Origin of the sequence: Methylobacterium sp. (assembly GCF_019745455.1) — a bacterium.
Taxonomy (GTDB): domain Bacteria; phylum Pseudomonadota; class Alphaproteobacteria; order Rhizobiales; family Beijerinckiaceae; genus Methylobacterium.
The window spans coordinates 1-55,057 of the sequence record NZ_JAIETD010000001.1 but is presented as its reverse complement, the minus strand read 5'-3'; the positions used below and the strand labels follow the sequence as shown (position 1 = coordinate 55,057).

Annotated in this window: 53 protein-coding genes, 2 tRNA genes and 1 pseudogene (1 of these 56 cut by a window edge); 34 read left to right on the top strand and 22 right to left on the bottom strand. The window is 65.0% G+C overall.

Going from position 1 to position 55,057, the window contains the following annotated elements; translation table 11 throughout:
• From K2Y56_RS00280 to K2Y56_RS00255, 6 genes are all read left to right on the top strand, one after another.
• A protein-coding gene (locus tag K2Y56_RS00280) for a glutathione S-transferase family protein (RefSeq protein ID WP_292503594.1) crosses the window boundary here: on the top strand, positions 1–569 show its 3' portion. It extends 409 nt beyond the left edge of the window; only the last 569 of its 978 coding nucleotides appear in the window; its start codon lies off the left edge, out of view; the stop codon is at positions 567–569.
• 55 nt (positions 570–624) lie between these two features.
• Positions 625–1,110: a hypothetical protein gene (locus K2Y56_RS00275; RefSeq protein ID WP_292503593.1), complete on the top strand. Its 486-nt coding sequence runs from the start codon at positions 625–627 to the stop codon at positions 1,108–1,110.
• A 204-nt stretch (positions 1,111–1,314) separates the two neighbouring features.
• Complete coding sequence (gene trxA, locus K2Y56_RS00270; RefSeq protein WP_292503591.1) at positions 1,315–2,232, top strand: thioredoxin; 918 nt, start codon at positions 1,315–1,317, stop codon at positions 2,230–2,232.
• Between the two features lie 72 nt (positions 2,233–2,304).
• A complete protein-coding gene (locus K2Y56_RS00265; protein ID WP_292503589.1) occupies positions 2,305–2,973 on the top strand; it encodes an LON peptidase substrate-binding domain-containing protein in 669 nt (222 codons plus the stop codon).
• Between the two features lie 24 nt (positions 2,974–2,997).
• Positions 2,998–3,204: a Trm112 family protein gene (locus tag K2Y56_RS00260; protein ID WP_292503587.1), complete on the top strand. Its 207-nt coding sequence runs from the start codon at positions 2,998–3,000 to the stop codon at positions 3,202–3,204.
• 475 nt (positions 3,205–3,679) lie between these two features.
• Positions 3,680–4,069, top strand: coding sequence for a hypothetical protein (locus K2Y56_RS00255; RefSeq protein ID WP_292503584.1), 390 nt, complete (start codon positions 3,680–3,682; stop codon positions 4,067–4,069).
• 3 nt (positions 4,070–4,072) lie between these two features.
• On the opposite strand, the gene K2Y56_RS00250 is transcribed toward K2Y56_RS00255, so the two are convergent.
• A complete protein-coding gene (locus tag K2Y56_RS00250; protein ID WP_292503582.1) occupies positions 4,073–4,801 on the bottom strand; it encodes a GntR family transcriptional regulator in 729 nt (242 codons plus the stop codon).
• Between the two features lie 99 nt (positions 4,802–4,900).
• Complete coding sequence (locus K2Y56_RS00245) at positions 4,901–5,830, bottom strand: LysR family transcriptional regulator (RefSeq protein WP_292503581.1); 930 nt, start codon at positions 5,828–5,830, stop codon at positions 4,901–4,903.
• A gap of 116 nt (positions 5,831–5,946) precedes the next feature.
• On the opposite strand from K2Y56_RS00245, the gene K2Y56_RS00240 reads away from it, so the two are divergent.
• The 3 genes from K2Y56_RS00240 to K2Y56_RS00230 all read left to right on the top strand — a co-directional run bounded on the left by K2Y56_RS00240 (position 5,947) and on the right by K2Y56_RS00230 (position 7,682).
• Positions 5,947–6,852, top strand: coding sequence for a ring-cleaving dioxygenase (locus K2Y56_RS00240; RefSeq protein WP_292503579.1), 906 nt, complete (start codon positions 5,947–5,949; stop codon positions 6,850–6,852).
• A 60-nt stretch (positions 6,853–6,912) separates the two neighbouring features.
• Complete coding sequence (locus K2Y56_RS00235; RefSeq protein ID WP_292503576.1) at positions 6,913–7,533, top strand: alpha/beta hydrolase; 621 nt, start codon at positions 6,913–6,915, stop codon at positions 7,531–7,533.
• A gap of 77 nt (positions 7,534–7,610) precedes the next feature.
• A tRNA-Thr gene (locus K2Y56_RS00230) sits at positions 7,611–7,682 on the top strand.
• A gap of 14 nt (positions 7,683–7,696) precedes the next feature.
• Here K2Y56_RS00230 and K2Y56_RS00225 read toward each other — a convergent pair.
• On the bottom strand, positions 7,697–8,449 hold the full coding sequence (locus K2Y56_RS00225; RefSeq protein ID WP_292503574.1) for a sulfite exporter TauE/SafE family protein: 753 nt from the start codon (positions 8,447–8,449) through the stop codon (positions 7,697–7,699).
• Positions 8,450–8,691: 242 nt separating this feature from the next.
• On the opposite strand from K2Y56_RS00225, the gene K2Y56_RS00220 reads away from it, so the two are divergent.
• The 3 genes from K2Y56_RS00220 (at position 8,692) to K2Y56_RS00210 (ending at position 10,690) form a co-directional block, all read left to right on the top strand.
• On the top strand, positions 8,692–9,477 hold the full coding sequence (locus K2Y56_RS00220) for a rhodanese-like domain-containing protein (RefSeq protein ID WP_366847978.1): 786 nt from the start codon (positions 8,692–8,694) through the stop codon (positions 9,475–9,477).
• On the top strand, positions 9,474–9,689 hold the full coding sequence (locus K2Y56_RS00215) for a SlyX family protein (RefSeq protein ID WP_292503572.1): 216 nt from the start codon (positions 9,474–9,476) through the stop codon (positions 9,687–9,689). Before K2Y56_RS00220 ends, K2Y56_RS00215 begins: the two co-directional genes overlap by 4 nt.
• A 98-nt stretch (positions 9,690–9,787) precedes the next feature.
• On the top strand, positions 9,788–10,690 hold the full coding sequence (locus K2Y56_RS00210; protein WP_292503570.1) for an alpha/beta hydrolase: 903 nt from the start codon (positions 9,788–9,790) through the stop codon (positions 10,688–10,690).
• Positions 10,691–10,696: 6 nt separating this feature from the next.
• Here the strand turns inward: K2Y56_RS00210 and K2Y56_RS00205 are convergent, their stop codons facing one another.
• Complete coding sequence (locus K2Y56_RS00205; protein ID WP_292503568.1) at positions 10,697–11,842, bottom strand: endo-1,4-beta-xylanase; 1,146 nt, start codon at positions 11,840–11,842, stop codon at positions 10,697–10,699.
• Between the two features lie 177 nt (positions 11,843–12,019).
• On the opposite strand from K2Y56_RS00205, the gene K2Y56_RS00200 reads away from it, so the two are divergent.
• Positions 12,020–12,676 (top strand): class I SAM-dependent methyltransferase, encoded by a 657-nt coding sequence (locus K2Y56_RS00200; protein WP_292503566.1) that lies wholly within the window; start codon positions 12,020–12,022, stop codon positions 12,674–12,676.
• A 157-nt stretch (positions 12,677–12,833) separates the two neighbouring features.
• On the opposite strand, the gene K2Y56_RS00195 is transcribed toward K2Y56_RS00200, so the two are convergent.
• The 4 genes from K2Y56_RS00195 to K2Y56_RS00180 all read right to left on the bottom strand — a co-directional run bounded on the left by K2Y56_RS00195 (position 12,834) and on the right by K2Y56_RS00180 (position 18,075).
• On the bottom strand, positions 12,834–14,522 hold the full coding sequence (locus K2Y56_RS00195) for a DUF4214 domain-containing protein (protein WP_292503564.1): 1,689 nt from the start codon (positions 14,520–14,522) through the stop codon (positions 12,834–12,836).
• A gap of 402 nt (positions 14,523–14,924) precedes the next feature.
• Positions 14,925–15,326 carry an acyl-CoA thioesterase gene (locus tag K2Y56_RS00190; protein ID WP_292503717.1) on the bottom strand — a complete coding sequence of 134 codons (402 nt, stop codon included), beginning with the start codon at positions 15,324–15,326 and terminating at the stop codon, positions 14,925–14,927.
• A gap of 29 nt (positions 15,327–15,355) precedes the next feature.
• Positions 15,356–17,116: a PQQ-binding-like beta-propeller repeat protein gene (locus K2Y56_RS00185; protein ID WP_292503563.1), complete on the bottom strand. Its 1,761-nt coding sequence runs from the start codon at positions 17,114–17,116 to the stop codon at positions 15,356–15,358.
• Positions 17,117–17,199: 83 nt separating this feature from the next.
• Positions 17,200–18,075 (bottom strand): transglycosylase SLT domain-containing protein, encoded by an 876-nt coding sequence (locus K2Y56_RS00180; protein ID WP_292503716.1) that lies wholly within the window; start codon positions 18,073–18,075, stop codon positions 17,200–17,202.
• A 141-nt stretch (positions 18,076–18,216) separates the two neighbouring features.
• Between K2Y56_RS00180 and K2Y56_RS00175 the strand changes: the two genes are divergently transcribed.
• Both K2Y56_RS00175 and K2Y56_RS00170 read left to right on the top strand, forming a co-directional pair.
• The gene (locus K2Y56_RS00175) at positions 18,217–19,845 is read left to right on the top strand and encodes an ABC transporter ATP-binding protein (protein ID WP_292503560.1); all 1,629 of its coding nucleotides are present in this window, start codon (positions 18,217–18,219) and stop codon (positions 19,843–19,845) included.
• A gap of 11 nt (positions 19,846–19,856) precedes the next feature.
• A complete protein-coding gene (locus K2Y56_RS00170) occupies positions 19,857–21,074 on the top strand; it encodes a phosphopentomutase (protein ID WP_292503557.1) in 1,218 nt (405 codons plus the stop codon).
• 30 nt (positions 21,075–21,104) lie between these two features.
• Here K2Y56_RS00170 and K2Y56_RS00165 read toward each other — a convergent pair whose 3' ends face one another.
• Positions 21,105–23,294, bottom strand: a complete 2,190-nt coding sequence (locus K2Y56_RS00165; RefSeq protein WP_292503555.1) for an EAL domain-containing protein — start codon at positions 23,292–23,294, stop codon at positions 21,105–21,107.
• Positions 23,295–23,849: 555 nt separating this feature from the next.
• Positions 23,850–24,560, bottom strand: a complete 711-nt coding sequence (gene chpT, locus K2Y56_RS00160; RefSeq protein ID WP_292503552.1) for a histidine phosphotransferase ChpT — start codon at positions 24,558–24,560, stop codon at positions 23,850–23,852.
• Positions 24,561–24,751: 191 nt separating this feature from the next.
• On the opposite strand from chpT, the gene K2Y56_RS00155 reads away from it, so the two are divergent.
• Complete coding sequence (locus K2Y56_RS00155) at positions 24,752–25,606, top strand: 3'(2'),5'-bisphosphate nucleotidase CysQ (RefSeq protein ID WP_292503550.1); 855 nt, start codon at positions 24,752–24,754, stop codon at positions 25,604–25,606.
• Between the two features lie 205 nt (positions 25,607–25,811).
• On the opposite strand, the gene K2Y56_RS00150 is transcribed toward K2Y56_RS00155, so the two are convergent.
• Positions 25,812–26,402: a hypothetical protein gene (locus tag K2Y56_RS00150; RefSeq protein WP_292503548.1), complete on the bottom strand. Its 591-nt coding sequence runs from the start codon at positions 26,400–26,402 to the stop codon at positions 25,812–25,814.
• A gap of 45 nt (positions 26,403–26,447) precedes the next feature.
• Positions 26,448–26,789, bottom strand: a complete 342-nt coding sequence (locus K2Y56_RS00145) for a hypothetical protein (RefSeq protein WP_292503545.1) — start codon at positions 26,787–26,789, stop codon at positions 26,448–26,450.
• A 175-nt stretch (positions 26,790–26,964) separates the two neighbouring features.
• Between K2Y56_RS00145 and flhA the strand changes: the two genes are divergently transcribed.
• The 4 genes from flhA (at position 26,965) to K2Y56_RS00125 (ending at position 31,522) form a co-directional block, all read left to right on the top strand.
• A complete protein-coding gene (gene flhA, locus K2Y56_RS00140; RefSeq protein ID WP_292503542.1) occupies positions 26,965–29,103 on the top strand; it encodes a flagellar biosynthesis protein FlhA in 2,139 nt (712 codons plus the stop codon).
• A 281-nt stretch (positions 29,104–29,384) separates the two neighbouring features.
• Positions 29,385–30,434, top strand: a complete 1,050-nt coding sequence (locus K2Y56_RS00135) for a TadE family protein (RefSeq protein WP_292503539.1) — start codon at positions 29,385–29,387, stop codon at positions 30,432–30,434.
• A 9-nt stretch (positions 30,435–30,443) separates the two neighbouring features.
• Positions 30,444–30,938 carry a TadE/TadG family type IV pilus assembly protein gene (locus tag K2Y56_RS00130; RefSeq protein ID WP_292503536.1) on the top strand — a complete coding sequence of 165 codons (495 nt, stop codon included), beginning with the start codon at positions 30,444–30,446 and terminating at the stop codon, positions 30,936–30,938.
• Complete coding sequence (locus K2Y56_RS00125; RefSeq protein ID WP_292503534.1) at positions 30,935–31,522, top strand: hypothetical protein; 588 nt, start codon at positions 30,935–30,937, stop codon at positions 31,520–31,522. The genes K2Y56_RS00130 and K2Y56_RS00125 overlap by 4 nt, the downstream gene beginning before the upstream one ends.
• Positions 31,523–31,559: 37 nt before the next feature.
• On the opposite strand, the gene K2Y56_RS00120 is transcribed toward K2Y56_RS00125, so the two are convergent.
• From K2Y56_RS00120 to fliI, 3 genes are all read right to left on the bottom strand, one after another.
• Positions 31,560–32,564, bottom strand: a complete 1,005-nt coding sequence (locus K2Y56_RS00120) for a lysylphosphatidylglycerol synthase domain-containing protein (RefSeq protein ID WP_292503532.1) — start codon at positions 32,562–32,564, stop codon at positions 31,560–31,562.
• Positions 32,565–32,689: 125 nt separating this feature from the next.
• Complete coding sequence (fliJ, locus tag K2Y56_RS00115; protein ID WP_292503530.1) at positions 32,690–33,097, bottom strand: flagellar export protein FliJ; 408 nt, start codon at positions 33,095–33,097, stop codon at positions 32,690–32,692.
• An 82-nt stretch (positions 33,098–33,179) separates the two neighbouring features.
• Entirely contained in the window at positions 33,180–34,541 is a 1,362-nt protein-coding gene (gene fliI / locus K2Y56_RS00110) for a flagellar protein export ATPase FliI (protein WP_292503527.1), read from the bottom strand.
• Between the two features lie 449 nt (positions 34,542–34,990).
• On the opposite strand from fliI, the gene ctrA reads away from it, so the two are divergent.
• Positions 34,991–35,692 (top strand): response regulator transcription factor CtrA, encoded by a 702-nt coding sequence (gene ctrA, locus K2Y56_RS00105; protein ID WP_292503525.1) that lies wholly within the window; start codon positions 34,991–34,993, stop codon positions 35,690–35,692.
• A 196-nt stretch (positions 35,693–35,888) separates the two neighbouring features.
• Entirely contained in the window at positions 35,889–37,367 is a 1,479-nt protein-coding gene (locus K2Y56_RS00100; RefSeq protein WP_292503523.1) for a protein adenylyltransferase SelO, read from the top strand.
• A 498-nt stretch (positions 37,368–37,865) separates the two neighbouring features.
• Here K2Y56_RS00100 and K2Y56_RS00095 read toward each other — a convergent pair whose 3' ends face one another.
• A complete protein-coding gene (locus K2Y56_RS00095; protein ID WP_292503520.1) occupies positions 37,866–38,231 on the bottom strand; it encodes a hypothetical protein in 366 nt (121 codons plus the stop codon).
• 431 nt (positions 38,232–38,662) lie between these two features.
• Here K2Y56_RS00095 and K2Y56_RS00090 point away from each other — a divergent pair, with 431 nt between their 5' ends.
• Positions 38,663–39,955 (top strand): cation:proton antiporter, encoded by a 1,293-nt coding sequence (locus tag K2Y56_RS00090; protein WP_292503518.1) that lies wholly within the window; start codon positions 38,663–38,665, stop codon positions 39,953–39,955.
• 136 nt (positions 39,956–40,091) lie between these two features.
• Here K2Y56_RS00090 and K2Y56_RS00085 read toward each other — a convergent pair whose 3' ends face one another.
• Positions 40,092–40,889: a class II glutamine amidotransferase gene (locus tag K2Y56_RS00085; protein ID WP_292503516.1), complete on the bottom strand. Its 798-nt coding sequence runs from the start codon at positions 40,887–40,889 to the stop codon at positions 40,092–40,094.
• A 344-nt stretch (positions 40,890–41,233) separates the two neighbouring features.
• Here K2Y56_RS00085 and K2Y56_RS00080 point away from each other — a divergent pair, with 344 nt between their 5' ends.
• Positions 41,234–41,626, top strand: coding sequence for a response regulator (locus K2Y56_RS00080; RefSeq protein ID WP_292503513.1), 393 nt, complete (start codon positions 41,234–41,236; stop codon positions 41,624–41,626).
• Between the two features lie 115 nt (positions 41,627–41,741).
• On the opposite strand, the gene rpsU is transcribed toward K2Y56_RS00080, so the two are convergent.
• Together rpsU and phaZ are read right to left on the bottom strand one after the other, a co-directional pair.
• Positions 41,742–42,056, bottom strand: a complete 315-nt coding sequence (gene rpsU / locus K2Y56_RS00075) for a 30S ribosomal protein S21 (protein ID WP_292503511.1) — start codon at positions 42,054–42,056, stop codon at positions 41,742–41,744.
• 240 nt (positions 42,057–42,296) lie between these two features.
• Complete coding sequence (gene phaZ / locus K2Y56_RS00070; RefSeq protein ID WP_292503508.1) at positions 42,297–43,511, bottom strand: polyhydroxyalkanoate depolymerase; 1,215 nt, start codon at positions 43,509–43,511, stop codon at positions 42,297–42,299.
• Positions 43,512–43,873: 362 nt separating this feature from the next.
• Between phaZ and K2Y56_RS00065 the strand changes: the two genes are divergently transcribed.
• Positions 43,874–44,530, top strand: coding sequence for a glutathione S-transferase family protein (locus K2Y56_RS00065; RefSeq protein ID WP_292503505.1), 657 nt, complete (start codon positions 43,874–43,876; stop codon positions 44,528–44,530).
• Positions 44,531–44,598: 68 nt separating this feature from the next.
• Here K2Y56_RS00065 and K2Y56_RS00060 read toward each other — a convergent pair whose 3' ends face one another.
• Positions 44,599–45,327, bottom strand: coding sequence for a response regulator (locus K2Y56_RS00060; protein ID WP_292503502.1), 729 nt, complete (start codon positions 45,325–45,327; stop codon positions 44,599–44,601).
• Positions 45,328–45,590: 263 nt separating this feature from the next.
• Between K2Y56_RS00060 and K2Y56_RS00055 the strand changes: the two genes are divergently transcribed.
• From K2Y56_RS00055 to K2Y56_RS00040, 4 genes are all read left to right on the top strand, one after another.
• Positions 45,591–45,875, top strand: coding sequence for an accessory factor UbiK family protein (locus tag K2Y56_RS00055; protein WP_292503714.1), 285 nt, complete (start codon positions 45,591–45,593; stop codon positions 45,873–45,875).
• Between the two features lie 310 nt (positions 45,876–46,185).
• A complete protein-coding gene (locus K2Y56_RS00050) occupies positions 46,186–46,689 on the top strand; it encodes a YbjN domain-containing protein (protein WP_292503500.1) in 504 nt (167 codons plus the stop codon).
• Between the two features lie 14 nt (positions 46,690–46,703).
• On the top strand, positions 46,704–47,507 hold the full coding sequence (gene proC / locus K2Y56_RS00045; RefSeq protein WP_292503498.1) for a pyrroline-5-carboxylate reductase: 804 nt from the start codon (positions 46,704–46,706) through the stop codon (positions 47,505–47,507).
• Between the two features lie 146 nt (positions 47,508–47,653).
• Positions 47,654–48,382 carry a TetR/AcrR family transcriptional regulator gene (locus K2Y56_RS00040; protein ID WP_292503711.1) on the top strand — a complete coding sequence of 243 codons (729 nt, stop codon included), beginning with the start codon at positions 47,654–47,656 and terminating at the stop codon, positions 48,380–48,382.
• A 15-nt stretch (positions 48,383–48,397) separates the two neighbouring features.
• Here the strand turns inward: K2Y56_RS00040 and K2Y56_RS00035 are convergent, their stop codons facing one another.
• Entirely contained in the window at positions 48,398–49,231 is an 834-nt protein-coding gene (locus K2Y56_RS00035) for an AprI/Inh family metalloprotease inhibitor (protein WP_292503496.1), read from the bottom strand.
• Positions 49,228–50,202, bottom strand: a complete 975-nt coding sequence (locus K2Y56_RS00030) for a 2-hydroxyacid dehydrogenase (protein ID WP_292503494.1) — start codon at positions 50,200–50,202, stop codon at positions 49,228–49,230. Before K2Y56_RS00030 ends, K2Y56_RS00035 begins: the two co-directional genes overlap by 4 nt.
• A 204-nt stretch (positions 50,203–50,406) precedes the next feature.
• Between K2Y56_RS00030 and leuC the strand changes: the two genes are divergently transcribed.
• The 5 genes and pseudogenes from leuC to K2Y56_RS00005 form a co-directional block, all read left to right on the top strand.
• Positions 50,407–51,819 carry a 3-isopropylmalate dehydratase large subunit gene (gene leuC, locus K2Y56_RS00025; RefSeq protein WP_292503491.1) on the top strand — a complete coding sequence of 471 codons (1,413 nt, stop codon included), beginning with the start codon at positions 50,407–50,409 and terminating at the stop codon, positions 51,817–51,819.
• 83 nt (positions 51,820–51,902) lie between these two features.
• A tRNA-Leu gene (locus K2Y56_RS00020) sits at positions 51,903–51,987 on the top strand.
• Between the two features lie 366 nt (positions 51,988–52,353).
• Positions 52,354–53,742 carry a phage integrase N-terminal SAM-like domain-containing protein gene (locus tag K2Y56_RS00015; protein ID WP_292503488.1) on the top strand — a complete coding sequence of 463 codons (1,389 nt, stop codon included), beginning with the start codon at positions 52,354–52,356 and terminating at the stop codon, positions 53,740–53,742.
• A 20-nt stretch (positions 53,743–53,762) separates the two neighbouring features.
• Positions 53,763–54,563, top strand: a complete 801-nt coding sequence (locus tag K2Y56_RS00010; RefSeq protein WP_292503485.1) for a hypothetical protein — start codon at positions 53,763–53,765, stop codon at positions 54,561–54,563.
• Between the two features lie 405 nt (positions 54,564–54,968).
• Positions 54,969–55,057, top strand: a pseudogene (locus K2Y56_RS00005) (resolvase); the annotation flags it as partial.

Here is a 55,057-nt window from a genome sequence, read left to right as displayed (position 1 = left end):
ACAAGAGCCGTTCTACCATCGTCTCGAATGAATCGGCCGAGATCATCCGCATGCTCGATGCCGCTTTCGAAGCGCCCGGACCATCGCTCTATCCGGAAGCGCTGCGGCCCGAGATCGATGCGATGAACGCCCGCGTCTACGACGCCATCAACAACGGGGTCTACAAGGCCGGTTTCGCCACGAAGCAGGAAGCCTACGAAGAGGCTTTCGAAGCGCTCTTTGCCGAACTCGACGCTCTTGACGAGCGCCTCGACCGGCAGCGGTACCTTTGCGGCATCGACCTGACCGAGGCCGATATACGCCTGTTCACGACCCTTGTGCGGTTCGACCCGATCTATGTAGGCCACTTCAAGTGCAACAGGCGCCGCATCGCGGATTATCGGAATCTCTCGCATTACCTGCGCGATCTCTACGCCCTGCCTGGCGTCGCCGGCACGGTGAACCTCACTCACATCAAGCGGCACTATTACGAAAGCCATCCGACCATCAATCCGACGGGCATCGTCCCGCTCGGTCCGGAACTCGACCTCGATGCGCCGAACGATCGCGCCGCTCGGTTCGGTTCGTGACGAACGCCGCACTCAGCCCCTCGACAGATCGACGAACGACCATAGATCTCGCCTCATGACGCTCCGTATCGCTCTCCTCGCTCTCGGCACCGCTCTCGCGATGACCGGACACGCCCAGGCCCAGGCCACCATCGTCCTCGACGGGACATGCGAGCGGCTCGTCATCGCCGGTCAGGATCTCACGAGCGCCTGCAAGCCGAACCTGACCAACGGCGTGGCGCGCAATCGCGCCAGCTTCGAGTTCGCGACGATGGACGGCCGCTCGCTAAGTTTCAGCGGCAACGGCATGCAGCAGGAGCGCACCGAGGAGACCGATGCGCTCCAGCCGATCAATCTCGTCATTCCCGGCGAGAAGGGCGCGGAGGGGATCGTCCGGAACCCGGTCGTCGCCGTGGGCGCCTGCAGCTTCAAGACTCCGGAGCCGGGCAAGACCGCGATCGTATGCGAGGCCAATGCCGCGAACGGCCGCTTCGAGGGAACCTTCGTCACGGACGCGAAGGACGCGGCGAAGGGTGCGGCGAAGGACGCGCCAAAGAACTGAGGTCGACGGCTCGGCCCAACCGGTCGCGGATGGGTGGTGACGGAATGGGAGGCGCGCCCGCTATCGTGGAGATCATTGCGTGCCGCGGCACCTTGGTTGTAGGGCGCGATCTGGTCACGGCGCCGTCAGGACCCATCTATGTCCGGACGGAGGTGTCCGTCGGCCGTATCAGACCCCAAGCACTGCGACTTCTTCGAGGCTTCCATGCTCAACGACGCTCCCGCGCCAAACCCGCCGCAGGCCGGTGCTCAGGGATTTCCGACCAAGGACGTGACCACGGCGAGCTTCCGTCAGGACGTCATCGCGGAGTCGATGAACCGGCCGGTGCTGGTTGATTTCTGGGCGCCCTGGTGCGGTCCCTGCAAGCAGCTGGCGCCGGTCCTCGAAAAGGCCGTCGCGGCGGTTGGCGGCAAGGTCGTCCTCGTCAAGATGAACATCGACGAGCATCCCTCCATCGCGGGCCAGCTCGGCATCCAATCGATCCCGGCCGTGATCGCGTTCCAGCGTGGGCAGCCGGTGGACGGCTTCATGGGCGCGGTGCCCGAGGCCCAGATCAAGAGCTTCATCGAGACCCTGGTCGGTCCTGCGGGCCCGAGCCAGGTCGAGGAGCTGATGGCAGCGGCAACGCTCGCGGTGGAGGAAGGCGACCTCGCCGGAGCCTCCGAGCTGTACGCCGCGATCCTTGCCGAGGAAGCCGACCATGTCGGCGCCCTCACCGGTCTCGCGAAGATCCAGGTCGATGTCGGCGAGCTCGATCATGCCAGGCGTTTTCTCTCGATGGTGCCGGAAGCGAAGGCGAACGACCCCGGTGTCGCCAGCGTTAGGGCGGCACTCGAACTCGCAGAGCAGGCGGCGTCGATTGGCGATCTCTCCGCCTTCCAGCGCCGGATCGAGGCCGACCCTGCGGACCACCAGGCCCGGTTCGACTTGGCGCTCGGGCTCAACGCGCTCAACAAGCGCGACGAGGCGGTGGACCAATTGATTGAGATCGTACGCCAGGACAGCGCTTGGAACGAGGGCGCGGCGCGCAAGCAGCTCCTGACATTCTTCGAGGCCTGGGGGCTGATGGACAAGGCGTCGATCCGTGGACGGCGCCGGTTGTCGACGCTGGTCTTCGCATGACGACGCGTTCGACGTGATCAAGGTTGGGTCCGGTGCCGGCGATTGGCCGGGATCGGGCTCCGAGGAGAAGCGATGAGCACCCATGCGGGTTACAAGGGGCCGGATGATTGTCCGGGCGTGATTCCGGTGTTTCCGCTGCCCGGCGCGCTGCTGCTGCCGCGCGGGCAGATGCCCCTCAACATCTTCGAGCCGCGATATCTGGCCATGATCGACGACGCGCTGCGCAGCGACCGGGTAATCGGCATGATCCAGCCCGACGTCGAGGCCGGGTCGTCGCCCATGACGCCACGCCTGTTCCAAGTCGGCTGCGCCGGCCGCATCACTCAGTTCGCCGAGACGGGTGACGGCCGCTACTTGATCTCGCTCACCGGCATCGCCCGGTTCCGCGTGGTCAGCGAACTCGCCACCACTACCCGCTATCGCCGCTGCCAAGTCGCCTACGACGACTTCCTCACGGATTTCGAGCCGCGGGCGGGGGAGGATGCCGTCGACCGCGAAGGTGTGCTGAAGGCGCTCAAGGATTTCGTCGAGGCGAACGACCTCAAGGTCGACTGGGCAGGCATCGACGAGGCTCCGAACGAGGCGCTGGTCAACGCGCTCTGCATGATGAGCCCGTTCGGTCCCCCGGAAAAGCAGGCGATGCTCGAGGCTCCCGACCTCAAATCGCGGGCCGAGGTCTTGATCGCGGTGACCGAGATGGAGTTGGTGCGCGGCACCGGGGCCGAGACGACCCTCCAGTGACCTGACCGATAGGACTTGCCGACCATGGCCAACGAACCGATCCAAGCGGTGGAAGCAACCCGCGTCGACCCGAAGCTCCTCGAGTTGCTGGTTTGTCCGCTCACGAAGGAGTCCCTCGATTACGATGCCGACAAGCAAGAGCTGATCAGCCGCTCGGCCAAGCTTGCCTATCCGATCCGGGACGGCATTCCGATCATGCTGCCCGAAGAGGCCCGCCCTCTGACTGATTGAAAAGCGAAACCTGCGTCTCGCACGTCCTTTGGGCAATCCTCCGCGCCCTCCTCATTACCGCTCCGAGCTTGTTCGACCTCGTCCAGATGACGACGTCCGTGATCATCCTGGCAGGCGCGATTATGGTGCAGTCCGAGGATCGGAGCCCTGTGCCGCGGCGATTGTCTGAATAGCACTGGCGGGCGGCTCCCTGCGTTGTGGCCGCCCTATCCTGTGGGTGACCGGCGTATCGCAGAACTTCTCACGCGCGGTCATGTCAGTCGCAGGCATCAGCCCAAGCTCTACCGCACGCAATCTTGACTATATCTGCCTCCTGAGGGCGACCGAAGCCGCGATTTTGGCGGCCGGTGTCATAATCTTGCCGTGTGTGATAGTATGATGACTTCAATCCCAACTTTACGGTCCCTTGATCGTTTTGGATCCTCGCCCAGCCCGTGGAGCGAGCGTGGGATAATGCTGACTTGAGGGGTCTTGGATGTTGAAAGTTGCTGTCGTCATGGCCTTGAGCGCCGTTGTGTTGGGACAGAGCGGAGGCGTATCGGCAAAGGATGGCGGCACCTTCAACGGGGCGTGGTCGGTCGACCTCGTCACCGAGAGCGGCATCTGCGATGCGCGCGCGCGCTACGCCGTCGCGATCCGCGACGGCTCTGTGACCCTGGTCTCGGCCAGCGACAGCGCTTCCATTTCGGGCCGTGTCTCTCAGGACGGTATCGTCGGGCTCAACGTCGCCAAGGGCGCGGCGAGCGGAGCGGTGACGGGCCGTTTGGATGGCCGCTCAGGCGGCGGCACCTGGAAGGTGTCGGCCCTATGCTCGGGCCGTTGGACCGCGACACGCCAGGCGACGCGGACGGCGCAGGCCGAGTAAGCCTCAGCCGGCCCTGCGCCGGCTTCCCCCATCTTCGACATAGGGCGCCAGCAGGCGCCCGAGGTCGCGGTCGCGCGGCGGTTCGGCGACGATGTGGGCGCGCTCGGCCACCGCATCGAGGTGATGGTCCATGAGGGCGGTCACCTTGTCCTCGTCCCCCGCAACCAGAGCCGCGACGATCTCGCGGTGCTCACTCACCGCGCAGTCGGACGAATGCGGCCGGCTGTAGAGCGAGAGGATCAGCGCACAGCGATAGCCGAGCTCTCCGACATAGCGGTTGAGCACGGGGCTGCCGGTCATCTCGGCAAGCAAAAGGTGGAACTCGGTAGCGAGGCGGATCGAGGCGGCCTCGGTTCCGTGCCGAGCGGCATCCTCCTGATCGATATGAGCGAGCAGAGCCGCGTGCTGGTCGCCGCTTAGGCGTCCGACCAGTCGCCGCATCACCAGCCTTTCCAAGGCAATTCGGACTTCGAAGGCGTCGCGGGCTTCGTCCCAGCTCGGCGTCGCCACTACGGCGATGCGATTGCGGCGCAGTTCAACCAGGCCCTCGGCGGCAAGCTGGCCCAGAGTCTGGCGGGCGATGGTACGGCTGACACCGAAACGCTCGCCCAAGGCATCCTCCGGCAGGCGGTCGCCCGGCAGCAGCGCGCGTTCGACGATGGCCCGCCGCAACGATCTGCAGATCGTCCCGACCCGGCTCGTCGCATCCTGTGTCGCCGCCTTACCCGCCATGCGCGTCCTCGTCACTGCCCGCAGGTCAGGCGGGTACTCCTCATTCGGCAAAGCAGGACGGAGACCACACCGCAACAAGTCGCACGCGACATCCACCTTCTACGTCTTCGACGCCACATCCCGGCTCCAGGGTGTCGCCAGGAGCTCGCGTTCGAGGAAAGCGATAAGGGCGGTCACGCGCGCCGGGCGCAGGGTACCGGGGGGCATCACCATGTTGAGGGCGATGGGCGGGGGCGACCAGGCCGTCATGACCCGTTCGAGCCGCCCGGCCGCAAGATCGTCCCAGACGAGGAAATCGGGCTGGACTGCGAGACCGAGCCCGGCGCGCAGGGCCGGCGCGAGGGCATCGGCATTGTTGGCGCGAAGCGGTCCCTCCGGTACGACGATGGCCTCACCTCCATCGGCATCGAAGAAACGCCATCGGTCGGGGCTCGGGAGATAGGCGTAGCCGAGACAGGCATGGCGGGCGAGGTCGCGCGGATGCTCGGGCCGGCCGTGCCGGTCGAGATAGGCAGGTGCCGCCACGAGGGACCGACGGATGCCGCACAGGCGGCGGACCTTGAGGCTCGAATCGGCGAGTGCCGCGATGCGCAAGCCGAGATCGAACCCACCGCCGACGAGGTCCACCAGAGCATCGCTGAGGTGAAGGTCGACCTGGACCTGCGGGTGGCGCGCGAGAAAAGCAGGCAGGAGCGGCGCGACATGGGCCACACCGAACGACATCGGGCAGGCGAGCCGGACCCGGCCGCGCGGCTCGGCCGCCGTCGTCAGGGCCAGCGCCTCGGCCGCCTCGCCCTCCGTCAGGATACGGGCGGCCCCCTCCCGGCCGAGCCGGCCGGCTTCGGTCAATGCGAGGCGGCGGGACGTGCGGTGAAACAAAGGCGCGCCGAGGCGGGCCTCCAGCCGGCTCACCGCCTTCGACACGGTGCCTTTCGAGAGGCCGAGTTCGGTCGCGGCCCTGACGAAGGAGCCGGTCTCAGCGACCTTGGCGAAGATGGCCCAGGCCTCGAAGTCGGGAAGACGTGCCATTAGCAGCGATCTCGAAACGATGCGTTTCCATCGTTTCCATTTCGGACGCTCAAGGCAAGGTCCATATCGGCGTCACACGCTTCGTCACCTCGACGAAGCACGCGAGGAGATCCGCCATGTCCGCCCACGGTCTGCACCACGTCACCGCCTATTCCGGCCCTGCCCAGCGCAACCTCGACTTCTATCGTCGGGTGCTCGGGCTCCGGCTCGTGAAGAAGACCGTCAATTTCGACGACCCGGGCACCTACCACCTCTACTACGGCGACGAGGCCGGCAACCCCGGCACGATCCTGACCTTCTTCCCGATCGAGCAGGCTGCACGTGGCCGGCTCGGCACCGGCGAAACGCAGGAGACTGCCTTCACGGTGCCGCGCGCGTCGATCGCAGCCTGGATGGATCGCTTCGCGTCGCATGGCGTCGCCTTCGAGACGCCGGTGCAGCGTTTCGGCGAAACGGTTGTGCGATTTACCGATCCCGACGGCATGTCGCTCGCGCTCGTCGGCATCGACGGGTTGGGGGAGACAACGTCCTCCGAGGCCATCCGCGGCTTCCACGGCGTCACTCTGCGCCTCACCGAGGCTTGTCCGACGGCGGCGATCCTCACCGATGTCCTCGGGTTCACCGAGCGCGCCCGTGAAGGCGCGTTCGTCCGGTTGGGAAGCGACGCAAAGCTCGGCGGCCTCGTCACGATCGAGGCCGTCGGCGAGGCTGAGCGAGGCCGGCCCGGCGCCGGCACGGTCCACCACATCGCCTTCCGTGCGGCGGACGATGCCGAGCAGGAGGCGATGGCAGCGAGGCTGAGGGAGCGGCACGGTCTCTCGGTAACGGAGCAGCGCGACCGAAACTACTTCCGGTCCGTCTACTTCCGCGAGCCGGGCGGCGTGCTGTTCGAGATCGCCACCGACATCCCGGGCTTCGCCTTCGACGAGCCCGCGGACGCCCTAGGGGAAGCACTCAAGCTCCCCTCCGGCCTTGAGGCGCACCGCGCCCGGATCGAGGCGGTCCTGCCGCGCCTCGACTGAACGGCATCTCCGCCCCGGTCAGCCGGGGCGGATCGCCCTCCTCTGTCCCATGGTGATGTCATGACCGGCCAGAACCTGAGTTTCATTCATCGCTTCGACCCCGGCACTGATCGAAGCCGACCGCCGCTTCTCCTCCTGCACGGGACCGGCGGCGACGAGACCGCCCTCATCGGCCTCGGGCGCGAGATCGCCCCTGGCGCGGCCCTGCTCTCCCCGCGCGGAGCGGTGCTGGAGCGCGGCATGCCGCGCTTCTTCCGCCGCCTCGCCGAGGGCGTGTTCGACGAGGCCGACCTGCTCCGCCGCGCCGGCGACCTTGCCCGCTTCGTCACCGAGGCACGGAGCACCTACGGGCTGACAGCTCCGATCGCGGTCGGATTCTCCAACGGCGCCAACATCGCGGCGGCGACCCTGATGCTGCATCCCGGCACCTTCATGGGAGCTGTGCTGATCCGCGCCATGGCGCCCCTCGGCGAAACACCGGACGTCGATCTTAGCGGGCTCCCGATCCTGATGCTGTCTGGTAGCGCCGACCCGATCGTGACGCGGGAGAATGCCGGTCGTCTGGCACAGGACCTCGCTGCTCACCGCGCCGACCTCGATTACCGCATCCTCCCGGCAGGCCACGCACTGTCGAATGCCGACGTCGCGCTCGCTACCGATTGGCTGTCGCGGTTCGGCTGATCCTCGGCAGCCGCGGCATCCTGAAGGCCAATCGGGTTGAACCCCCGCGCCGTCGCTGCTAGCAAGCCATCACGGTCGCCGGTGTAGCACAGCGGTAGTGCAGCGGTTTTGTAAACCGAAGGTCGGGAGTTCAATCCTCTCCACCGGCACCGGGTTTTTCGCGTCAGATCACGGCGCGGGAGGCGAGATGGAGTCCGAGACCCAGGAGCCCGAGGAAGAAGCAGCGTCGGAACACCGATTCGCTGACTCTCCCTCGCACCCAGCCGCCGAGCAGCATGCCGGCGAGGGCAGGCACCAGGGCCAGGGTCGAGACGCCAGCGATGCGAAGGCCGAGGACGCCGCTGCCGGTGAGCGCCACCGCGAGGGCGACGGTCGACACGGTGAACGAGAGCCCAAGTGCCTGGATGAGATCCTCCCGGCCTAGGCCAAGGGACCCGAGGAAAGGCGCAGCCGGGATTGAGGAAACGCCTGTTGCAGCCGTCACCAGACCGGTCGCGGCACCGGCCAGGGGCGCGAGCCAGCGTTCTGCTCCTGGCGGCACCCTGAAGCGCGGTGCGGTGAGGCCGAGGATCGCCGACGCGATCAGCGCGAAACCCAGGGCGATGAGGGCCCCTCCCCCGAACTGGCCGTGCAGCAGCGCCGCCACCGCCAGGGTTGAGATGACGCTCGCAGCAAGCATCGGCCAGAGCCGGCGCGCCAGCGGAGCGAAGCGTGGGCCAGCAGCGAGCTGCCAGACATTGGTGACGAAGGCCGGTACGACGAGGAGTGCGGCGGCCTGAGCCGGCGCCATGATCAGGCTGAGCAATCCCATAGCGACGGGTGGGAGCCCGAGCCCGACCACGCCCTTGACGAAGCCCGCGAGGAAGAAGGCGAAGGCTGCGACGGCGAGCGCGGCGGGATCGAGATCGAGGAGCATGAACGCCGTACACCCGTTAAGTATTTATTTTTTCAGTTAGATTCCGCCCTGCACTCAGCGCCGGCAGACCGTGGCGTAGTCGGGCGCCTCAGCAAATATGTCCTGTTAGCATCGTCCTGAGCATCGCTACCACCGAGGCAGCGCGGGTTCTTCGGTATTATGGGTCCCTGGCGCATGTTTCAGCGCTTCGGCGTGGAGGAAGGTGCGCCCCGCCGGTTCGGCGCCGCTTCGGGAGGCGTTCCATGCCGGCTCGCCCCCTGCTAGAGCGGGGCGTCATGTCCTTCACCGTCGCCGCCCTCTACCGCTTCGTCGCCCTGCCCGATGCCGCAGACCTGCATCTGCCGCTCATCGCACTTTGCGAAGCGCATCGCCTCACCGGCACGCTTCTCATCGCCCGCGAAGGGTTGAACGGAACCGTCGCCGGGACATCAGCCGACATCGAGGCTTTCCTGATCGAGCTGCGCCATGCCTCCCTTTTTGGCGGACGATTCGAGCGCCTGGATTGCAAGCTGTCGCGAGCAGCGGAGCCGCCGTTTAGCCAACTCAAGGTGAGGCTGAAGCCCGAAATCGTCACCTTCGATCGCGGCGTGACCGATCCCTGCACCGCCGCGCCCGAGCCGGTCGCGCCGAAGGAGTGGAACGCGCTGCTCGACAGATCGGGGCTGCTCCTCATAGACGCCCGCAACGCCTTCGAGGTGGCGCTCGGCAGCTTCCCGGGCGCGGTCGATCCCGGCCTCAAGCGGTTCTCGGATTTTCGCGCCTATGCCGATGGGCTCGATCCCGCGGCGCATCCGATCGTCGCCATGTACTGCACCGGCGGCATACGCTGCGAGAAGGCCGGCGCCTATCTGCGGGCACGGGGCTTTGCCGAGGTCCACACCCTGGCGGGTGGCATCCTGCGCTACCTGGAGGCCGTGCCGGAGGCCGAGAGCCGCTGGCGCGGCGACTGCTTCGTCTTCGACAACCGGATCGCCCTCGGGCCGGGCCTCGTCGAGCGCCCCGACCACGCACCGGAATCCCTTCGATGAGCGATGCCGACCTCGCCGAGCGGATCGTCACCCTCGAGATGCGCCTGACCGAGCAGGACCTGACGCTGGAAGACCTCAACCGCACGATCACCGAGCAATGGCGGCTCATCGACCGGCTCAGCCGGCAGATCGCCGCCCTGCAGGAGCGGATCGAGGAGGCGGGCAACCGGCCGCAAGGGGGAGCGGCCGAGCAACCGCCGCCGCATTACTGACCCCCTGCGATACAGCTGCCCAGTTCGCCTCGCCATTCGGTCATGAATCCGCCCTCTCCGGCATGGATCAGGGATTACTGCCCCGTTTCGAGAGCTGAATGACTCGTTTCCTGACTGCTGCCGCCGGCTATTTCACCCTGGCCCTCAGCGTCCTCGGCCTCGGTGCCTGCTCGCCGCTGGCGCTGTTCGATGCCCTAGGCCCGCGCGACGGGGGCGGACGGCTGGCACTCAAGGATGCGGCTTACGGGCCCGGACCCCGCGGACGGCTCGATGTTTTCGTCCCCGTCTCGGCGCCTGCCAGCGCGCCGGTGCTTGTCTTCTTCTACGGCGGCTCGTGGAAGGGCGGATCGAAGGAGGATTACGCCTTCGTCGGACAGGCGCTGGCGGCGCAGGGGTTCGTGACGGTGATGCCCGATTACCGGCTCTACCCGGAGGTTCGCTTCCCCGCCTTCCTCGACGATGGAGCGGCCGCGATCGCGTGGGTGCGCGACAACATCGTTGCCTATGGCGGCGACCCGCGCCGCATCGTCCTCGCCGGTCATTCGGCGGGCGCCTACAACGCCGTGATGCTCGGACTCGACCACCGTTACCTGCGAAGGGCCGGCGTGAACCCGCAGGCGATCCGCGCCGTGGCCGGGCTCTCGGGCCCCTACGACTTCCTGCCGCTGGACGAGGGCACCGCCCAGCAGGTCTTCGGCGAGGCACCCGACAAGGCGGCGACCCAGCCGATCACATTCGCTGGCCCGCTCTCGCCGCCGGCCTTCCTCGCAACCGGCGAGGCCGATACCATCGTTCGCCCCCGCAACACGCGGAGCCTCGCCGCCAAGCTTCGCGCCGCCCGCGTCTCGGTGCAGGAACGGGTCTATCCCGACCTCGATCATGCCGATACGCTGCTCGCCCTCTCGGTCGCCTTCCGTTCGAAGGCACCGGAACTCGCCGAGATGACGGCGTTTCTCAAGCAATTCGCAGAGGAGCGTCCCACCACCGCGGCGCGCCGTTGATGCGTGTCAGCCCAGCCGCAGCCGCGCACGTGCGGTGCGGTGATCCGGCGCGTCCGTGAACGCCCTTCGCATCGCGAGCCAGAGCGGCGTGCGTCGGTAAGCTTCGTCGAGGGGCAGAGCCCGCTGGGGTAGGCCATCAGGGCGTCGCCGCTGCGGACTGGTATTCAGCCATGAGTTGGCGTTGGTGATGTCCCAGGTGGTCACATTGAGGACTGCCGGCTCGTCGAGGACGACGTCCAGGAAACGGCGGGCAAGATCCGCGACCTTCGCATCGCGCAAAGCGACATCAGCCGGAAACGCGCGGTCATCAACGTCGAATTCCGTGATCTCGATGGCGTAGCCCATCGAGGCAACCTCGCCGAGGAAACGGCGCAGGGCCTCCGGGTCGAAGGGGATCGTGCTGTTGAGGTGACCCTGCAGGCCGAAGCGGCGTATCGGTACGTTGCGCGCTTTAAGCCTCGCGAGTTTCTCTAGGACCGCCGTCCGGCGGGCATCGACCCAGCCGGCGGACATTTCGAGGTCGTCCTCGTTCCACAGACCGGCGGCCCTCGGGTCGGTCTCGCGAAGGATCGCGAAGGCGAGGTCAACGTAGCCGGGGCCGATGGCGTCGAGCCATGGCGTGCGTCGGAGACCGTCACCGCGCCCGTCCTCGGGCCGGATGATCTCGTTGACGACATCCCAGGATTCGATGCGGCCTCGATAGCGCCCCGCGATCAGGCCGATCCAGCGACGCATCAGGGCCTCGGCCTCACGCCGTTCGATCCGCGCTTTCGCCCAGTCCGGAAGCGCGTTGTGCCAGACCAGCGTAGTACCGCGAAGGCGCTGGCCGTTGGCTTTGGCGAAGGCGAGGGTCTCGTCCCCGCCGGCGAAGGCCTGGCGTCCCGGCTCCGGCCAAGCGTAGATCATCTTCATCTCGTTCTCGGGCACCACGAGACCGCATTCTCGGCCGATCGCGCGGCCATAGGCGGGATCGCGCCGCAGGGGCGTGATGTTGACGGCCGAGCCATAGGTAAGACCTTTGGACCTTGCCGCCTCATGGAGGCCCTCCGGCGCGAGTGCCGAACCGGGTTCGGAGCCCGAGAAGGCCGCCAGCGCAGTCCCCGCCAGCACGGTGCGCCGGCTGGGCGTTCCAGCCCGGCCTTCCGACGTCACGGCGACGGTCCTGACGCGAAGCTGCCGGATCTGGCGCTCAGATTGCTCATCGACGATCGAGTGTCCGTTTCGGCATCTGGACAGTCCCAGACCAAGGCGATCGATGCCTTCGATCGTCCAGGACTGGAACATCACGCTGGAAGATGGCGGTAACTGGGAGAACGGCAAGGATGGCGCATGTGGTGGCGTAGGCCGACGAAAGCGGATGTCTACGCAAACCGGTTCCGGCAACGGCGGGTGCGGGACTTCCTGGCGATCTGCGACGAGATCCTCGCGGATCGGGGACGCTGCCGGGTACTCGATCTGGGCGGCGCGGCCGATTACTGGCTCGGCCTCGAAACCCTGTGGCAGGACCGGCCGCTCCATTTCACCCTGGTCAACCTCTACGCGGAGGAGACGCCGGACGCGCGCTTCACGGCCATCATCGGCGACGGCTGTCGCCTCGCTGAGATCGCCGACGGCAGCTTCGACGTCGTGCATTCGAATTCGGTGATCGAGCATGTCGGCTCTTGGCAGAACAAGGTCCGGATGGCGGCCGAGATCCGTCGCGTCGCGCCTCGCTACTACGTGCAGACGCCGAATTACTGGTTCCCGGTGGAGCCGCACTTGCGCACGCCCCTGATCCACTGGTTGCCGCGTCCCTTGCAGCGAAGCCTGCTTATGCGGAGCGCCCACGGCTTCTTCCCCAAGGCCGAGACCCTCGACGACGCCGACCGCATCCTCTCGGATTCGAGCCTCCTCGACGCGGTCGAAATGGCGGCGCTGTTTCCGGACGCGCGGATCGAGCGGGAGAGGTTCGGTGGGCTGGTGAAGTCGTTTGTGGCAATCAGGTGAGGCTCAGATTCCCTGGGTCTGGAACTCCCTGTCTAAGCGGAACAAGCCCGAAGAACGGCCGGACACGTATGTCCGCCCAATTCCACACATTCGACAGCCGCTTCTGTGTGACTGTCGCGGAATGTTGTGCCACCCCCTCGTGTTCGCCACTTACCGATCAGCCCGTGAGGAAGAATCCGTTCTCGATGACGCCCACAAGGTGAATCTGGGCTTCTGGCGATTCAGCGATCGCCGCCGCGACCGCACCGCGGGTTCCAACTGCGTCGAGATAGGCGACCCAACCCTGCAGACCTGCGGTCTCTGCTGGGCGGTCAAGCGCGTTTACATAGAGCGAGTTGACATAGGTCGCATTGTCGGCAGTCGATGCCGCTTTGCTCTCCGGCGAGCTGAGAAAGGCATTTGCCGCACCGGAAAGCGATCCGCCCTCCTTAAGATAGTTCGTCCATCCCGAAAGCCCGCTCGCGTCCGGTGGCCGGTCGAGAATCGCATAATAGAGGCGAGCAGCTTGCGCGGCCTGAGCATCGGTGACCACGATCCCTGTTGCGAGCTGTGGCTGCAACGCATTCAGAAATTCGGTCGAAAGCGAGAAATCCACTGCGACCTGGGCTCGCGCGCCGCCCGCACCGAGGAAATTGACGTAGTTACTGAGACCATCCTGATCAGGCTCCCGTCCCAGCGTAGTGCGGTAAAGCTGGGTGACGAACTGCACGTCTGTCGCCGCCCCTGAGCGCGCCTGACCTTCAGGCGAGTTAAGGAACAGGGCCGCAAGATCGCGCAGTGATGTGCCGGCATTTACTGCAGCCGTGTTCACTTCGATCCCTAGCGAGTCGGGCGCTCGGCCGAGGAGGCCCGCGTAGAGGGCGTATACTTTGCCGCCATTACCCGAAATGTCGGTCACCTGCTGCCCGAATACGGGATTGAACAGGTCCCGCAGGTAAACGTCCGCCCGAAAGTTAGCGTCGGTCGGCACGAGCGCGAGATCCGACGTGAAGGCAACGCGTGCGCCGTCGATCGAAAATACGGCCTGCCTTGCGTATCCATCGGCCAGCACTTCTCGAGTACCGGTGATCAGGTCAGTAAGCACGACGCGATCGGTGGTCACGCCAGAGCTGCCAGTGGTCCGCTCGTTGAAAAGAACCTTGGTTCCGTCGGGCGAGTAGGAGGGATCGAAATTGCTGCCAAACCCCAGCGAACTGTCAGGATTCGAAATCGTGATCAGCGTACCCGTTTTCGTGTCGAGCGAGTAAAGATTGCCGAGCGATGACGGACCGGTGCCGACGTTACCGGTCGGCCTATCTACCAGAAGGATCTTGGATCCATCTGCGGAGATGGCTCTTGCTTGGTACCCCGTCGTATTTGGGACAACCGTAATCGCGCCCGTGCTTAAGTCCTTGATGAAGACATCCGCAAGCCCGTTCGTGTCGCCTGTCACGAGGTTCGCAGCTGCACTCGTAAAAACGACCTTGCTGCTGTCCGCTGTGAAGAAAGCTCTCTGCCCTCCCGAGGCTTGCGATCCGTCTGCTGCGGTGGAGACCAGCGTTAACGCTCCACTCGTCAGATCTTTGACGTAGACGTCGCCGACGCCATTGGTATCGTGAGCAACCAAGTCGGATTGGCCAGTCGAGAAAACGAGTCTTTTGCCGTCGGGGGAGAAGGTCGGATCTATCGCGACCCTGTTGCCAGCCGTTTGGCTGGTTAACTTTGTGCTGTTCCCAGTCGCCAAATTCTGTGTGTAGAGGTCATACGAAATACTGCTTGTTATTGTCTGCGTCGCGAAAGCGGCGGTCTTGCCATCGCGCGAGATCGAGAAAGAGGAGACAATTCCTACAAACGGATTGTTCGACAAGTCCGTAAGCTGTCCGCTGATGAAATCTCGGGCTCTGAAAGAGTATGAGTCACTCCCGAACCCGCTACCCCCGTTCGCTGCGTAAACCACAGTTCGTCCATCTGCGAGGAATTGCGGAGAAGTAGATCCCATACTTCTGAGACCTCCATTGTCGGTCGATATCCGCACCGCTGGCCCTGGCATCCACTTACTCCCTATCCGCCCTACAATGTCATACAGTGAATTACATACTACGCAACGGCAAGATGCGTCCAGCTCGCTTGTCCGAGATCACTCGGAGGACGAGCATGGAGTTGAGGTGGAGCCAAAGCTTGAGATCTTTTCTTGATCCGGCACTCTGCTGCGCCAGTGGGAAATCTGGGGCTTATCAGGGATCGCCGACATGCTGCCTGCATCCGGCACCTAACCAGTTTCAGGCGGCACCACCCGCGGCCGCCGCTCTTCATCGATCGCCACGAAGGTGAAGCGCCCCTCCGTCACCTTCATGGTCACCTCCCCGGTGCGCTCGCGGCGCCAGACTTCGACCTGGATGCGGATCGAGGTGCGGCCAACGCCGACGATCCAGGCGTAGAGGCTGACCTCGTCGCCGACGAAGACCGGAGAGTGGAAGGTCATGGCGTCCACCGAGATCGTTGCGCAGCGGCCGCGCGAGCGTCGCGCCGCGACGTTGCCGGCGGCGAGGTCCATCTGCCCCATCAGCCAGCCGCCGAAGATGTCGCCGGCCGGGTTCGTGTCCGACGGCATGGCGATGGTGCGCACCACCGGCGGACCCCTGTCGGTCGGTTGGGCTTGCGACGCGTCCATGGTCGGGGACCTCACGGGGGGACTACTCGTCAATCGGGCAGCGCGAATACGACCAAGGCATCGCCGGTGCCGAAGCCTGATCCCTTGGTGTAGGAGGCACCTCCGGCCGCCACCGCGATGTACTGCGTCGATCCGAGCGAAAAGCTGACCGGCGGTCCGCTGATCCCCGCACCGCACTGGAAGCGCCACAACATCGCGCCGCTCGTCGCGTCATGTGCGTTGAGATGGCCGTCCTCCTCGCCGGAGAAGACGAGGCCGCCCGCGGTGGCGAGCGTCCCGCCCGACAGGCGGGTCTTCGACTTGACCGACCAGGCGACGGCGCCGCCGCTCGCGAGGTCGACCTTGGTGAGCGCGGAGAAAGCCGGCTCGCCGGGCGCCTCCGCCGTCTCGGTGTAGCGGATCGCCGGGCGCCCGGCGGCAGCCGGCACCGTCTTGACGATGTAGGTGGTGGCGCTCTGGCGAACCTGCGCATAGGCGGCGCCCGCGGCCGCATCGTAGGCGACCGGGTGCCAGGAGATCGCGCCGAGGGGGCCGGGGCTCACGACGGTGCCGGCCTCGCTCGGCGGAGCGAACAGGTTCTTCTGCTGGACGAGGGAGGCCGAGCGACCGATGAGGGCACCGCTCGCGCGGTCGTTGACGTAGATCCACCCGGTCTTGCTCGCCTGCGCCACCGCCTTCACCGGTCCCTGCGCGGTCGGGTAGTCGAGGAGGAAGGGTGGGCTCGCGACGTCGTAGCCCCATTCGTCGTGGGGGACGTGCTGGTGATACCAGCGCAGGGTTCCGGTGCGAACGTCGAGGGCAACGAGGCTGACCGAATAGAGGTTGTCTCCCGGCCGCGAGGCGCCGAAATTCTGCGGCGCCGGGTTGCCGGTACCGACATAGACGAGGCCGAGGGCGGGATCGTAGGCCGGCGTCATCCAGAGCGAGCCGCCGCCGACCCGCCAGGAACTCCCGAACCGGGAAGCGGCCGCCTTCTCGGCGGCGATGTCGCGGCGCAGGGGCAAGCCGTCGGCGGTGGTCTCGACGAAGCCGCCCTCCCAGCCATCCTCCTTGGTGACGTACCAGCGCCAGCGCTCCTGCCCCGTGGCGGCGTCGTAGGCGGCGAGCCAGCCGCGGCGGCCGTAGCCGCCCTCGATCCCCACGACGGCGCCGCCCTCGACGCCGCCCTTGTCGTCCTCGACATGGAGGCCGTAGCCGGCGCCCGCCACGCCGACGATGACGAGCCCGTCCGCCACCAGCGGCGGCATCTTGAAGCCGAGCCGGCTCGAACCCTGGACACCCTTGGCGCCGAGGGTCGCGGCAAGGCCCGACGCCGTCTCTGATTCGCCCTCCTCCGGGCGCACCGCCTCGTGGTCCCACAGCACCTTGCCGGTCTTGGCGTCGAGGGCGATCAGGCGCCCGTCCATGGTCGCCTCGAACACCTTCCCGCCCGAGACGGCGACGCCCCGGTTGGAAGGCGGCCCGAAGATTTTCTCCGTGCGCGGCTTGTGGGTGTAGGTCCAGATCACCCGGCCGGTGCCGGCCTCCAGGGCGGCGACGTGGTTCTGCGTGGTGGAGACGTACAGCACGCCCTCGACCACCACCGGCTCGGCCTGGAAGTAACCGGTGATCCCGGTCTGGAAGATCCAGGCCGGTCGCAGCCGCTTGACGTTGGTGCGGTCGATCTGGCTCAGCGGCGAGGCATGCTGATTGGTGTGGTCGCGCCCGAACATCGGCCAATCCTCGGCCCGCGCCGAGGAGACCGCGGCGAGGGCGAGGGCCATCATCAGGCCCTTACGGATGGCGACCATGGCATTTCCTTCCCGAGATCTGTCCGGGCTGGATGCCTGACTTTCTCGCTCCGACCAAGCACTCAGGCGATCCGCCAGCACCCTCACGTTCGCAGCACCAGGCACGCCCCGCCGACGCCGCGGATCTTGGTGCAAAGGCTCTCGGCCGCGAGGCGGCTCTCGGCTGGGATGCGGATGCGGTAGAAGGCACGCGTGCCGCGGCTGCGCAGACGGGTGCCGATGATCATGGGCCTGACCTCGCCGATCACACCGACGTAGCGGGAGCGTGCCCGCGAGAAACTCTGAAGCGCCAGCGCCTTCGAGAAGTTGCCGGCGAGCTGGATGCCCCAGGGCGCGGCCGGCCCCTCGTTGCCGCCGAGCGCGAAGCGGTCGCCGCGGCTAGGGACGCGCAGGGCGGCGGTCACCTGAAGGCAGGTCCGAGGAGTCTTGGTGTCGACGTCCTTTGCCTCGTCCTTTTTGTTCTCGTCCTTCGCCTCGCCCGGCAACTCGACACCCGCGCCTGCGCGCCAATCCTCCGCCGGGGCGCCCGTGATGGCGAGGACGTAGTTGCGTGTCTCCGTTGGCAATCCACCGGTCCCCGCGAGCCAGGCCGAGACCCGCCCCGGCCCGCCGTTATAGGCCGCGGCGGCGAGGCCGAGATTGCCGAATTGCCGGTTCAGGTCGGCGAGCAGATGCGCGGCATGGGGGATCGCCTGCTCGGGATCGAACGGGTCGAGGAGACCGCGCTCGCGGGCGGTGCCGGGCATGAACTGCGCGACCCCCTGCGCCCCGACGGGACTGACGGCGGTGACCCGGAAGCTGCTCTCGCGGAAGATCAACCGCGTCAGGAACGGCACCGGCAGATTCCGCGCTTTGGCGGATGTCTCGATCAAGCGGCAGAGCGCCTGTTCCACGGTCTCTCCGCCGGCCTCGGCACGGACACCGGAAACCGCACAATTCGCGAGGAGCGCCCCAAACACGAGGCATCGGAGGAGGGACTGAATCACCGCGCGCTTGTAACGCGACCGGCCGGGCGATCAATCGCACCCGTCAACTTCGCGCATCCTGCTCGGGCGCGCTATAGAGGCACGACGACCGCTGCCTCCCCTACCCCGGTGCCGATGACCGACCCGCTGCTTTCCGTCCAGGACCTGTCGGTCGCCTTCCGCACGCGGGAGCGCGAAACCCTGGCGGTCGACCGCGTCTGCTTCACCATCGATGCCGGCGAGACCGTCGCCCTGGTCGGCGAGTCCGGGTCGGGCAAGTCGGTGACCGCGCTCTCGATCCTGCGGCTTCTCGATGGCAGCGCCGTGCACCCCTCCGGCCGCATCCTGTTCAAGGGCCGCGATCTCCTGCATCTGCCTGAGCGCGACCTTCGCAAGGTCCGGGGCGCGGACATCACCATGGTGTTCCAGGAGCCGATGACCTCGCTCAACCCGCTCCACACCATCCAGCGCCAGATCGGCGAGGTGCTGGAGGTCCATCGCGGGCTCTCCGGCCGGAAAGCGCGGGCGCGCATCCTCGAGCTTCTCGAACTCGTCGGCCTGCGCGATGCCGAGCGCCGGCTCGGCGCCTATCCGCACGAATTGTCGGGCGGCCAGCGCCAACGGGTGATGATCGCCATGGCGCTGGCCTGCGAGCCGGACCTGCTGGTCGCCGACGAGCCGACGACGGCACTCGACGTCACCGTCCAGGCTCAGATCCTCACCCTGCTCGCCGAGTTGCAGCAGCGCCTCGGAATGGCGATGCTGTTCATTACTCACGACCTCGGTATCGTGAAGCGCATCGCGTCCCGTGTCTGCGTCATGCTCGCAGGACGCATCGTCGAAGCGGGACCGGTCGCCGACATCTTCTCGAACCCGAAGCACGAGTACACGCAAAGGCTTATCGCCTCGGAGCCGCAGGGTCGGGCCAATCCCGTGCCGATCGAAGCGCCCGTTCTCATCGAGGCGGGCCCCGTGAAGGTCTGGTTCCCGATCCGCGAAGGCCTGCTCCGGCGCACCACCAGCTACGTTAAAGCCGTGGACGGCGTCTCGGTCGCCGTTCGCGAAGGCGAGACCGTCGGGGTGGTCGGTGAATCCGGATCGGGCAAGACCACGCTCGGCCTTGCTCTCCTGCGCCTCATCGCGAGCGAGGGGCCGATCGTCTTCCTCGGAAAGAAGATCGAGGATCTCAGCGTCGCCGCCATGCGGCCCCTGCGCAAGGACATGCAGGTCGTTTTCCAGGACCCATACGGCTCGCTGTCGCCGCGCATGACCGTCGCGGACATCATCGCCGAGGGCCTCGTGGTCCAGGGCCAGGCCCGATCTCGGGCGGAGCGCATCGCGATCGTGGCGCAGGCGCTCACCGAGGTCGGGCTCGATCCGGCAACGATGGACCGCTACCCGCACGAATTCTCCGGTGGCCAGCGCCAGCGTATCGCCATCGCCAGGGCCATCGTGCTCAAGCCCCGCTTCGTCGTTCTCGACGAGCCGACCTCGGCCCTCGACCGGTCTGTGCAGGCGCAGATCGTGACGCTGCTGCGCGACCTCCAACGCGAGCGAAAGCTCGCCTACCTGTTCATCAGCCACGACCTCAAGGTGGTGCGGGCGCTGGCGAACTACGTCCTCGTGATGCAGAACGGCAGCGTCGTCGAGGAAGGGCCGGCGGATGTGATCTTCGCCGCGCCGAAGACCGCCTATACCCGGGCGCTTTTCGCCGCCGCCTTCGATCTCGAGACCGAGACAATCGCCGATCCGATCCCGGCCTGAGGAGCGCCGACATGGCTCGTGCCCTCCTCATCGTGCTCGATTCCGTCGGCATCGGTGGCGCGCCTGACGCCGCCGCCTACGGCGATGCCGGGGCCGACACGCTTGGCCACATCGCTGAAGCCTGCGCCGAGGGACGGGGAGATCGCGATGGCCTTCGCGCAGGCCCGCTTCGCGTCCCGAATCTCACCGCCCTGGGGCTAGGTCTGGCAGCGCGGGGATCCAGCGGCCGTCTGCCGCCGAGCCTCGAACCCGTCGGCGACGTCGGCGGCGCCTACGGCCATGCCGTCGAGACGGCGGCGGGCAAGGATACACCTTCCGGCCATTGGGAGATCGCCGGCCTGCCGGTGCAGGAGGCATGGGGCTATTTCCTTGATGCCAAACCTGCCTTCCCGGCCGAGCTGACCCGCAATCTGATCGCCGCCGGAAGTCTCCCCGGCATCCTCGGAGATTGCCACGCCTCGGGCACTGCGATCATCGACCGCTTCGGCGACGAGCACATCCGGACTGGAAAACCGATCTGCTACACCTCGGCCGACAGCGTCTTCCAGATCGCCGCGCATGAGGAGGCGTTCGGCCTGGAGCGGCTCTACGGCTTGTGCCGGATCGCCCGCGATCTCTGCGACCCCTACCGCATCGGCCGCGTCATCGCCCGGCCCTTCGTCGGCTCCGAGGCTGAAGGCTTTCGGCGGACCGGCAACCGTAAGGACTACGCGACTCCGCCTCCAGAGGAGACGCTGCTCGATCGCCTCACTGCGGCAGGCCGAAACGTCGTCAGCGTCGGCAAGGTCGGCGACATCTTCGCCCATCGCGGCACCGGCCGCGAGATCAAGGCGGCCGGCAATGCTGCCTGCCTCGATGCGGCGCTCCAGGCATTCGACCACCTGACCGAGGGCGGCCTCGTCTTCGTCAACCTCGTCGATTTCGACACCGAGCACGGGCACCGACGCGACGTGCCGGGCTATGCCGCGGAATTGGAAGCCTTCGACACCCGGGTTCCGGAGATCCTGGATATCCTCGGCGCGGGCGATCTCTGCATCGTCACCGCCGACCACGGCAACGATCCGACCTGGACAGGCACCGAGCATACCCGCGAGCAGGTCCCGATCCTCGTCTTTGGGCCCGATATCCGTTCCGGGCCAATCGGCCGCCGGGAGACCTTCGCCGATATCGGCGCGACGCTGGCGCGCCATCTCGGTCTGCCGCCGCTGCCGGCCGGTGATCCCTGGTAGCGGGCCGATCCTCTCCCTCTGGCAGCCAGTTCAAGCAGCCAACTGCTCTGCAGCGGTTTGAGCCTGCAGCATGGCGACGATCTCGGGCAGCGGGCGAGGAGGGCTGAAGTAATAGCCCTGCATTTGCGTGCAGCCCTCGCTGACCACGAGATCGTGCTGTTCGCTGGTTTCCACCCCTTCGGCTGTGGTGACGACGCCGAGGCTGTGGCCGAGACCAGCGACGGCGCGGATGATCGCGGCGCAGTCTTCGCTCGTATCGATCTCGGTCACGAACGACCGGTCGATCTTGATCTTGTCGAACGGAAAGGAGCGCAGATAGGCGAGCGACGAGTAGCCGATGCCGAAATCATCCATGGCGACACGGATGCCGAACTCGCGAAGCCGATGCAGGGCTTCCATCGTCGTCTGCGTGTTGACCAGCAACGTCGACTCCGTGATCTCGAGTTCGAGACGGCCCGGGGCGAGGCCCGATGCGGCAAGCGCGTCCATGACGGTCGGGACGAGGTCGTTTCCGCGGAACTGGACCGGCGAGAGATTAGCTGCCACCGGGACGTCGCCGGGCCACGTAGCCGCGTCGCGACAGGCTTGACGAAGCACCCAGGCTCCAAGCGGGATGATGATCCCCGTCTCCTCCGCCAAAGGAATGAAGTCGGCAGGGCTGACGCAACCGCGGATCGGATGTTCCCAGCGCAGGAGCGCCTCGACGCCGGCGATACGCCCTGTGAGGAGATCGACCTGGGGCTGATAATGGAGAACGAACTCCTGTCGTTCCATTGCCAGCCGCAGGTCGTGCTCCAGGCGGATCCGGGCCTGAAGCGTCTCGTTCATCCTTGGCAAGAAGCATCGAAGCGCGCCACGCCCGTCGGCCTTGGCCTGATAGAGGGCAAGATCGGCCTTCTTGAGCAGATCCTCGGGGACCAGCCCATCGTCCGGCGCGAAGGCCGCACCCATGCTGGCTCCGACCTCGACGGTCTGCCCGTCGAGTTCGTAGGGTTCGGACAGGCATTCGATGAGCCGCGCGCTGAATTCGAGGATTGCGGGGCGGGTCGTCTGGGCAGCAAGGATGACGAATTCGTCACCGCCAAGACGAGCGACGGTATCATGCTCGCCAATCGCACCCCGCAGGCGAAGCGCAACCTGTCGCAGCAATTCGTCCCCGGCTGGGTGACCGAACCCGTCGTTGACGGCTTTGAAGCGATCGAGGTCGAGCATGAGAACGGCCACGGTTTTGCCGTCGTTCACGCCGCCGGCGAGATGCTCGTTGAGCCGAGTACGGAAGAGAATGCGGTTGGGAAGATCTGTGAGCGCATCGTGAGTGGCCATGTGCGCCACTCGCTCTTCGGACGTCTGACGCTCGGTGACATCCTCCATGATGACGACGTTGCCGCCGCCGCTGATCGGCTGCTGCGAAAGAGACACGATACGGCCATCGGCGAGATGGAGGATCGACGAGGACGGCTTCCGGCTGTTGAGACGCTCCTCGAAATGCGCGGTGATCTCCTCGGCCTCTCTGATGCTCCCGGTCAGAAGATCCGACGCCCGCTGGACGATGTCGCGGATGTGCGTGCCATGCACGTGATCAGGGTGGAGGCTGAACATCTCGCAGAAGCGATCATTGGCCACCACGAACCGCTTCTCGGCATCGACCATGCAGAGGGCGTGCGACATGTTGCTCAGCGCGACGTCGAAGCGCTCGTTCTGGAGGGCCAGTTCGACCGCGAGCGCACTCTTCTCATCGTTCAGCAAAAGAAGCCGCAGGTTGTTCGCATGATGGTACCGGACGATCTCGAGGGCAGCGGCCATGTAGAGAAGGATGAGAAGGGCCAGCGCCCAGTACATCGGCTCCGCCATCAGCGCCGCACCCACGATCACGGGGGTGAGGATGAGCACGAGCTGGCCGGTGGCAATGGTGCGGCGCCCGGCGTTCCTGGCCGATACCCCTGAAGTATACCCGCATACCTGTGCGATGGTAACGAGGTGGTCCACTGCGTGATCGCTGATCAGAAAGGTCGCAAGAGCAAAGCCGCCGACCGTCGAAGCGTGGATCCAAGCACCGTTCCGGTAGCGCTTCTCCCACTTTTCGGCCGCGCTGCTGACGCGGTCTTGAGCCCTGGCAGCTTGATAGGCGCGCACCAGCAGTAGACGCCCGGCTACCACCACCGTCGAGATCACGACGAATGCTGCGAGGAAAGGACTGCCGGTGTGGATAGTGACCACCATGCCGACAAAGATGCCCGTAAGAGCGCCGATTACGAGGGATCGGATTGGGCCATACAGTGTTTCTACCTGTTTGTTCAAAATCCTGTCGTCGAGAGCCATCATCGGAGAGTCGAACCGTACAGCCTCAATCCAGAAAGACTTTGTATTCAATCCATCCGTAGACATGACGGCCATGACTCCTCGCGCGCTGCTTGGCGCGAAATAATCACAATCCTATTAATTTTAATTATTTCGATTTCGGCGGCTAAAAAATCAAATAAATAATATATAAATTCGCCTTTATAGCTGTCTGTCTAATATTTCATACTAAATATGCATTCATAATTTTTGTGTAGTACTGAGGCGAGGAATCATTCGACGCGCACCACTGCGCGCCTTGTCGTACGACCTGCCACCGCTACCGTCTGAACGAAACAGCTCTTGCGAAATGCGGAAACGAAAAGGGGATGGATGCCTGCCCTCAGGCCAAGCTCCAGTTCGACCCGTGCTCACGGATGCTGGATCTCGTGGGCCGCCAAGTCTCGACCCGAGATCGGTCTCGACCGTGCAATTGAATCAGGCGAGGGCGGTGTCTGACGACCCAACGTTTAGCGGTACACCGATGATCGGCTCATCCGTGGGGGCTGCGCCGCTCGACTCGGAGCGGATGGTGACGGTGTCGCCGTCGATGCTGAAACGGACGTCCATCGCGGCCGCCCGTGCGACGAGGCCCGCGTAGTAGGCAAGGATGCCGTGTGCGTCGACGCCGTGCTCCGGCTCGCCCGCGATCAGCGATTCCACATGCGGCGGGATACGGGCATGCGAGCCTTTCGCGCGCAGCACGATCAACGGCGCTTCGCCGTCACCGGAGACCTGGACGTCGAGGACGCCGCCCCGTGGGATCGCGCCAGTGGCGATCATCACGAGGTTGAGAAGCAGCTTGACCTTGTTCTTCGGGTAGAGGGCCTGCGGCGCGCTCCAGGTGAGTTGCGTCTTCTCGTCCCCGAACATGCCGCGCGAGACCTTCTCGGCGTCGGCGAGATCGATCGAGGCACCCGCCGAACCAGCGGCGCCGAAAGCGATGCGGACGAACTGAAGCCGCGCAGAGGCTTGACGCGCGCTCTTGCGGATCAAGTCGAGGGCAAATTCCCGCATCGAGGCGTCACTCTCGTCCTCCAGCACCTCCAACCCGTTCACGATAGCTCCTACTGGGCTGATGACGTCGTGGCAGACGCGCGAGCACAACAGAGCCGAAAGGTCGAGGGCATCGAGGGTAGTGGAGGTCATGGCGCGCTCCGCGCTGGAATCAGGGTCTTGGAAACCGAGGACTTCCCTCGATGGACGAACCGGCGTCTCCATGTCCGTCATGTCGGCGACGTCTTAACGCACGGATAACCGTCACATGGTGCTTTGAAAAGCGGCTGGACGGCGAGGACCTTCCGGTCGACAACAGGCCCGGCCGCTACCATGTCCATCCTATGACACTCTCCCGAGACGAGCGCGAGCGTATCGCCGTCATCCTCGCCGAAATCGCCTGCGAGGCTGGCGAGGTGCTGCGCGCTTACCACGGCGGCGATTGCCCCCACGTCATCAAGCCCGATGGTAGCCCGGCGAGCCTCGCCGATCACGCATCCGAATCACTGATTTTGGCAGGCCTCGCAAAGCATTGGCCGGGCATCCCGGTCGTTGCTGAGGAGACGGCACATGACCGGCGACCAGCTGACCTGTTCTTCCTGGTCGATCCCCTCGACGGCACGAAGGACTTCCTAGCGGGCAATGCCGACTACTCGGTCAATATCGGCCTGATCGAGGGCGACCGTCCAGTGGCCGCCGCCCTCGCGGCACCTGGGCTCAGACGCGTCTGGAGTGCCGGTGTCGAAGCGTTCGAAGCGCCAATCGCGGCAGGAAGGCCAGGGTCACCGAGACCTATTTCCGTGCGGGAACGCCCCAAGGATGGTCTCGTCGCGCTGGTCAGCCGGCGTCACGGCGATGTGGAGACCGAAGCGTGCCTTGTCGGTTTGGCCGTCGGCCATCGGCAGACCACGTCGTCCGCCCTGAAGTTCTGCCTGATCGCTTCGGGCGAGGCCGACATTTACGTCCGGTGCGGGCCCACAATGGAGTGGGACACCGCCGCCGGGGACCACGTTCTGACGACGGCCGGCGGATGCGTGCTGGTGTCCTCCGGGGAACGCATCACCTACGGCCATCACGCACTGTATTACCGCAACGGTCCCTTCGCGGCTCTGGGCCAACCCTCTTATGCAGGCAGCCTCTCGCTTCCAGCGCGGCAACGAACGGCACGTCCGGGGCCTGATCTAGCAGCCAGCACCTGAAAGAACGCAGTCTGCTGGCGAAACTCAGTGGAGCGGATCGTGCGCTGCCGCGATGGCCGCCGGCTGCGGTGGAGCGCCAGAAGTAGCGTCACGTTTTCTGACAACCGAGCCTCGCGATCCTTGCCCTCGACATTCCCGCCGATCGACGGTCCGTCGGCGATCCACGGCGGAGCGTCGATTTCGGTCGCGCCGGTCGCGCGAGCATCTATGGACGGGGCGCGTCGCCGATGGTGCCGCCAGTCCAGCCTTCGGCACGCCAGTTTTGAGCCCGGTGGTCGAGATCGATCGAACCGTGCTGCGAGAGGAGGGACGTGACACGCTCGGCCCTGCTCTCGTCCGCTCTGACGGTGACGAGCGTGCCGCCCCGGCGGACGCCTTCGGCGTAATGCTCTGCTTCGGATTCGCTGAGGCCAGCGCCCGTCAAGGCGCCCAGAAGCCCGCCGGTCGCAGCGCCGACTCCAGCGCCGGTAAGCGTTGCCACGAGCCAACCCGCCGCAACCACCGGGCCGACGCCAGGAATAGCCATCAAGCCCAGGCCAGCAAGAAGGCCAGCGCCCCCACCGAGCACCGTTCCCAATGTCGCGCCGGTGCCGGCGCCGTCGGCCGAATCGCTCTCATCGTCCTTGCGCTCGTTGGCATAGCCAGAGGGGCCAGTACGCGCGGCATGTCGGTCATCGGCGTTGTTGGCGACGATGCTGATGTCGGAATGCGGCACGCCAGCAGCCTCGATGTTATCGACCGCGCGTGCCGCAGCGTCGTAATCGTCGAAAAGACCGGTGATGGTACGGGTTGCCATGTGATCATGTCTCCATCAGGTTTCAGGAAAGGGAAACCCAAACACCTATTGCGCGGCGACGTTGCCTTTGTAATCCATGCCGATCGTCACCGCCTTGCCGGCATGCTGAGCGGTGCCGCGCCAGATGCCGGAATCGTCCTTGCGCAGATCCTTGACCTCGCCGAAGCCCATCTTGGAGAACCGCTCCTTCACCTGGCCTTCGGTGAAGCTGTTGGAGCCGGTTTCGAGCGGTTGTCCGACGTTGCCGGTCGTGGAGTGAGGAGCGCCTTCCGGCTTCGCCGCGGGCTGATCGGAGGACTTGGCGTCGGGTGCAGGTGGAGCGGGCGTCTGCGCGAAGGCCGCACTGGTGCTGATCAAAAATGACGCAACCAGAAGGGGAAGGCGCATATCGAACTCCGTGAATCAAGGCAATTTGCTCTCGATTCAAGCAATCCGGCGGGTGCTTGGTTCCAGCTTGACCAGCGACCATCTCCACCCACGTTAACCCTTCGCTAACGCTGCACCCGGCAAAACTTGCCGAGTCCGAACCTCGCTCAAAGCAGTGGGTCCGGCGGAGGCAGCGATGAGCGATACGGCAAACACGGCTCGGGTCGGCGAGTTCACCCGCTTCGCGATGCCGACGCGGGCCAACCTCAATGCCTTCTCGAAGCGCACCGATCTGTTCTTCGCTGCCGCGGTGATGGGCATCCTGACGGTGCTGATCTTCCCGCTGCCGGCCTTCCTGCTCGACCTTCTGCTCGCCGTGTCGATCATCATCTCGGTCCTGATGATGATGACGGGCCTGTTCATCGACAATCCGCTCGAATTCACCGTCTTCCCGACCCTGCTGCTCGTCGCGACGCTGCTGCGGCTGGCCCTTAACCTTGCCTCTACGCGCCTCATCCTCGGCCACGGCCACGAGGGTACCGCGGCGGCCGGCCACGTCATCGAAGCCTTCGGTAACTTCGTGATGGGCGGAAACTTCGTGATCGGGCTCATCGTGTTCGCGATCCTGATCATCGTGAACTTCGTCGTGATCACGAAGGGCTCGGGTCGCATCGCCGAGGTCGCGGCCCGCTTCACCCTCGACGCCATGCCCGGAAAGCAGATGGCGATCGATGCCGACCTCTCGGCCGGCCTCATAGACGAAAAGGTCGCCAAGGTTCGGCGCTCGGCGCTCGAAGAGGAATCCTCGTTCTTCGGCGCCATGGACGGCGCCTCGAAGTTCGTGCGCGGAGATGCCATCGCCGCCCTGCTCATCACCTTCATCAACGTCATCGGCGGCATCATCATCGGAGTCGCCCAGCAGGGCATGCCGTTCATGCAGGCTGCCAAGACCTACACGCTACTCACCATCGGGGACGGCCTCGCATCGCAGGTTCCGGCGCTGATCGTCTCCACCGCGGCAGGCATCCTGGTCTCGAAGGCGGGCGTGAAGGGCTCGGCCGACAAGGCGCTCGGCAAGCAGCTCGCGAACTACCCGAAGGCGCTCGGCATGTCGGCGGGCGTGATGGTGCTGATCGCGCTCCTGCCCGGCATGCCGATGCTGCCCTTCCTGGCGCTCGCCGGCGGCTCCGGCTACGCCGCCTGGAAGATCGCCAAGATCGCCCGCGAGGCGCCCCCGGTGGACGCCGACGGCGCGCCGATGGACGCGACAGCGGTGGCCGCCGCGGCGGCCGCCAAGGAGGAGACGGTGACGGACCTCCTCAAGCTCGACGACCTCAAGCTCGAGATGGGCTACGCTCTCCTCGCCATGGTCAACGGCCCCGAGGGGCAGGACCGGCTGACCGATCAGATCAAGGCTCTGCGGCGGCAGCTTGCGGGCGATCTCGGCTTCGTGATGCCCTCGGTGCGCATCCTCGACAACGTCCAGCTCGACGCCAATTCATACGTCGTGCGGGTGAAGGAGATCGAGGCCGGCACCGGCCAGATCTTCCCCGGCCAGTTCATGGCGATGGACCCGATGGGCGGGCAGGTGCAGCTTCCCGGACAGCACATGATGGAGCCGACCTTCGGCCTGCCGGCGACGTGGATCGATGCCTCTCTGAGGGATCAGGCCCAGCTCAAGGGATACACCGTGGTCGATGCGGCCACTGTCGTCTCGACCCACCTGACCGAAATCATCAAGGCCCATGTCTCGGAGCTCCTCAACCACGTCGAGGTGCAGAAGCTGCTTCGCGAGCTCTCGAAGGACCATGCGGAGCTGCTCAAGGAAGTGGTTCCGAGCCAGATCGGCACGACCGGGATCCAGCGAGTGCTGCAGTTCCTCCTCGCCGAGCGGGTCTCGATCCGCGACCTCGGGTCGATCGTGGAGGGCATCGCGGAGGTTGCCGGCAGCGTGAAGAACCCACGCGACATCGTCGAGCACGTCCGCGCCCGCCTCGGTCGCCAGATCTGCGCCCAATATCAGGACGGCCAGGGTATGCTGCCGATCATCACGCTGTCGCCGGCCTGGGAGCAGGCCTTCCTCGAATCGATCGCCGGCGAGCGCGACGAGCGCTACCTCGCGATGCAGCCTTCCAAGCTCACCGAGTTCGTCAACACCGTCCGCGACCGCTTCGAAGCCGCCGCCCGCATCGGTGAAATGCCGGTTCTCGTCACCTCGGTCCAGGCAAGGCCCTTCGTGCGCTCGATCATTGAGCGCTTCCGGCGCGAGACCCCGGTGATGAGCCAGGCGGAGATTCATCCGCGGGCGCGGCTCAGGACGGTAGGATCGGTCTAGTCGGATTAATCTCAAGCCTCGATGATCGACGCCCGACCCGTTCCGAGATCATTGAACCGGAAAGGCAGTCGGATTTCACATTGCCCAAAAGCATCCACTGGCACCGAAGATCAGAAATTTTGAGATGAAAATCATTTACCATATGCATGTTCGGATGCAGCCAAGCACTGTCAATGCAACTGATCGGGCTGCCTTCTGACATTTGCCATCACGCATCTTTAGGACTTCCAAGCTCTGATGCCTCTCGTGATACGGGTCCGGCTCAGAGGGGAGGTCGCTAAATGTTCGGTCGAAATGAAAGCGGCTCCGCGATCGTCATTGTCGCCCTGGCCCTTCCCGCCCTCTTGTTTGGCGTGGGGGGCGTCATAGAGGCCTCGCGCGCCATTTCGTTTAACCAGCGTCTGTCGAGCGCCGTCGAACTGTCATGCCGTCAGGGCGCCGCCTACATCAACGGTCACAAGGCGCCCTTGCTGACCTCGTCACAAGCCTTCTCACTATACTACCCGAAGCTTGTATCGATCAAGGATAAGAACTTCACCGCCAAGTCCATGAATGTGGATGCGAACATCTTCCAGATCATGCAGGACGGCGATGCGATCAAGGTATCGGCGACTGGTGAGATGAAGCTGATTTTCAGCGTCTTCGATCGGGAGAAGCTGTCTTTTAGTACCACCCGGACATGTGCACTTAGTCCCGCTGAAGTCGGGGAACTGCTCGTGACAGAGTCATTCGAGCGTCCATCTCACAACGTTAACTATAATAGTTGGACCGTTTTAACAGGGACATCCAAGGACTCCGCCGACAATCGCTACAAGTGGAACGGTAACTGGGAAACTCAGAACGCGGGTATTGAGATCAATGGCCAGCGCGAATTAGCCAGCAATTCAATTCGGTTTGGAGATTTCTTCGCTGAGCTTGACAGCCATTGCTACGTCACAAATTGCAATTCGAATTCAGCAATGGCTTACTATCGGAAACTGACGCCGGGAAAGTATCAGATTCGATATTGGTACATCGCGCGGGTCAGAGACAGCTCGATACCTGGCAAAACGATTTGCGGCAAGACAAGCAGTGAAGTCTCGTATTACACTAAGGACGAGCAGACCAATCGCATTGAGGTATACGTCGAAAAGTCCGGCGACTACAATTTCAAGCCTGAGAATATGGTCGACGTCTGCGTCCAATCGGACTCGTGGATCGAGCGGGTCATTGACTTCACCGTCGATAAGGAGAGGGAATACAAAGTTACATGGCGTGCGGCCGGCAAGCAGGACACCCTCGGCGGACTGATAGACAACCTGCGCATCTGCAGGAACGGCTGCCCCGGCTAGGACCGCGCGATGAAGGTGCAACTCAGCCACAGCTTTGCTGCCGGATTTGGCCGACCCACAGTCGCCCTTGATAAGCTTAGGCGATGTCAAGGTGGCGTGGCAGCCTTGGAGTTTGGCATCATCGCAGGACCTCTGGTGATGCTGATCGTGGCAGTTCTGCAATTCATTGTCTACCAGTACACGCAAAACCTACTGAACAACGCACTTTATGACAGCGCTGCAATTCGTGAGACTGCGATCACAAGCAACAATAAGACTGGCTATAAGACCGCTATTTGCAATAAAATTGTGATTATGGCAACCGCTCAATGCGCGACGGCTATTATCGTCGAGATGCAGCCTCTTCAAGACGTCAGCAAGACTTCGTCTCCGATCACAGACGGTCCGTTCACGTCGGGTACGGTCGCACAGGTGATCCTCTTGAGAGCCATTCTACCCGTGACGCAGTTTGTCCCTTTTATTCCTGCGATGAACGCCAAAGCGTCTGTGGTCTTCAGGCGATGAGTAGCCCTGCGAAAGAAGCTCTGACGCGGGCAACAACCGCACTTGGTCGTTTCGGACGCAAGCGCGAGGGCTCCGCAGCTGTCGAGTTCGGCTTGACCGCCACGATCCTTGCAAGTTTCCTCGCAGGGATTGTCGATCTCACGCTGATGTCCTCAATGAACCGTGAGGTTGAGCGCTCTTCCGCTCTCGTCGCTGCCTTGTTCACGAGTTGCGAAGCTGGCACTAGCTGCGTCACCGATACGATCGACCTTTACAAAGATCGGATCGCCAATACGCTCGTTCAGTATCCAAAAGCAACCGTAAGCATGATTCAGATCAAGAAGGTGAGCGGAACAATGCTCGTATGTTCTGGCAACACCACCTATCTTGATGCTGATGTCGCGACGAGTGCAGCTAATGTATTCGAAGACAACGATGAAGGGTTCGCGGTTGTCATACAGGTGAGTTATCTAACATTTCTGCCTTTCACCTCAAGTTTACTCACGCTGACCTCGACTACAGTCAACGGCGTTACGGGGCCGGGTAAAACGTTCCGCTCCTGGACGACTGCCGTGCGAACAAGCACCGGGAAGGTAAGCTGCTAAAGGCTTTGTGCCCCCAAGTTGCTCGGGTCTTTGGATCTTACGCCTTGCTGACCGGCGGCGCCGGCAGAACCGGATCGGGCTTTGCATTGCGCCGGAAGGCTTTCGCCAAATTCGCGCGCTCGTAGAGCAGCACCGTGACGATCGAGAGCGCGAAGGGGATTAGCAGGTAGAGCAGGCGAAAGACGAGAAGCGCGGCGAGCACGTCGACCTTCGGCACTTCCGGCATCGCCGTGAGGAAGATGATCTCGAAAACGCCGAGGCCGCCCGGCGAGTGCGAGGCGAGTGCCGCCGAGAATGAGGCGAGGAATACGGCCAGCACCACGAGGAAGCCGGGATTGCCGGCATCGGGCAGAGCGAAATAAATGATGCCGGCCGCACCCAGGAGCTCAAGCGGCGCGGCGATCAGCTGGCGGCCCATGATGTTGGGGCGGGGATATTCGAGCTTGAAGGACCGGATCGTCAGCGGTTTCAGGCGCAGGAGCGACCCTACGACGTAGAGAGCAACGAAGCCGAGGAGGACGAGGCCGACAACGCGTGCGGTGGTCGGATTCGTCAATGCGGCTGGAAGTTTACCCTCCAGCCGCGTAAGCAGCTCCGGGCTGATCGTCAGCACGAGGCCCCCGAGAAGCATCGTGCCGAGGCCGAAGGTGAAGGAGCACAGGGCGACGAGGACGGCCACCTGAGGCGCTGTGAGCCCCTTCGCCGAATAGGCCCTGTATCGCACGAGGGCGCCGGAGAAGACCGAGGCTCCGATATTGTGGGACAGCGCGTAGGTCGTGAACGAGCAGACCGAAACGAAGAGCCAGGAGATGTGGCGCACGCCGAGATGCAGCAATGCGATCCGGTCGTACCAGGCAAGTGCCGCGTAGGCGACCACGGTCGAAAGCAGCGCCATCGCGTAGTTGTGGTGCGGAATCGCCCTGAGGCTGTTCTCGACTTCCGCAAGGGAGATCCCCTTGAGCTCGCTGTAGAGCAGGTAGCCCGAGACGACGAGCGCGACGAGGCCGATCAACGGCCAGGCGAAATCCTTGATCTTCTTCATCACCAACCGGTCGCAATCCCGTGACGCGGGTCTCCCTGCACCACGGCTGACCGGGCTGCAAGCGGGATCGGTACGCGCCGAACCCGGTTGCGTAGTGTCACGAGATCATGACGCTTTCGTGCCGCTCAGGCGCGGACGCGTGAGAGCCCGATACCGTCCATCGCCGCCTGGTCGCGGGCCGCTTCGGCCGCGCGCTCGGCGCTTCGCTCGCGGTCATCGAGGATCTCGACCTTCTTGAGGTCCTCGAATGCCTCGCCGAGCTCGGCCTTGGCCTCGGCGAGCTGCCCTTCGAGGGCCGCAGCCGACTGGCGCATGTTGTCCCGGCGGGCGGCAGCCGCACGGGCGTAGGTTGGGTAGGCAAAGTGTGTGACGTCGGTGATGCCAGCCCGGCTCTCCTCGTGGGCGACTTCGCGGTCCAGCTCCTGGGCCATCCGTGTGAAGTCGGCCATCATCATCTCGATCTGGGTCACGCGGCGACGTTTCTCGTCGACCTGGAAGCGGCGCAGCCGGATCAGCGTGTCACGCGATTTCATGTTGACGGTTCCACTGTTACGCAACGTGGCCGGGCGGCATCGAAATGCCCCCGGTCGAAGCCGCGGCATTCGGCGCGCTCCTTCACGGAGTGCCCACGATCTGCGCCAGCTTCACGTAACCATCGCCGATCGAAGTTGCTTCTTCCTTACCCTGACCCAGAAAAGCCTCCATTGCGGGCATCAGGGCCACCGCTTCGTCGACTTCGGGTGAGGCACCGGCGCGATAGGCCCCGAGGCGGATGAGTTCTTCCATGTCGGCATAGGTCGCGAGCAGCCGCCGGGCACGGCGGACAGTCGGCAGGTGCGCCGGGTCGCAGGCCCGAGGCATCGTCCGTGAGACCGAGCGCAGGACATTGATGGCAGGGTAGCGCCCGCGCTCTGCGATGCCACGCTCCATCACGATGTGGCCGTCGAGGATGCCGCGCACGGCGTCGGCCACAGGCTCGTTGTGGTCATCGCCCTCGACGAGAACGGTGAACAGTCCGGAGATTGCGCCCGCGCCGGTACCGGGCCCGGCCCGTTCGAGGAGGCGCGGCAGTTCGCTGAAGACCGTGGGGGTATAGCCTTTGGCCGTGGGCGGTTCTCCGGCCGCGAGGCCGATATCCCGCTGCGCCATGGCGAACCGCGTGATCGAATCGATCATGCACAGGACCTGGGCGCCTTGATCGCGGAAATGCTCGGCGATGGCGAGGGTCACGTAGGCCGCGTTGCGTCGCATCAGTGCCGGTTCGTCAGAGGTGGCGACCACGACGACGGAGCGCTTCAGGCCTGCTTCACCGAGATCATCCTGCAGAAACTCCTGAACCTCGCGACCACGCTCGCCCACAAGGCCGATCACGGCGACGTCGGCGGCGGTGTAGCGGGCGAGCATCGAGAGCAGCACCGACTTGCCGACGCCGGAGCCCGCGAAGATGCCCATGCGCTGGCCGGCGCACATAGTGAGGAAGGTGTTGATGCAGCGGATGCCGAGATCGAGCGGCGGCCCGACGCGGCGCCTCGCATGGGCCGGGGGCGGATCGGCGCGCAAGGGATAAACGACCGGGCCGGGCTGGAGGGGACCGAGGCCGTCAATCGGGCGCCCCAAGGCGTCGACGGTGCGGCCGAGCCAGGCCGGCGACGGCCTGATCGCGCCCGCGGCCTCGTCCCGCACGATGGCGGGGCAGCCGCGACGGACGCCTTCGAGGGAGCCGAACGGCATCGCCAGGGCACGATCTCCCTGGAAGCCGATGATTTCGCACGGCACAGCCATTTCGCCGCCCGCGCCCTCGACGCTGATGTCCAGCCTGCCTCCAAGGCGCATCGCCGAGACAGGACCGGCCACTTCGACGAGAAGGCCGCGAATGGCGACGACGCGCCCGAACGTTTCCAGGGGCTGAACCCCCTCGAGAGCTCTCAGGGCAGCGGAAAGCCCGAGCCTGCCGGAACCCGGCCTTGGATCGGCCATCAGCATTCCTTCCTGTTTGCCAGAAACCTTGTGCGAGGCTGGAAACGTTTCGTTTACCTCCCTCCTTAACACTGCAGCCATCGGAACTGCAGCGGTCGAGGTTCTCCAATTCGGAGGATCCCGGCCGGTGCGGCCCGGTCGGCGCTGTGATCGTGGCCTTGCGGTGACAAGCCGAGAAAAACGCTTTCGTTGACGGAAACACGTCTGAGTCCTTCGCCCACCGCCGCTCCGCTCTCGCTCTGCTCTGACAGGAACAGATCGACAACGAAGAGTGGCGCAGGTGAGGCAGTCCAAATTCAGGGCTTGCCATGGAGAATCAGGTTTTGTTAACGATTAATGATTAGCGTTCGACGTCAAGGACGAGGGAACGTCCGCCACGGGCCGGTGGCGGGCGAACAGCGAGGGCTTGCCCGAACGCTGAGCACGGCCGGCTGTGCTGGGGACCGACGATGCGGGTACTTCTGATCGAGGACGACAGCGCAACCGCGCAGAGCATCGAATTGATGCTTAAGTCCGAGAACTTCAACACCTACACCACAGATCTTGGTGAGGAAGGCATCGACCTCGGCAAGCTCTATGATTACGACATCATTCTGCTTGACTTGAACCTTCCCGACATGTCGGGGTACGAGGTGTTGCGGAACCTTCGGGTCGCCAAGGTCAAGACTCCGATCCTGATTCTCTCCGGCATGGCGGGCATCGAGGACAAGGTGAAGGGCCTCGGTTTCGGCGCCGACGACTACCTGACGAAGCCCTTCCATAAGGATGAGCTCGTCGCCCGCATCCACGCCATCGTGCGCCGTTCGAAGGGCCACGCCCAGTCGGTGATCACGACGGGCGACCTCATCGTCAATCTCGACCAGAAGACGGTCGAAGTCTCCGGCAGCCGCGTCCACCTCACCGGCAAGGAGTACCAGATGCTGGAACTCCTCTCGCTTCGGAAGGGCACGACGCTCACGAAGGAGATGTTCCTCAACCATCTGTACGGCGGCATGGACGAGCCGGAACTCAAGATCATCGATGTGTTCATCTGCAAGCTGCGCAAGAAGCTCGCAAACGCCTCTTCGGGCAAGAACTACATCGAGACCGTCTGGGGTCGCGGTTACGTGCTGCGCGAGCCGATGGATGGCGAGGAGCGCATCGCGGTCTGACCTGTCCGACCTGTCTGGCGACCTGACGAACGGCCCCGCCTCGGCGGGGCTTTTTGTTGTTCTGCGTCCAAAAAAGCGATCGGAAATCCCATGAGGGGATCAAACCGTGCGATCGTGACCTTGTCGTTTCGGGCACCTGCCCAGCTGCGGTGACCAACGGAAAGCCCGCGCGATCCTGCTCGTGAGATGAGGCCAGATGGCAGCCGAGATCCATTTCGACAACAGCTACGCCCGGCTTCCAGAGCGCTTCGTCGCCCGGGTCAGGCCCACTCCAGTGATCGCACCACGGCTGATCCAGCTGAATCGATCTCTCGCCGAGACCCTTGGGCTCGATCCCGATTGGCTTGCGAGCCCCGAAGGAGTGGCGATGCTGTCCGGCAATGCTGTACCGCCAGGCTCTGAGCCCACGGCAATGGCCTATGCCGGCCACCAGTTCGGCAACCCTGTCCCGCAGCTCGGCGACGGGCGCGCGGTGCTCCTGGGCGAGGTCGTCGGCCGTGACGGACAGCGCCGCGACATTCAGCTCAAAGGATCGGGACCGACCCCGTTTTCACGCCGCGGAGACGGACGGGCTGCCCTGGGGCCGGTGCTGCGCGAGTACATCGTCAGCGAGGCGATGGCGGCGCTCGGCATTCCGACGACGCGGGCGCTCGCGGCGATCCTCAGCGGCGAGGCGGTAATTCGCGAGACTCGCCTGCCCGGCGGCATCCTCACCCGAGTCGCCGCAAGTCACATCAGGGTCGGGACCTTCCAGTATTTTGCGTTTCGCGGTGATACCGAGGGCCTGCGACTCCTCGCCGACCATGTCGTCGCCCGCCACTATCCCGAACTTGCGGAGGCTGAGGGCCGCTACGCTGCGCTGCTCGGAGCGGTCATCGCGCGGCAGGCCGAACTCGTCGCCCGCTGGATGCTTGTCGGCTTCATCCACGGTGTCATGAACACCGACAATATGGCCGTCTCGGGCGAGACCATCGATTACGGGCCTTGCGCCTTCATGGATGCGTATGATCCTGCCGCCGTCTTCAGCGCTATCGACGAGCACGGCCGCTACGCCTACGCCAATCAGCCGCGTATCGCACAATGGAACCTCACGAGGCTCGCCGAAGCGCTCCTGCCGCTGCTCTCGGAGGATGCCGACGCGGCGGTGGCTGAGGCGCAAACGATCCTCGAGGGTTTCGCTCCGGCATTCCAGGCGACGTTCCAGGCAGGTCTGCGCGCCAAGATCGGCCTTGCCACCGAAGAGCCTGACGACATTGCCCTCGTGCGCGACCTGATGGAGGCGATGGCAAACAACAAGGCGGATTTCACCCTGACCTTTCGCGGCCTTTCGAACTCAGCAGCCGATCAGGACGCGGACACCGATCTCGCCATACTGTTCGAAGCGCCGGAGGAGTGCCAAGCCTGGCTTGTGCGCTGGCGGGAGCGGCTCGACCGGGAACCGCGTGAAGGCCGTGAGCGTCGGGACGCGATGAGAGCGGTAAACCCGGCCTTCATCCCGCGCAACCACCGGATCGAGGCCGTGATCGCGGCAGGGGTGGAGCGGGAGGATTTCGGACCCTTCGCCGAATTGCTGGACGTCCTCGCCGAGCCCTTCGTTGATCAGCCGGACCGCGCCGCTTATGCGGCGCCGCCGGCGCCCGAGGAGCGCGTTCTCCAGACATTCTGCGGCACTTGAGCGCCGTGCCGGTCGACGCTTAGCGCGGGTTGGTCCAGGTTGTGACCGGCCGCGGGGTTTCAGCCGCCGTAACGGAAACCGGAGCAGCCCTCTGCGCAATGCGCGCCGGCTCGCGCCCAGACGATGCCCTTGCTCTGGACGCCATGGCGCGAGGACGCCGAGACCGACGTGGACGGGCCGTACGCTCCGAATTCGCACCCACGACACCGCCGACGATTCCGCCGACGACTGCCCCAAGCGGCCCGGCCACCAGGGCCCCGGCAACCGCGCCAGTGCCGACACCGACGGCGGTGTTGTCGCGCGCCAAGGCGTGATGCGGCAACCCGAATGCGCCGACAACGGCAAGATACAGACAAAATCGCTTCATGATCGGCAAGGGGTTCCACGGTTGTACCGCGCCCATGCCAACAGACCGTGACGATATCGGGGCCGGCCCGGCCACGTGCTCCTCATCTCTAGCGAGCCCTGCCGCCGCGTGGTGGCAGGACCCAAGGACCACTATTTTGGCTTGATGAGTTCGATCCCGAGCTGCTTCTCGCCGTTAAAAGCCCAGATGCTCTTGTAGCCGCCTGCGTCGTCCTCGACCAGAAGTGCCGACCCGTTCGAACCGCCGCTGGTGAAGCTCACCGCCATGATCCGTGCATCGCCCACGGCATAGCCGACGTATTTTTCATCGCCAATCACCCAATTCAGCTTGAATGTGTCCTTGCTTGTTTGAGTGATTGTCAAAGATCCAGAGTAATCGGTGTTTGGAGTGCCGTTGTTGCCTTTTACCGAGTACGATCCGGCGCCTCCTGCAAGTGCAGGCAAGCTGAAGCAGAGGGCGAGCCCGAACACGCTCGACCGAAGATAAGCAGACATCATTAAAATCCCCATTGCGCTTCTTGTTTGGCGTGACGCCATTGCGCGATGGCGACCATATGTCGAAGCTCGCGAACGGCGCAACGAGAATACCAGTGAACTGGATCGAGTCGCACAGATCTCCAAAATTTCAGCACTTTGGGCAGCGCATTATACACTTCGGGATATCTGCCCACCAATTTTGACGTCGTGTCCGCGGGAAAAGGTCCGATGCAATACGATCTGGGTTCTGGCATCTGCGAGGGCAGCTTCGCCTTCGGGGGCATGACCCTCGGGACCAGGGCCGACGGCCGATTCCGGCCACGCTCAAGCGTTCATAGGGGGCACAAGGGCACGGTCTTCGCCGTATGCCGGATTGAAACCTGAGCGAGCCTCTACCTGAGTCGCCCTGTCACGGACGAGGAACAGGCTTTCGATCTGCCGGGTTCCTGGCGATGGAATCCTATACCTTCGTCCTCGCAGGCTTCGGCGCGCTCGTTCTTCTGACCGCATGGCTCCCGATGCTCCTGAGACGGATGCCGTTGTCCTTGCCGATCTGCTGCGTCGGCATCGGTGCGGGCCTGTCTCTCCTTCAAGGCGGGGAGAGCCTGACCCTCGAACCGGCGCGGCATGCTGCCCTCATCGAACGTCTGACGGAACTCGTCCTGATCGTCTCGCTAATGGGAGCTGGGCTCAAGCTCGACCGTCTCGTCGGCTGGCAGCGCTGGGCAGTGACCTGGCGAATGCTCGGCATTGCGATGCCGCTCACGATCTTCGCGCTGGCGATCCTTGCTTACGCCCTGCTCGGGCTCGGGCCGGCCTCAGCGCTGCTGCTCGCGGCTGCCCTCGCGCCCACCGATCCGGTCCTGGCGGCCGATGTCCAAGTTGGCCCGCCGACACAAGGGGAGGAGGACGAGATGCGCTTCGCCTTGACCTCGGAGGCGGGGTTAAATGACGGGCTCGCCTTTCCGTTCGTGCATCTCGCCATAGCGCTCGCCGCCGCCGGAAGCTTAGACCTGTCCACCCTCGGCCGCTGGTTCAGCGTCGACGTCGCGTTGAAGATCGGGATCGGCGTTGGCCTCGGAGCACTTCTCGGGCGCAGCCTCGGCTGGCTCACATTCCACCTGCCGAACCCCGCCCGGCTATCGCGGACAGGCGACGGGTTCGTGGCGCTCGGCATCACCTGCATCACTTACGCCCTTGTCGAAGCGGCCTATGGCTACGGCTTCATCGGCGTGTTCGTAGCGGCAGTGACGCTGCGTTCGTCGCATCGAGGGCATAGCTATCATCACACGATGCACGACTATGCCGAAGCGTTGGAGCGCCTCCTGATGATGGTGCTGCTCGTTGGTTTCGGAGCTGCATTGGTCGGAGGCGGCCTGCTTCGCCAGGCGACGTGGGCGAGTTTAGCCTTCGCTCTCCTGGCCATCGTCGTAGTGCGTCCGCTCAGCGGCTGGATCGGCCTACTAGGATCAGGCCGCCCGGCCAGCGAGCGTGCCGTAATCAGCATCTTCGGAATTCGGGGAATCGGGACGCTGTACTATCTCGCCTATGCCTTCAACCATGGGAGTTTCGACCAGACAGAAACGCTTTGGAGCACTGCCTCCCTGGTCATCCTGCTCTCGATCCTCCTGCACGGGATCACCGTTTCGCCGGTACTTGATATCCTGGATCGACGCAGCGGCCGAGATACCCGTAGCGCCCAGATGGATCTCCCGCTCGGCCCGGACCGGTCTTTCCTGTCGTGAAATGTGGCAGCGAGAACTCAGCCGATTCGTTCGGATTTGCGTCAGGTTCGCCCTGCCCTCGTCTGACGACCCGACGTTTCATGCTGTCGACTTGGGAGACCGCGCGGAGAAAATTGGGGCGACCGGTTGAAGAATGTCAGGCGGCGATGCGCGGCTTGACTGCAACCGCGTCGGCGGGTGTCACCACCACGCGGCCGCCGCGACGGGCCTGTAGCGTGCCGCCCTTGGGCACCACGTGCCAGCCCTCCCGACACCCGTCGATGGGTTCGGAGACGACGATAAGACCCGTGTCGGTCTCGCGGTAATACAGGCTTGGCGGGCGCCCGTCGCAGGCCCAGCGATAAGCGGTTAACTCGTCCCCGTCGGTCACCACAGCGGTGAAACGAAGAGGCTCCACGATACCCGAGGCCTGCATCAGGTCGCGCACGGTCGAGAGCGTCTGCGCCATCGCGCCGACCGGGTCTTCGGCGAGGCCGTTGGCCAGGGCCAGCAGGAAGATCGCCTCGGAATCCGTCGTGCCGCGCCGCTCGTCATAGAGCGTATCAGGGATCAGCGCCTCGATCCTGCGCTTGATGCGCGAATAGCCGCCGATCTGGCCATTATGCATGAAGAGGTGGCGGCCATGGGCAAAGGGATGGCAATTGGCCCGCGTCGTCGCCGTCCCGGTCGAGGCGCGCACATGCGCGAAAAAGGTCCTCGCCCGCACCTGCTGGCAGAGATTGACGAGGTTCTCGTCGGACCATGCTGGGCAGACGTCGCGATACAGGCCCGGATCGGTACGCTCGCCGTACCAGCCGATGCCAAAACCGTCGCCGTTGGTCTCGGTCTTCGCTTCTGCCGCGTGGAGCGACTGATGCACGAGGGAATGGGTCGGCGCGCAGACGAGGTCCGTAAGGAAGACCGGTTCACCGCTATAGGCGAGAAAGCGGCACATCGCTGGCTAAACCCCTCGGTCCTATGGCGGCTAGGGACGCTAAAGCAGGACTCGCGCCGCATCGCGAAATCTCTGCCCCGTCGATCCGTTACGATCGGGCTTATCTTATGAACAGGTCGTTAATGCGGCGCAGCATGAGCTTTCAAAACGGAACCTTAGCGACTTTGCGTGGCGAAATGCCAACTGCCGAGCCGGATGCACTGCGTGAGCCGCATGGCCGAGGCCCGGCGAAGACTCTTGTGAGCTGCTTCGTGGCGGAGCAGCATCACGATGTCAGAATCAGCAATCCGACGCCGGACCGTCACCGGACGGTCGCAAATGCGCATCCCGCAGAAAGCGCTTCCATGGATCAGACTTCCTCAAATCGTCCCGTCGCCCTCGTGGTCGAGGATGATGCCGCAATCCGGAATCTTGCTACCGCCGTTCTCGAAGAGACCGATCTCGACGTCATCGCTTGTTCCAGCGCCGAGGCGGCCATCGCCACCCTGGAGCGCGGAGATGTCCGTGTCGCTCTTCTCTTCGCAGACATCCGACTCGGCGGTGCGATGGATGGAGTTGCTCTCGCCGCCACCGTCGAGAAGCGCTGGCCGGAGGTGCGCGTAGTGGTGACGTCCGGCTACGGCGCCCGTGAGGCAACTCAACTCTCCAGTCAGGTCGTGTACCTGCGCAAGCCCTGGCGCGTTCTCGACGTCCTGGTCCAAGCCGAGCACGCGACCTTGGCCGCCAAGGCGGCCTGATCTTTCCAGGAAGCCAACGACAAAAGCCCGCCGCGCATCAGCGCAGGCGGGCTTTTGTATGCTAGTCGACCCCTGAATGCGTCGGCAGGGTCGATGCCCCGCCGGCCGACTAGCTTCAGGCGACGCCGTTGCCGGCAGCGGCGGGAGCGGCGCTAGGCGCGAACGGCGAACCGCCCGGACGACGCGGCGCACCAGCACCGAAACGGGGCTTCGGCTTCGGAGCGGCGATCAGGCCTTCGCGGATCGCGGTCTTGCGAGCCTGCTTGCGGGCGCGGCGAACGGCTTCCGCCTTCTCGCGCGCCTTGCGCACGGAGGGCTTCTCGTAGGCCTTGCGCTGCTTCATCTCACGGAAGATGCCCTCGCGCTGCATCTTCTTCTTCAGCACGCGAAGGGCTTGGTCGACGTTATTGTCGCGAACGAGTACCTGCAACGGTCTAGATCCTCTGAGACGATGTCATGTCTTGTCGAGTCGGCGACGACATCGAGCCTCCCCGCGATCCTGGCGGGGAAACTGAAAAACGTCCCAACCCCCGGGCTCCCGGGGAGGGACATCCGTCAGACAGACTCGAATCGGCGCATCAAACTGCACTTGGCGCAGGCTCATACACCAAGGCTGCACAAGTTCCAACAGCACCCCGAACGACTTTGGGCAATGCCGTCGCGGTGTTGCTCAGTTATGCGACTGGATGAAGTTGCGCACCTGCGGGTAGGCCTGGTTCTCCCATTTCCTTCCAGAGAACACGCCATAATGGCCGACGCCGGTCTGGAGGTGATGACTCTTCATGTGCGGCGCGAGGCCGATGCAGAGATCGTGCGCCGCCATGGTCTGGCCCACCGCGCAGATGTCGTCTCGCTCGCCCTCAACCGTCATCAGCGCCGTCTTTCGCACGCTGCGCATGTCGAGCGGCTCGCCCCGGAATGTGAGTTCGTTCTTGGCGAGCGTGTAGTCCTGGAAGACGGTCTTGACGGTCTCGATATAGAACGCCGCGTCGAGGTCGAGGACGGCGAAATACTCGTCGTAGAAGGTCTCGATCGCCTGCGCCTTGTCGATCTCGCCATTGGCGATATGCCAGAACAGGTCGGCATGCTGCTGCATGTGCCGCTTGGCGTTCATCGAGAGGAAGGCCGAGACCTGCATGAAGCCGGGATAGACCCGGCGGCCCGCGCCGGCATGACGCGCGGGCACGGTGGCGATGAGGTTCTTCTCGAACCATTCGATCGGCTTGGAGGTCGCAAGCTTGTTCACGGAGGTCGGGCTGATACGGCAATCGACCGGCCCAGCCATCAGGGTCATGCTCCGCGGATACGCGGCGTTGCGCGTCTGTGCCATCACGGCGGCGGCGGCGAGTGTCTGCACGGCGGGCTGGCATACCGCTACGACATGGGCGCCCTCCCCCATCGCCTCGAGGAAGGTCACCAGATGGGCGACGTAATCGTCGAAACCGAAGGCACCGGCCGAGAGCGGCACGTCGCGGGCATTGTGCCAGTCGGTGATGTAGACGTCGTGATCCGGTAGCATCGTCTTCACGGTGCCGCGCAGAAGCGTCGCAAAATGGCCCGAGAGCGGGGCGACGACGAGCACGCGCGGCTGTTCGCTGGCAATGTCCTTCCTGAAGCGCAGCAGCGTGCCGAACGGCGTCGCCATCACGGCTTCCTCGGTGACGGGAACCTCCCGGTTGCCTACGAGGACGGTCTCGATGCCGTAGGAGGGACGCGCGAAGGTCAGGCCCGCGCGCATCATCATCCTGGCGCCGGCGGTGAACCAGTTCAGCGGCTCGCGGTATCCGGCACCGCGCCAGGGCGCCAGGGCGTCGTTGACGAGCCGTCCCCAGGAGCGGGCTTGTGAGGCGAAGTCCGACTGGACCTCGAAAGCGTCGTAGATCATGGGACCGGGACCTCTACGCGTACGATCGAACGCCGAAACGCCCGCCCCGACCGGGCTATTCGGCCCATCTCGATCATCCAGCCGTCCCATGGCAGCAGGCTGATCCACACCCGGACTTAACGCAACGGGTGTTAAATACGATCTCGCCTCGCTGTGGTGCCCTTGCATCAGATCGGTCCATTCCCGGCCCGTTCCGTGGAGCCGGCGCCGTTGATGCAATGGATGCGCCGCGTCTCGATCGGCCATCGGCCAGTGTTCAGCGTCGGCACACGGCATGAGAATTGGATCGCCCGGCTCGACGGACCCATCCGCTAAGCCGCGAACGCTTCGACGGTCGGCGGCGAACCCTGAGGAAAACCTCGATGTCAGCCGCGACGCTCACCATTTCGAGCCGCAACTATTCGTCGTGGTCGCTGCGGGGCTGGCTGATCTGCAAGATGTCGGGACTCGCTTTCGAGACCGAGCTCCTCTCAGGCACTGACGCCTCGACGCGGGCCGAGCTTCTGCACTTGTCGCCCTCGTTCTTGGTGCCTCGCCTCCAGCATGGATCGGTCTCCATCTGGGATACCCTCGCAATCGCCGAATACCTGACCGAGGTCCTGCCGGCCTCCGGGCTCCTGCCGGCAGACGTCGCCATCCGGGCTCATTGCCGGTCGATCGCCGGCGAGATGCACGGCGGCTTCATCAACCTGCGCTCTGCGCTGCCGATGAACCTCAAGGCCAGGCACGAGAACTTCAAGATCTTCAACGGCGCCAGGGGAGACATCGACCGGATCGTCACGATCTTCGAGGATTGCCTCGCTCGCTACGACGGCAGTTACCTGTTCGGAGATTCGCCGACGGTGGCCGACGCCATGTATGCCCCGGTCAGTACGCGCTTTCGCACGTACGACGTTCCACTCCCGCCCAAGATCGCCGATTACCGCGACCGCGTCCTTGCCTGGCCGCTGATGATGGAATGGGCAGACCAGGCCCTGGCCGAGCCCGACGAGATCGAAGAGCTCGACATGGAGTTCTAAAAAGACGCGGCAACACTCCGTGACGCAATTCCGGTGGGAAAGGCGTTTCGACGAATGCGGGGCGGCGCTCAGCTTCGCGTGACCTCGGGCGTGAACAGATATCCACCCGAACGGATGGTACGGATGATTTCCGGATTGCGCGGGTCGGTCTCGATCTTCTGGCGGATGCGGCTGATCAGGACGTCAATGCTGCGCTCGAACGGACCCGCCGCCCTGCCCTGCGTCAGGTCGAGGAGTTGGTCCCGCGACAGGACGCGGCCCGGCCGCAGGCAGAGCGCGTGGAGGAGGTCGAACTCGGCGCCGGTGATCGCCACCCGTACCTCGTCGGGACTGAGGAGCTGGCGCAGCGAGACGTCGAGGGTCCAGCCGGAGAAGCCGAGGCGCCGGACACCGTCGTCGGCTGCTGCCTCGGCCGCCGTTCCGCGCCGTAGGATAGCGCGGATGCGGGCGAGAAGTTCTCGCGGGTTGAACGGCTTGCCGAGATAATCGTCGGCTCCGATCTCGAGACCGATGATCCGGTCGATCTCCTCCGCCTTCGCCGTGAGCATCAGGATTGGGACCGTCGAACTCATACGGATTCGCCGGCATAGGCTGAGTCCGTCCTCGCCGGGCAGCATCAGATCCAGGACGACGAGATCGACGCGGGAATCGGCGAGGCGCTTGTCCATCTCTCGGCCGTCGCCGGCAAGCGTCACCCGGCACTCGTTGGCGCGAAGGTAGCGGGCCACCAGGGCGCTGATCTCGCGATCGTCCTCGACGACGAGAATGTGTGGCGTGGCCGGGTGGGTGGCGCTCATGGGTGGCTCGAACAATACCGATATGGAGGCGAGCGTTATGACGCGCCGAGCATGGATGTTTGAAGGGTCTCGCACGCGCCGATTTGTAACCCATCGTTTCCCCACAACCGACAAGCCATCAGCAAGGCACCTGCCCTCATGAAAAGCGGATGCGTGGTGGCGAACGCATTGCCGGCGGTCGCCCGGATTCTTATGTCGGCTCTGACGCCGAACCTTCCTCGCCTCCGAGGGAAGCGGCGGTTCCGCGAAACCGGGAGACGATGATGCCCCCCTCGAACCGCCTCTTCGATGAATTCGCCCGCTTGGCCACCGACGCCGCCGGAGCTGCACAGGGCGTGCGCCGGGAAGCAGAGACCGTGCTCAAGGGACAGATCGAGCGCCTGATCCGCGACATGGACATCGCCTCGCGCGAAGACGTCGACGTGCTTCGCGACCTCGTGGCGGCCCTGCGCAGCCAGAACGATGCCCTCGCCGCCCGCGTGGTCGCCCTCGAAGCAAAGGCATCCGGTGGGTCGGCGGGCGCCAAGCCGACGCCCGAAGCGCTCTGAGTCATTGTGACGCAAGGCTCTCCGAAGGGGTTCTTCCCCTTCGGAAATTGTACACAGGAAGGAACGGTGGATGGTCGGTTTCCTGTTCATCGCCGCATCGGATGGCTTTGAAACGCGAGTCCGGCCCGGTCTATAGTCGGTAACGTACTGATTCGCCGAACCGACCAAACCCATCGTGACCGCCTAAGCTTTCGGATCTTTCATCTGGATTTGCACTGCATTTTACGTGGTGCCGCGCAAATCGATGAGCCACGAGCGGATGGTCTCATTTTGTCTCGACGATCTCTCGAGATCGCCATTGTGGACCGCCATGACATTCCTTCACGTCGAAGCTTACGATCGGAACGAGCATCCCCTCGATACTGTCGAGCGGCTCGCCTCCCTGCGCGATTGGATCTTCGACCGGGCCGAGACCGACGAGATGTCGGTGGCTGTGACCGGACGCTGGGCCGACTACCACGTCGCCTTCACCTGGATCGAGGATGTCGAGGCCCTTCACGTGGCCTCCGCCTTCGACATCAAGGTACCAGAGCGGCGGCGGACCGAGGTGCTCCACCTCGTCTCGCTCATCAACGAACAGCTCTGGGTAGGACATTTCGACTTGTGGTCCACGGACAACGTCGTGATGTTCCGCCATTCTCTGCTCTTGACCGGTGGAGCCGCTCCGACGCAGGCGCAATGCGCGATGATGCTAAAATCCGCCGTCGATGCCTGCGAGCGCTACTTCCAGGCCTTCCAGTTCGTGCTCTGGGCCGGCAAGCCGGCCCGCGAGGCCCTCGACGCCGTCCTGTTCGAGACCGAGGGCGAGGCCTGACAGGCACCGCACCGATGCTGCCCCCCTCACTGACCCTCGTCGGCGCCGGCAAGATGGGCGGCGCCATGCTGGCGGGCTGGCTGCGTGCCGGGCTCGACCCGGCTCGCACGATCGTCATCGATCCCTTACCGAGTGCGGAGGCCGGGGCTTTGTGCGGGGCACATGGCGTCGCGTTAAATCCGTCCGCGCCAGCAATTTCCGATGTCCTGGTCGTTGCGGTGAAACCGCAAGGCCTGTCCGAAGCCGTGCCTGCTCTCGTGCCGCTCATCGGCCCGAACACGCTGGTCATCTCCATTCTTGCCGGAAAGACCATCGCCGATCTCTCCGCCCGCTTGTCGGCACCGGCCATCGTGCGAGCGATGCCGAACCTCCCCGCCAGCGTCGGACGCGGCGCCACCGGCGCGGTGGCAAGCGCCGCCGTCTCATCTCGGCAGCGTGAGCAAGCCGATGCCCTTCTTGCTTGCGTCGGCCTCGTTGAGTGGCTCGATGAGGAGGCCCTGATCGATGCGCTGACCGCGGTCTCGGGCTCAGGGCCGGCCTACGTCTTCCACCTCGTGGAGGCTCTGGCCGACGCCGGACGCGCAGCGGGGCTGCCGAGAGAGATGGCAGACCGCCTCTCCCGAGCGACTGTGGCGGGCGCGGGCGCCCTCCTCGACGCCGATCCGCGCGAGGCGGCACAGCTGCGCAAGGACGTGACTTCGCCGGGTGGAACGACGGCGGAAGCCCTCGGGGTGCTCATGCGCGAGGACGGCCTCGCTTCTCTGATGCGTGAGGCCGTGGCAGCGGCGAAACGTCGGGCCGGCGAATTGTCGGACTGACACCTCCATCAGGTCACTTCGTCTCCGTCTTCCTTCGCCTCTCTGCGTCGCAGCCCCTAACGGGATACGCCGCGCCACATTAAGTGACGGGGCATTGAGGAGAGGACCGGACAGCCATGGACGACGATCACACCTCGCTCCCGAATATGGATGCAGAACCAGCCCAAGCCGAGCCCGCCAAGAAGGTCCTGCCGCGCAAGGCCGCAGTCGAGGCGCTCATGCGGCTCGCCGCCGAGCAGCCGTGGAATGACATCGAGATCGGTGACATCGCGCGGGAGGCGGGACTGACGCTGGCCGAGTTCCGCGACCTGTTTCCGTCGAAGGGCGCCGTTCTTGGCGGCCTCTCCAGGATGATCGACCGCAAGGTGCTTGAAGCCGACAACAGCGATCTTGCCGAGGAGCCGACCCGCGAGCGCCTGTTCGACGTCCTGATGCGCCGCCTCGACGCCATGACGCCTTATAAGCCGGCCCTGCGCCGGATCTCGTATGCCCTGCGCGGCGACCCGCTCTCCATGCTTGCGCTCAATGGCGTCGCCCTGAATTCCCACCGCTTCATGCTGGCTGCCGCCGGCATCAACACCGAAGGGCCACTTGGTCGGCTCAAGCTTCAGGGCGTCGTCATCGCCTTTGCCCGTACGGTCGAGACCTGGTTGGACGACGACGATCCGGCCCTCGCCCGCACCATGGCGCGGCTCGACAAGGAAATCCGCAACGGCGAGCGGTTCATGGAGCGTGCCGAGGATGCGCGGCGGCTCACCGCCCCCTTGCGCGCCATTACGCGCTCCCTGCTCGAACGCCGCCCGCGATCCCGGTCCAGCGCCCGCAACGAAGATGACGGCAATCCGCTCGGGGGCGACCCGGCCGCGGCGATCTGATCGATCGCCTCCGGCTCAAGGATCGACCCGTCGCAGGACGAAGGTCGTCCCCACCTCGGGGTCGCGGCGCCAACGCCCCTCCCCTGCCGGCACCAGCTCGACGGCATGGCCGCGCTTGGCTCGAAGCGTGATCCGCCCCTTGGCGGCGAGCCAGGCAGCCGGGTCGAAGACGAGGATGCCGTTATCGCGGCATCCGTCGAGAAGGCGCACGGGCGCGGGCTTCTCGGCCTCGCCGGGCTGCAGTTCTACGCGGCAGACGTCCTGATCCTTGAACCGGTCGAGGGCGTAGAGGCCGGGTTGCGGCAGCGTCTGATCCGTCGCCGCACTGGCCGGGCGCGCCAGCGGATCCCTGGGGCCTGACGTTGTCGGATTCGGCGTAGCCGCCTCGGCCGCTCCCGGCGAAGCGATCTGGAGGGGGACGAGGCTGTAGCTCTCCCCGGCTTCCGGCGACGCCGCGAAGCTGCGCGCGTCGGGGCGCGGCTTGAAGGCGAGAACCGGGCGCACATCCTTGTCGACCAGTCGAACCGCCTCCTCCGTGAAGAGCCATCCGGCGATCCCGTTGAGGATCGGCAGCGCCCGCCGGCAGCCGGCGGGGAAGCTGAGCTTGCGCCCGGCCGATCCGCTGGCTTCGGTGAGGGTCAAGACGCAGCGCCGGCTGGTCCCGTCGCGCGAAAGGTCCCAGGTACCCGGCACGCCCGAGAGCGTCGTCGGCAGGCTCGGCATGAAGGACGAAGCGGCGGGCGTATCGGACGGCGGCGCGGACTCCTGCGCCTTCGCCATGGAAGCCAGTCCGGCAACGAGGAGCGCCGGTCCGAGCCTCAGCGCTACGATCCTGCGGAGGCGGCTCATGTGCGGCCCTTCCAGGGTGTTTCGGGCACCGGCGTCAGCGGTCCGCGGCCGTCGAACCACGAGAGCAGGTTATCGACGACGAGCTGTCCCATCGCCGCGCGGGTATGGTGCGTTCCTGAGCCGACATGCGGCAGCAACACGACCTGATCGAGTGCCACGAGCTCGGGCGGCACCTGCGGTTCATGCGCGAAGACGTCGAGGCCGGCGCTCAGTATCGTCCCATCCTTGAGAGCCGCCACGAGTGCTCCCTCGTCCACGACGCTCCCGCGGGCGATGTTGATCAGGATGCCGTCGCGCCCCAGGGCGGCGAGCACGGCAGCGTCGACGAGGTTCCTAGTCTCCGCACTGCCCGGAGCGACGACGATAAGGACGTCGACGGCCTCAGCGAGACCGAGGAGCGTCGGGTGATAGGCATAGCCCACGCCTTCCTGTCGGCGCCTGCCGTGATAGGCGATCTCGACCCCGAACCCCTGAAGCCGCCGGGCGATGGCCCAGCCGATCCGACCCAGCCCGAGGATTCCGACTCGCCGGCCGCGCAGGGTCGTGGTGAGGCGGAACGAGCGCTCCGGCCAGCGCCCGTCGCGCAGGTGGCGATCGGCCTGCGGGATCTGCCGGACGGTCGAGAGAAGAAGTCCGAGCGCCAGATCGGCTACCTCCTCGTCGAGAACGCCGGGGGTGTGGGTCACGACGATCCCGCGCTCGGCTGCCGCCGCGACGTCGATCGTATCGTAGCCGACCCCGAAGCTCGCGATCACCTCCAGAGCCGGCAGTCGCGCCAGGAACTCCGCGTCGACCGGCGCTTGCGACGCCGCCGCGATGCCGCGGATGCGCGGGCCGATCTCGCCGAGGAATGCGTCGCGGCCCTGCGCCTCGTCGAGCCGGTGGAGCCTGAAGGCGCCGGACAACGCCTCGATGACACTCGGCTGGATCGCCTTGGGGAGCAGAAGGTCGATCGGCTCGGCAGCTGTCACGTGGGACTCTCTTCGGATCTCTCTCGGGCTGTCGGGCGATCTAGGCAGGTGTGGCCGGCGGGTCCAGCGCAGAGGCGCGATGCAGGCAAATCCGATCGGCCATGGCGCCGGCGCATCGGTCCTGCCACTTCCGAAACCGGCGGGGAGTCACTACACCAGGTATCTAACCTCTTCCCCGCACGAAGAAAGCCTGACGTCAGCACCATGACCGCCCCGCGCACCCTCTACGACAAGATCTGGGACGACCACGTCGTCGATGTCGAGCCCGATGGCACCAGCCTCCTCTATATCGACCGTCACCTCGTCCACGAGGTGACGAGCCCCCAGGCCTTCGAAGGGCTCCGCGTGGCCGGCCGAAGGGTGCGCCATCCCGAGAAGACGCTGGCCGTCGTCGACCACAACGTCCAGACCTCGGATCGAAGCTTCGGCATCGAGGACCCGGAGAGCCGCATCCAGTTGGAAGCGCTGGCCGAGAACGTGCGCGACTTCGGCATCGAGTTCTACGATGCGCTCGATCGCCGCCAGGGCATCGTCCACGTGATCGGCCCGGAACAGGGCTTCACCCTGCCGGGCCAGACCATCGTCTGCGGCGACAGCCATACCTCGACGCACGGGGCCTTCGGGGCGCTCGCCCATGGCATCGGCACCTCCGAGGTCGAGCACGTGCTCGCCACCCAGACGCTGCTGCAGCGCAAGGCCAAGAACATGCGCGTGACCGTCGACGGCACGCTGCCGCCGGGCGTCACCGCCAAGGACATCATCCTGGCGATCATCGGCGAGATCGGCACCGCCGGCGGCACCGGCTACGTCATCGAATATGCCGGCGAGGCGATCCGCGCCCTCTCGATGGAGGGGCGGATGACGATTTGCAACATGTCGATCGAGGGCGGCGCCCGCGCTGGCCTGGTCGCGCCGGACGCCACCACCTACGCCTATGTCGAGGGCCGGCCGAAGGCACCCAAGGGCGAGATGTTCGCCCGCGCCCGCGCCTATTGGGAGAGCCTTGTCAGCGACGACGGCGCCCATTTCGATCGCGAGGTCAGGCTCGACGCCGCCAACCTGCCGCCGATCGTCAGTTGGGGCACGAGCCCTGAGGATGTCATCTCCGTCCAAGGCATCGTGCCGGATCCGGCTTCCATCGCGGACGAGAACAAGCGGCAATCGAAGGAGAAGGCGTTGGCCTATATGGGCCTGACGCCGGGCACGAAGATCACCGACATCACCCTCGACAGAGTCTTCATCGGCTCCTGCACCAACGGCCGGATCGAGGACCTTCGCGCCGTCGCCAAGATGGTCGAGGGCCGCAAGGTCCACGCCAGCGTCTCGGCCATGGTGGTGCCGGGCTCAGGGCTCGTGAAGCTGCAGGCCGAGGCCGAGGGCATCGACCGCGTCCTGCGCGAGGCCGGCTTCGACTGGCGCGAGCCAGGCTGCTCGATGTGTCTCGGCATGAACGCCGATCGCCTAAGCCCGAACGAGCGCTGCGCCTCGACCTCGAACCGCAATTTCGAGGGCCGCCAGGGCCATCGCGGCCGCACCCACCTCGTTTCTCCGGCGATGGCCGCCGCCGCCGCGGTCGCCGGCCGCTTCGTCGACATCCGCGAATGGGGCCAGGGCTGAGCGCAGTCTTCGAAATCCTCATTGACGTCGTGGGTCGCCACGCCTAAACGACCCACGACGTCGCGTTGCCGCGCAACGGACGTGCCCAGGTGGCGGAATTGGTAGACGCGCTGGTTTCAGGTACCAGTCTTGCAAGAGGTGAAGGTTCGAGTCCTTTCCTGGGCACCAATTTTCTGAGAAGCGTCTATCCCTCAGAAACTTAAGCCAGACGAGATAGTTACGCCCAGGTGACCGTGATACATTGGCGTGTCACGAATGCTCTTTCGGCTTGTCCGTCCGGTGAAACGTACCGACTCCTCCCACTCGCAGTTTGCCCAGCGCATCCCTGTCGATGTGCGAGACCGAGCCGTTGGCCGGACGCTGATAATCCCGCAGGGCGCTGGGACCGTTCGCGTTACCATCACCGCTAGAACGGAGGCCATCCGCTTCTCTCTGCGCACCCGAGACCCGAGCGAGGCTAAAGCGCGGCAAGCCCAAGCCTGCGCGTACCTTGAGACCACCTGGGCAGCCTTGCGTACGGACCGCCCGGTCAGCTTGAGCCACCGCCAAGCCGTCGCCCTGTCGGGTCACCTCTATGCCGCGTGGGCAGACGGGGGCGCAGATCGCACCATCGCCGTTACCCACACACCGAATGGTTGGGTGCGAGACCGCTGTACGCCTGACGAAGAGCGGGCCGCTTTCAAGGATCAGGTGAAAAAGCTCGATGCCTCTGACCCGGCCGACCTTGAGCCAACCCTCGGACCAATCATCGACCGCCTCCTCATCGCCCGGAGCATCGCGTCCGTCACAGCCGAGACCCGCGCGGTCCTACTCGGGGAGTTCGCCAAGGCGCTTCGAGACGCCTTCGCCAGCCGAAAGCGAAACGCCAAAGGCGACTTCAGCCCCGACCCGAAGGCGACCCGCTTTCCCACCTGGGAGCCCCCCGGGACGACCCCACCCAAGGCGGCGCCACCGGTGGTCACAAAGACCTCTCTCACGGGGCTCGTTGACGGGTGGTGGGAAGAGCGCAAGGCCGCCGGCCTGAGCCCGAGCACGCACGAGAGCTACCGGAACACGATGGCCGCTTTCGTGGCCTTCCTGAAGCATGACGACGCGAGCCGGGTGAAGGTCGAGGACGTGATCGCGTTCAAGGACCATCGCCTCCGCAGCATCAACCCCCGCAGTGGTAGGCCCATCGCCGCCAAGACCGTGAAGGACAGCGACCTCGCGGGCCTCAGAGCCGTCTTTGGTTGGGCTGTCGATAACCGGCGCTTGGTCGCCAACCCGGCGCAGACCGTGAAGCTCAAGCTCGGGAAGGCCCGCAAGATCCGCGAAAGGAGCTTCACGGACGCCGAGGCTCACGCGATCCTCAAGGCAGCCCGTGCGCACAAGCGCGGGGGGCGCGAGCTACGGGAGACCGCCGCCGCCAAGCGGTGGGTGCCTTGGCTGGCTGCCTACTCGGGGGCGCGTGTGGGCGAGCTTGGGCAGCTCCGCAAGGAAGACCTCCGCCGCGAGGGGACGCATTGGGTCATCCGCATCACGCCCGAGGCCGGCCCCGTGAAGACGAACGAGGCGCGGGACGTGGTGCTGCACTCGCATCTAGTCGAGCAGGGGTTCCCAGAGTTCGTCGCGAAGGCGCGGCCCGGCCACCTCTTCCTCCGGCTGGGCGAGAGTGTGACCGTCGCAGGCCCCCTTCAAGCCCTCAAGAACCGTCTCGCGGAGTTCGCCCGTACCATCGTCACCGACCCGAACGTGGCCCCGAACCATGGGTGGCGGCACCGCTTCGCCAGCTTGGGCCGCGAGGTCGACATGGGGGACCGCGTGATGAACGCCATTCAGGGGCACGCGCCAAAGACCGCCGGGGACCGCTACGGGGAGGTGAACGTCCGGGCCCGGGCAGCGGCCATCGAGAAGCTGCCACGGATCGAGGTGAGCGACACCTGAGGAAGAGCGTTGCAATGCCTATGTCTCTCACCAAACTCGGGCCGCCGGAAGCGGGCTTCATCTGGTCGCGCCTCGTGTTGCAGTCGAGTGAGCTTCTCCGTGCCACATCGCTCGGGAAGGCCGCCGTTGATGACCTCGTATCGGCTTGTGCGGAATGCGCTCATCGCCTGACAGACTGCCATTCGACGCTCGCAAGACTGAGCGCTTACCGCCTGCGGGTGCTCGACGATTGGAGCCGAAATGGGAAGCGAGTAACACCGCTCGTGCATCTTGAGCCGGTCAGGCCAGACGCCGAGAGGTTCCTATACGAAGCTAAGAACTGCCTTCGCGATGCTACCGCGTTTCTCCGCTACGGGTTTGGCTTACCTGTCGATGAAGCCAGCTCCTTCGGTGGCCTTGCGAAGCGCGAGAAAGACGCTGTGAAGCTCTTGCTTCCGGTGGTGGGCGAAGCACACGATCTGATCCGCTTCCTCAGGTCCAATCAGCCGTGGCTTTCCGAGCTGATAGCCATGCGAAATGCTGTCGAGCATCCTGGGGGAAGGAGCGGCAGGTTGATTACCGACAACTTCGTGTTCCCGGCTAATGGACAGGTCAGCCGGCCGCAGTGGTATCGCGATCAGAGCCCGCCCTCGTTGCTCATAGAGGAGGCCGCTGAGCTTTTCGGATTGCTCCTCATGTTCTGTGAGGAGCTGATGGCTTACGTGGCCAAGCACCACGCCGCTTCGCCGCACCTGCGCGTCACCGAGGACCCCGCCGCTCGTGGCACCGAACTGCCTAGGCGTTTTCACATCGTGTTCGACGTGCCGTCCGCCCCCGAGTAGGCGAGGGGATCAACCGTCTTACAGGCCACCCGCTCGGTGCCGATCCTGCGCTTCCCCCCGTGGCGGGGGTCGATGGGACCCGTTCGCAGATTTAGACCACCCCTGTCCTCCCGGGCTTCTCCCGCCGGCCGACCCGATGGCCCCGCCTCGTACCATCATCATGTCGTTGCAACAGACGTTCGCCGCTGAGTCCCGAAGTACCCACGGGGGTCACGCATTTGAGACGTACCTCGTAGAACGCGGCGGCAGAAATTCCCCCCGTACCCGGCCCTGCCCCCCTCCGAGCGCGGATCGAGACCCCCTCCCCTCCCGTTGCCCCTGTCATCACGCACCGACGTTCGTTGATGGGTGTTGACATGCTACTGAGGAGGACTCAGCTTGGTGGCGCCACCGGGAGCGCCCGTCATGACCACCTACGTCGCCTACTGCCGCGTCTCGACCGACAAGCAGGGCCGCTCCGGGCTCGGCCTTGAGGCTCAGCAAGCCGCCATCCA

Excerpts from the sequence above, each read along its gene's own strand:
- K2Y56_RS00275 (WP_292503593.1), top strand. The coding sequence starts at position 625 with ATGACGCTCCGTATCGCTCTCCTCGCTCTCGGCACCGCTCTCGCGATG.
- trxA (WP_292503591.1), top strand. The coding sequence starts at position 1,315 with ATGCTCAACGACGCTCCCGCGCCAAACCCGCCGCAGGCCGGTGCTCAG.
- K2Y56_RS00265 (WP_292503589.1), top strand. The coding sequence starts at position 2,305 with ATGAGCACCCATGCGGGTTACAAGGGGCCGGATGATTGTCCGGGCGTG.
- K2Y56_RS00260 (WP_292503587.1), top strand. The coding sequence starts at position 2,998 with ATGGCCAACGAACCGATCCAAGCGGTGGAAGCAACCCGCGTCGACCCG.
- K2Y56_RS00255 (WP_292503584.1), top strand. The coding sequence starts at position 3,680 with ATGTTGAAAGTTGCTGTCGTCATGGCCTTGAGCGCCGTTGTGTTGGGA.
- K2Y56_RS00250 (WP_292503582.1), bottom strand. The coding sequence starts at position 4,801 with ATGGCGGGTAAGGCGGCGACACAGGATGCGACGAGCCGGGTCGGGACG.
- K2Y56_RS00245 (WP_292503581.1), bottom strand. The coding sequence starts at position 5,830 with ATGGCACGTCTTCCCGACTTCGAGGCCTGGGCCATCTTCGCCAAGGTC.
- K2Y56_RS00240 (WP_292503579.1), top strand. The coding sequence starts at position 5,947 with ATGTCCGCCCACGGTCTGCACCACGTCACCGCCTATTCCGGCCCTGCC.
- K2Y56_RS00235 (WP_292503576.1), top strand. The coding sequence starts at position 6,913 with ATGACCGGCCAGAACCTGAGTTTCATTCATCGCTTCGACCCCGGCACT.
- K2Y56_RS00225 (WP_292503574.1), bottom strand. The coding sequence starts at position 8,449 with ATGCTCCTCGATCTCGATCCCGCCGCGCTCGCCGTCGCAGCCTTCGCC.
- K2Y56_RS00220 (WP_366847978.1), top strand. The coding sequence starts at position 8,692 with ATGCCGGCTCGCCCCCTGCTAGAGCGGGGCGTCATGTCCTTCACCGTC.
- K2Y56_RS00215 (WP_292503572.1), top strand. The coding sequence starts at position 9,474 with ATGAGCGATGCCGACCTCGCCGAGCGGATCGTCACCCTCGAGATGCGC.
- K2Y56_RS00210 (WP_292503570.1), top strand. The coding sequence starts at position 9,788 with ATGACTCGTTTCCTGACTGCTGCCGCCGGCTATTTCACCCTGGCCCTC.
- K2Y56_RS00200 (WP_292503566.1), top strand. The coding sequence starts at position 12,020 with ATGTGGTGGCGTAGGCCGACGAAAGCGGATGTCTACGCAAACCGGTTC.
- K2Y56_RS00190 (WP_292503717.1), bottom strand. The coding sequence starts at position 15,326 with ATGGACGCGTCGCAAGCCCAACCGACCGACAGGGGTCCGCCGGTGGTG.
- K2Y56_RS00185 (WP_292503563.1), bottom strand. The coding sequence starts at position 17,116 with ATGGTCGCCATCCGTAAGGGCCTGATGATGGCCCTCGCCCTCGCCGCG.
- K2Y56_RS00175 (WP_292503560.1), top strand. The coding sequence starts at position 18,217 with ATGACCGACCCGCTGCTTTCCGTCCAGGACCTGTCGGTCGCCTTCCGC.
- K2Y56_RS00170 (WP_292503557.1), top strand. The coding sequence starts at position 19,857 with ATGGCTCGTGCCCTCCTCATCGTGCTCGATTCCGTCGGCATCGGTGGC.
- K2Y56_RS00165 (WP_292503555.1), bottom strand. The coding sequence starts at position 23,294 with ATGGTGGTCACTATCCACACCGGCAGTCCTTTCCTCGCAGCATTCGTC.
- chpT (WP_292503552.1), bottom strand. The coding sequence starts at position 24,560 with ATGACCTCCACTACCCTCGATGCCCTCGACCTTTCGGCTCTGTTGTGC.
- K2Y56_RS00155 (WP_292503550.1), top strand. The coding sequence starts at position 24,752 with ATGACACTCTCCCGAGACGAGCGCGAGCGTATCGCCGTCATCCTCGCC.
- K2Y56_RS00150 (WP_292503548.1), bottom strand. The coding sequence starts at position 26,402 with ATGGCAACCCGTACCATCACCGGTCTTTTCGACGATTACGACGCTGCG.
- K2Y56_RS00145 (WP_292503545.1), bottom strand. The coding sequence starts at position 26,789 with ATGCGCCTTCCCCTTCTGGTTGCGTCATTTTTGATCAGCACCAGTGCG.
- flhA (WP_292503542.1), top strand. The coding sequence starts at position 26,965 with ATGAGCGATACGGCAAACACGGCTCGGGTCGGCGAGTTCACCCGCTTC.
- K2Y56_RS00135 (WP_292503539.1), top strand. The coding sequence starts at position 29,385 with ATGTTCGGTCGAAATGAAAGCGGCTCCGCGATCGTCATTGTCGCCCTG.
- K2Y56_RS00130 (WP_292503536.1), top strand. The coding sequence starts at position 30,444 with ATGAAGGTGCAACTCAGCCACAGCTTTGCTGCCGGATTTGGCCGACCC.
- K2Y56_RS00125 (WP_292503534.1), top strand. The coding sequence starts at position 30,935 with ATGAGTAGCCCTGCGAAAGAAGCTCTGACGCGGGCAACAACCGCACTT.
- K2Y56_RS00120 (WP_292503532.1), bottom strand. The coding sequence starts at position 32,564 with ATGAAGAAGATCAAGGATTTCGCCTGGCCGTTGATCGGCCTCGTCGCG.
- fliJ (WP_292503530.1), bottom strand. The coding sequence starts at position 33,097 with ATGAAATCGCGTGACACGCTGATCCGGCTGCGCCGCTTCCAGGTCGAC.
- fliI (WP_292503527.1), bottom strand. The coding sequence starts at position 34,541 with ATGGCCGATCCAAGGCCGGGTTCCGGCAGGCTCGGGCTTTCCGCTGCC.
- ctrA (WP_292503525.1), top strand. The coding sequence starts at position 34,991 with ATGCGGGTACTTCTGATCGAGGACGACAGCGCAACCGCGCAGAGCATC.
- K2Y56_RS00100 (WP_292503523.1), top strand. The coding sequence starts at position 35,889 with ATGGCAGCCGAGATCCATTTCGACAACAGCTACGCCCGGCTTCCAGAG.
- K2Y56_RS00095 (WP_292503520.1), bottom strand. The coding sequence starts at position 38,231 with ATGATGTCTGCTTATCTTCGGTCGAGCGTGTTCGGGCTCGCCCTCTGC.
- K2Y56_RS00090 (WP_292503518.1), top strand. The coding sequence starts at position 38,663 with ATGGAATCCTATACCTTCGTCCTCGCAGGCTTCGGCGCGCTCGTTCTT.
- K2Y56_RS00085 (WP_292503516.1), bottom strand. The coding sequence starts at position 40,889 with ATGTGCCGCTTTCTCGCCTATAGCGGTGAACCGGTCTTCCTTACGGAC.
- K2Y56_RS00080 (WP_292503513.1), top strand. The coding sequence starts at position 41,234 with ATGGATCAGACTTCCTCAAATCGTCCCGTCGCCCTCGTGGTCGAGGAT.
- phaZ (WP_292503508.1), bottom strand. The coding sequence starts at position 43,511 with ATGATCTACGACGCTTTCGAGGTCCAGTCGGACTTCGCCTCACAAGCC.
- K2Y56_RS00065 (WP_292503505.1), top strand. The coding sequence starts at position 43,874 with ATGTCAGCCGCGACGCTCACCATTTCGAGCCGCAACTATTCGTCGTGG.
- K2Y56_RS00060 (WP_292503502.1), bottom strand. The coding sequence starts at position 45,327 with ATGAGCGCCACCCACCCGGCCACGCCACACATTCTCGTCGTCGAGGAC.
- K2Y56_RS00055 (WP_292503714.1), top strand. The coding sequence starts at position 45,591 with ATGCCCCCCTCGAACCGCCTCTTCGATGAATTCGCCCGCTTGGCCACC.
- K2Y56_RS00050 (WP_292503500.1), top strand. The coding sequence starts at position 46,186 with ATGACATTCCTTCACGTCGAAGCTTACGATCGGAACGAGCATCCCCTC.
- proC (WP_292503498.1), top strand. The coding sequence starts at position 46,704 with ATGCTGCCCCCCTCACTGACCCTCGTCGGCGCCGGCAAGATGGGCGGC.
- K2Y56_RS00040 (WP_292503711.1), top strand. The coding sequence starts at position 47,654 with ATGGATGCAGAACCAGCCCAAGCCGAGCCCGCCAAGAAGGTCCTGCCG.
- K2Y56_RS00035 (WP_292503496.1), bottom strand. The coding sequence starts at position 49,231 with ATGAGCCGCCTCCGCAGGATCGTAGCGCTGAGGCTCGGACCGGCGCTC.
- leuC (WP_292503491.1), top strand. The coding sequence starts at position 50,407 with ATGACCGCCCCGCGCACCCTCTACGACAAGATCTGGGACGACCACGTC.
- K2Y56_RS00010 (WP_292503485.1), top strand. The coding sequence starts at position 53,763 with ATGTCTCTCACCAAACTCGGGCCGCCGGAAGCGGGCTTCATCTGGTCG.